Origin of the sequence: Luxibacter massiliensis, assembly GCF_900604355.1 — a bacterium.
GTDB lineage: Bacteria > Bacillota > Clostridia > Lachnospirales > Lachnospiraceae > Luxibacter > Luxibacter massiliensis.
Genome location: NZ_UWOE01000001.1, coordinates 3,514,015 through 3,571,685, shown reverse-complemented (window position 1 = coordinate 3,571,685; position 57,671 = coordinate 3,514,015). Strand labels below are relative to the sequence as shown.

The 57,671-nt window shown below is 42.1% G+C and carries 55 protein-coding genes (2 of these 55 only partly in view); 47 read left to right on the top strand and 8 right to left on the bottom strand.

Features of this window, described 5'->3' with window-relative positions:
- A protein-coding gene (locus EFA47_RS16685; protein WP_122644272.1) for a chitobiase/beta-hexosaminidase C-terminal domain-containing protein crosses the window boundary here: on the top strand, positions 1-1,276 show its final stretch. It extends 2,429 nt beyond the left edge of the window; only the last 1,276 of its 3,705 coding nucleotides appear in the window; the start codon falls outside the window, past its left edge; the stop codon is at positions 1,274-1,276.
- 353 nt (positions 1,277-1,629) lie between these two features.
- Here the strand turns inward: EFA47_RS16685 and EFA47_RS16680 are convergent, their stop codons facing one another.
- Positions 1,630-2,349 carry an adaptor protein MecA gene (locus EFA47_RS16680; protein ID WP_122644271.1) on the bottom strand — a complete coding sequence of 240 codons (720 nt, stop codon included), beginning with the start codon at positions 2,347-2,349 and terminating at the stop codon, positions 1,630-1,632.
- A 466-nt stretch (positions 2,350-2,815) separates the two neighbouring features.
- On the opposite strand from EFA47_RS16680, the gene EFA47_RS16675 reads away from it, so the two are divergent.
- The 18 genes from EFA47_RS16675 to EFA47_RS16590 all read left to right on the top strand — a co-directional run bounded on the left by EFA47_RS16675 (position 2,816) and on the right by EFA47_RS16590 (position 18,680).
- Positions 2,816-3,109, top strand: coding sequence for a hypothetical protein (locus tag EFA47_RS16675; protein ID WP_306438875.1), 294 nt, complete (start codon positions 2,816-2,818; stop codon positions 3,107-3,109).
- Positions 3,110-3,427: 318 nt separating this feature from the next.
- Positions 3,428-5,353 (top strand): glycosyl hydrolase family 18 protein, encoded by a 1,926-nt coding sequence (locus tag EFA47_RS16670; protein WP_122644270.1) that lies wholly within the window; start codon positions 3,428-3,430, stop codon positions 5,351-5,353.
- 66 nt (positions 5,354-5,419) lie between these two features.
- Positions 5,420-6,124: an N-acetylmuramoyl-L-alanine amidase family protein gene (locus EFA47_RS16665; RefSeq protein ID WP_235853286.1), complete on the top strand. Its 705-nt coding sequence runs from the start codon at positions 5,420-5,422 to the stop codon at positions 6,122-6,124.
- 99 nt (positions 6,125-6,223) lie between these two features.
- Complete coding sequence (locus EFA47_RS16660) at positions 6,224-7,750, top strand: L-threonylcarbamoyladenylate synthase (protein ID WP_122644594.1); 1,527 nt, start codon at positions 6,224-6,226, stop codon at positions 7,748-7,750.
- On the top strand, positions 7,750-8,379 hold the full coding sequence (gene upp / locus EFA47_RS16655; RefSeq protein WP_122644269.1) for a uracil phosphoribosyltransferase: 630 nt from the start codon (positions 7,750-7,752) through the stop codon (positions 8,377-8,379). Before EFA47_RS16660 ends, upp begins: the two co-directional genes overlap by 1 nt.
- Positions 8,380-8,393: 14 nt before the next feature.
- Positions 8,394-8,882, top strand: coding sequence for a deoxycytidylate deaminase (locus EFA47_RS16650; RefSeq protein WP_122644268.1), 489 nt, complete (start codon positions 8,394-8,396; stop codon positions 8,880-8,882).
- Between the two features lie 152 nt (positions 8,883-9,034).
- Positions 9,035-9,244 (top strand): pro-sigmaK processing inhibitor BofA family protein, encoded by a 210-nt coding sequence (locus tag EFA47_RS16645; protein WP_122644267.1) that lies wholly within the window; start codon positions 9,035-9,037, stop codon positions 9,242-9,244.
- A gap of 226 nt (positions 9,245-9,470) precedes the next feature.
- A complete protein-coding gene (locus EFA47_RS16640; protein ID WP_122644266.1) occupies positions 9,471-10,397 on the top strand; it encodes a P-loop NTPase family protein in 927 nt (308 codons plus the stop codon).
- On the top strand, positions 10,394-11,605 hold the full coding sequence (locus EFA47_RS16635) for a CpaF family protein (RefSeq protein WP_122644265.1): 1,212 nt from the start codon (positions 10,394-10,396) through the stop codon (positions 11,603-11,605). Before EFA47_RS16640 ends, EFA47_RS16635 begins: the two co-directional genes overlap by 4 nt.
- A gap of 37 nt (positions 11,606-11,642) precedes the next feature.
- Positions 11,643-12,311, top strand: coding sequence for a type II secretion system F family protein (locus tag EFA47_RS16630; RefSeq protein WP_122644593.1), 669 nt, complete (start codon positions 11,643-11,645; stop codon positions 12,309-12,311).
- An 84-nt stretch (positions 12,312-12,395) separates the two neighbouring features.
- On the top strand, positions 12,396-13,547 hold the full coding sequence (locus EFA47_RS16625) for a type II secretion system F family protein (protein WP_235853284.1): 1,152 nt from the start codon (positions 12,396-12,398) through the stop codon (positions 13,545-13,547).
- A gap of 126 nt (positions 13,548-13,673) precedes the next feature.
- Positions 13,674-13,853, top strand: a complete 180-nt coding sequence (locus EFA47_RS16620) for a Flp1 family type IVb pilin (protein ID WP_235853345.1) — start codon at positions 13,674-13,676, stop codon at positions 13,851-13,853.
- A 14-nt stretch (positions 13,854-13,867) separates the two neighbouring features.
- Positions 13,868-15,253: a DUF5702 domain-containing protein gene (locus EFA47_RS16615; RefSeq protein ID WP_122644262.1), complete on the top strand. Its 1,386-nt coding sequence runs from the start codon at positions 13,868-13,870 to the stop codon at positions 15,251-15,253.
- A gap of 133 nt (positions 15,254-15,386) precedes the next feature.
- Entirely contained in the window at positions 15,387-16,190 is an 804-nt protein-coding gene (locus EFA47_RS16610) for a pilus assembly protein (protein ID WP_122644261.1), read from the top strand.
- Positions 16,191-16,233: 43 nt separating this feature from the next.
- Positions 16,234-16,665, top strand: coding sequence for a prepilin peptidase (locus EFA47_RS16605; protein ID WP_122644260.1), 432 nt, complete (start codon positions 16,234-16,236; stop codon positions 16,663-16,665).
- 1 nt (position 16,666) lies between these two features.
- Entirely contained in the window at positions 16,667-17,164 is a 498-nt protein-coding gene (locus EFA47_RS16600; protein ID WP_164690044.1) for a TadE/TadG family type IV pilus assembly protein, read from the top strand.
- Positions 17,165-17,267: 103 nt separating this feature from the next.
- Positions 17,268-18,047: a DUF6382 domain-containing protein gene (locus EFA47_RS16595; RefSeq protein ID WP_122644258.1), complete on the top strand. Its 780-nt coding sequence runs from the start codon at positions 17,268-17,270 to the stop codon at positions 18,045-18,047.
- 33 nt (positions 18,048-18,080) lie between these two features.
- The gene (locus EFA47_RS16590; protein WP_122644257.1) at positions 18,081-18,680 is read left to right on the top strand and encodes a rhomboid family intramembrane serine protease; all 600 of its coding nucleotides are present in this window, start codon (positions 18,081-18,083) and stop codon (positions 18,678-18,680) included.
- Positions 18,681-18,974: 294 nt separating this feature from the next.
- Here EFA47_RS16590 and EFA47_RS16585 read toward each other — a convergent pair whose 3' ends face one another.
- A complete protein-coding gene (locus tag EFA47_RS16585; RefSeq protein ID WP_122644256.1) occupies positions 18,975-19,706 on the bottom strand; it encodes a sensor histidine kinase in 732 nt (243 codons plus the stop codon).
- A 190-nt stretch (positions 19,707-19,896) separates the two neighbouring features.
- Here EFA47_RS16585 and EFA47_RS16580 point away from each other — a divergent pair, with 190 nt between their 5' ends.
- Together EFA47_RS16580 and EFA47_RS16575 are read left to right on the top strand one after the other, a co-directional pair.
- Positions 19,897-20,304: an HIT family protein gene (locus EFA47_RS16580; protein WP_122644255.1), complete on the top strand. Its 408-nt coding sequence runs from the start codon at positions 19,897-19,899 to the stop codon at positions 20,302-20,304.
- A 13-nt stretch (positions 20,305-20,317) separates the two neighbouring features.
- Entirely contained in the window at positions 20,318-20,857 is a 540-nt protein-coding gene (locus EFA47_RS16575) for an RNA polymerase sigma factor (RefSeq protein ID WP_122644254.1), read from the top strand.
- Between the two features lie 665 nt (positions 20,858-21,522).
- Here EFA47_RS16575 and EFA47_RS16570 read toward each other — a convergent pair.
- Positions 21,523-22,599: an undecaprenyldiphospho-muramoylpentapeptide beta-N-acetylglucosaminyltransferase gene (locus EFA47_RS16570; RefSeq protein WP_122644253.1), complete on the bottom strand. Its 1,077-nt coding sequence runs from the start codon at positions 22,597-22,599 to the stop codon at positions 21,523-21,525.
- A gap of 154 nt (positions 22,600-22,753) precedes the next feature.
- On the opposite strand from EFA47_RS16570, the gene EFA47_RS16565 reads away from it, so the two are divergent.
- Entirely contained in the window at positions 22,754-23,866 is a 1,113-nt protein-coding gene (locus EFA47_RS16565; RefSeq protein WP_122644252.1) for a DUF4367 domain-containing protein, read from the top strand.
- Positions 23,867-23,951: 85 nt separating this feature from the next.
- Complete coding sequence (locus EFA47_RS16560; protein ID WP_122644251.1) at positions 23,952-24,458, top strand: DUF6147 family protein; 507 nt, start codon at positions 23,952-23,954, stop codon at positions 24,456-24,458.
- Between the two features lie 223 nt (positions 24,459-24,681).
- On the opposite strand, the gene EFA47_RS16555 is transcribed toward EFA47_RS16560, so the two are convergent.
- Positions 24,682-24,924, bottom strand: coding sequence for a TIGR03905 family TSCPD domain-containing protein (locus EFA47_RS16555; protein WP_122644250.1), 243 nt, complete (start codon positions 24,922-24,924; stop codon positions 24,682-24,684).
- Positions 24,925-25,275: 351 nt separating this feature from the next.
- Between EFA47_RS16555 and EFA47_RS16550 the strand changes: the two genes are divergently transcribed.
- The 12 genes from EFA47_RS16550 to EFA47_RS16495 all read left to right on the top strand — a co-directional run bounded on the left by EFA47_RS16550 (position 25,276) and on the right by EFA47_RS16495 (position 40,550).
- Complete coding sequence (locus EFA47_RS16550; RefSeq protein ID WP_122644249.1) at positions 25,276-26,043, top strand: hypothetical protein; 768 nt, start codon at positions 25,276-25,278, stop codon at positions 26,041-26,043.
- A 201-nt stretch (positions 26,044-26,244) separates the two neighbouring features.
- Positions 26,245-27,594 carry a glucose-6-phosphate isomerase gene (locus EFA47_RS16545; RefSeq protein ID WP_122644248.1) on the top strand — a complete coding sequence of 450 codons (1,350 nt, stop codon included), beginning with the start codon at positions 26,245-26,247 and terminating at the stop codon, positions 27,592-27,594.
- 397 nt (positions 27,595-27,991) lie between these two features.
- Positions 27,992-28,795 (top strand): lectin-like protein, encoded by an 804-nt coding sequence (locus tag EFA47_RS16540; protein WP_122644247.1) that lies wholly within the window; start codon positions 27,992-27,994, stop codon positions 28,793-28,795.
- An 85-nt stretch (positions 28,796-28,880) separates the two neighbouring features.
- Complete coding sequence (locus tag EFA47_RS16535) at positions 28,881-29,408, top strand: FHA domain-containing protein (RefSeq protein WP_122644246.1); 528 nt, start codon at positions 28,881-28,883, stop codon at positions 29,406-29,408.
- A 363-nt stretch (positions 29,409-29,771) separates the two neighbouring features.
- On the top strand, positions 29,772-32,039 hold the full coding sequence (locus EFA47_RS16530; protein ID WP_122644245.1) for a hydratase: 2,268 nt from the start codon (positions 29,772-29,774) through the stop codon (positions 32,037-32,039).
- Positions 32,040-32,359: 320 nt separating this feature from the next.
- On the top strand, positions 32,360-32,536 hold the full coding sequence (locus tag EFA47_RS19965; protein ID WP_164690043.1) for a hypothetical protein: 177 nt from the start codon (positions 32,360-32,362) through the stop codon (positions 32,534-32,536).
- An 834-nt stretch (positions 32,537-33,370) separates the two neighbouring features.
- Complete coding sequence (locus EFA47_RS16520; RefSeq protein WP_122644243.1) at positions 33,371-33,883, top strand: RNA polymerase sigma factor; 513 nt, start codon at positions 33,371-33,373, stop codon at positions 33,881-33,883.
- A 15-nt stretch (positions 33,884-33,898) separates the two neighbouring features.
- The gene (locus tag EFA47_RS16515; RefSeq protein WP_235853283.1) at positions 33,899-35,947 is read left to right on the top strand and encodes a beta-propeller domain-containing protein; all 2,049 of its coding nucleotides are present in this window, start codon (positions 33,899-33,901) and stop codon (positions 35,945-35,947) included.
- Positions 35,948-36,180: 233 nt separating this feature from the next.
- Complete coding sequence (locus tag EFA47_RS16510; protein ID WP_122644242.1) at positions 36,181-36,942, top strand: TatD family hydrolase; 762 nt, start codon at positions 36,181-36,183, stop codon at positions 36,940-36,942.
- A gap of 267 nt (positions 36,943-37,209) precedes the next feature.
- The gene (gene rsmA / locus EFA47_RS16505) at positions 37,210-38,085 is read left to right on the top strand and encodes a 16S rRNA (adenine(1518)-N(6)/adenine(1519)-N(6))-dimethyltransferase RsmA (protein WP_122644241.1); all 876 of its coding nucleotides are present in this window, start codon (positions 37,210-37,212) and stop codon (positions 38,083-38,085) included.
- 146 nt (positions 38,086-38,231) lie between these two features.
- On the top strand, positions 38,232-39,611 hold the full coding sequence (locus EFA47_RS16500) for a citrate/2-methylcitrate synthase (RefSeq protein WP_122644240.1): 1,380 nt from the start codon (positions 38,232-38,234) through the stop codon (positions 39,609-39,611).
- Positions 39,612-39,623: 12 nt separating this feature from the next.
- Entirely contained in the window at positions 39,624-40,550 is a 927-nt protein-coding gene (locus EFA47_RS16495; RefSeq protein WP_122644239.1) for an alpha/beta fold hydrolase, read from the top strand.
- A 955-nt stretch (positions 40,551-41,505) separates the two neighbouring features.
- Here EFA47_RS16495 and EFA47_RS16490 read toward each other — a convergent pair.
- The gene (locus tag EFA47_RS16490; protein ID WP_122644238.1) at positions 41,506-42,474 is read right to left on the bottom strand and encodes a LysM peptidoglycan-binding domain-containing protein; all 969 of its coding nucleotides are present in this window, start codon (positions 42,472-42,474) and stop codon (positions 41,506-41,508) included.
- Between the two features lie 263 nt (positions 42,475-42,737).
- Between EFA47_RS16490 and EFA47_RS16485 the strand changes: the two genes are divergently transcribed.
- The 4 genes from EFA47_RS16485 to EFA47_RS16470 all read left to right on the top strand — a co-directional run bounded on the left by EFA47_RS16485 (position 42,738) and on the right by EFA47_RS16470 (position 49,991).
- Positions 42,738-43,433, top strand: coding sequence for a response regulator transcription factor (locus tag EFA47_RS16485; protein WP_122644237.1), 696 nt, complete (start codon positions 42,738-42,740; stop codon positions 43,431-43,433).
- Between the two features lie 131 nt (positions 43,434-43,564).
- Positions 43,565-46,153: a HAMP domain-containing sensor histidine kinase gene (locus EFA47_RS16480; protein WP_122644591.1), complete on the top strand. Its 2,589-nt coding sequence runs from the start codon at positions 43,565-43,567 to the stop codon at positions 46,151-46,153.
- A gap of 207 nt (positions 46,154-46,360) precedes the next feature.
- Complete coding sequence (locus EFA47_RS16475; RefSeq protein ID WP_122644236.1) at positions 46,361-47,512, top strand: class I SAM-dependent methyltransferase; 1,152 nt, start codon at positions 46,361-46,363, stop codon at positions 47,510-47,512.
- Between the two features lie 43 nt (positions 47,513-47,555).
- A complete protein-coding gene (locus EFA47_RS16470; protein WP_122644235.1) occupies positions 47,556-49,991 on the top strand; it encodes a C39 family peptidase in 2,436 nt (811 codons plus the stop codon).
- A 100-nt stretch (positions 49,992-50,091) separates the two neighbouring features.
- On the opposite strand, the gene EFA47_RS16465 is transcribed toward EFA47_RS16470, so the two are convergent.
- The 3 genes from EFA47_RS16465 to EFA47_RS16455 form a co-directional block, all read right to left on the bottom strand.
- Complete coding sequence (locus tag EFA47_RS16465) at positions 50,092-50,595, bottom strand: QueT transporter family protein (RefSeq protein WP_122644234.1); 504 nt, start codon at positions 50,593-50,595, stop codon at positions 50,092-50,094.
- 396 nt (positions 50,596-50,991) lie between these two features.
- The gene (locus EFA47_RS16460; RefSeq protein ID WP_122644233.1) at positions 50,992-51,180 is read right to left on the bottom strand and encodes a helix-turn-helix domain-containing protein; all 189 of its coding nucleotides are present in this window, start codon (positions 51,178-51,180) and stop codon (positions 50,992-50,994) included.
- 396 nt (positions 51,181-51,576) lie between these two features.
- Entirely contained in the window at positions 51,577-51,882 is a 306-nt protein-coding gene (locus EFA47_RS16455; protein WP_122644232.1) for a helix-turn-helix domain-containing protein, read from the bottom strand.
- 173 nt (positions 51,883-52,055) lie between these two features.
- Here EFA47_RS16455 and EFA47_RS16450 point away from each other — a divergent pair, with 173 nt between their 5' ends.
- From EFA47_RS16450 to EFA47_RS16415, 8 genes are all read left to right on the top strand, one after another.
- Complete coding sequence (locus EFA47_RS16450; RefSeq protein WP_122644231.1) at positions 52,056-52,628, top strand: 4Fe-4S single cluster domain-containing protein; 573 nt, start codon at positions 52,056-52,058, stop codon at positions 52,626-52,628.
- A gap of 15 nt (positions 52,629-52,643) precedes the next feature.
- On the top strand, positions 52,644-52,856 hold the full coding sequence (locus tag EFA47_RS16445; RefSeq protein WP_122644230.1) for a DUF2997 domain-containing protein: 213 nt from the start codon (positions 52,644-52,646) through the stop codon (positions 52,854-52,856).
- Positions 52,844-53,512 carry a ComEA family DNA-binding protein gene (locus tag EFA47_RS16440; protein ID WP_122644229.1) on the top strand — a complete coding sequence of 223 codons (669 nt, stop codon included), beginning with the start codon at positions 52,844-52,846 and terminating at the stop codon, positions 53,510-53,512. Before EFA47_RS16445 ends, EFA47_RS16440 begins: the two co-directional genes overlap by 13 nt.
- Positions 53,513-53,526: 14 nt before the next feature.
- Positions 53,527-55,173 carry an AAA family ATPase gene (locus EFA47_RS16435; RefSeq protein WP_122644228.1) on the top strand — a complete coding sequence of 549 codons (1,647 nt, stop codon included), beginning with the start codon at positions 53,527-53,529 and terminating at the stop codon, positions 55,171-55,173.
- 14 nt (positions 55,174-55,187) lie between these two features.
- Entirely contained in the window at positions 55,188-55,640 is a 453-nt protein-coding gene (locus EFA47_RS16430) for a hypothetical protein (protein ID WP_122644227.1), read from the top strand.
- A 19-nt stretch (positions 55,641-55,659) separates the two neighbouring features.
- Complete coding sequence (locus EFA47_RS16425) at positions 55,660-56,925, top strand: YARHG domain-containing protein (protein WP_164690042.1); 1,266 nt, start codon at positions 55,660-55,662, stop codon at positions 56,923-56,925.
- A gap of 157 nt (positions 56,926-57,082) precedes the next feature.
- On the top strand, positions 57,083-57,349 hold the full coding sequence (locus EFA47_RS16420) for a hypothetical protein (protein ID WP_122644225.1): 267 nt from the start codon (positions 57,083-57,085) through the stop codon (positions 57,347-57,349).
- A 151-nt stretch (positions 57,350-57,500) separates the two neighbouring features.
- Positions 57,501-57,671, top strand: partial view of a nucleotidyltransferase domain-containing protein gene (locus tag EFA47_RS16415; protein ID WP_122644224.1) — the 5' portion only. Its footprint extends 165 nt past the window's final position; the window shows 171 of its 336 coding nt (coding positions 1-171); its start codon is at positions 57,501-57,503; its stop codon lies beyond the right edge, outside the window.

Below are 57,671 nucleotides of genomic sequence, written 5' to 3'. Positions count from 1 at the left end.
GGTGAAAGATGCTGTGTACAGCTTTGATGGAAAGGACTTTTCCGAAAGTAATAAATTAACAGAGTGTAAACCTAATACAAGTTATACAGGATATACTAAGTTCCTGGAGACAGATACCCGAAAGGAGAGTGCGGTAACTTCTGATACTCAGACTACGCCGAAGCTGGTTGTAGAGACGCCTGTTATTTCCCCCGAGGGAAGTAAATTCCTCTCCACACAGACGGTCACTATTACCTGTGAGACAGAAGGGGCAGATATTTATTATACAACGGACGGCCAGGATCCAAGTACATCCAGCACGAAGTATACAGAGCCTATTACGATCGATTCATCGGTAACAGTCCGGGCCATTGGAGCTAAGGAAGGGATGGACAACAGCTCTGTTGCATCGGCAAATTTTGTGAAGGCAGGAGGGGATTCTATACAGTCCAAACTGGTCATCACAGACGGCATACCAGAAGTGCCGGCAGGGCTTGAGAATACAGAATCAAATTCTATAGAGGCTATTACTTCAAAAATGACCCGTATCCTTACTTCTATAGATGGATATACATATTTGAATATGGCGTTCTATGATATCAAAATACAGATTAGCGCCGATGGGGTCAATTGGGAGGATGCTACTGTAGATAATTTCCCGAAAGAAGGGGTTGCAATTACAATGCCCTACCCAGAAGGCACTGGGAAGAGCACACATGATTTTGTAGTATGCCATATGTTTACGGTAACTTCCGAGAGACTTGGCATTACTGCCGGGGACACAGAGGAACCCGCTGTCACTAAGACAGACGAAGGACTAAAGTTTACCGTGAAAGGTACTTCACCAGTTGCCATTGCATGGAAGGATGCGGCCCAGAGCGGCGGAGACAATAATAGCGGTGATAACGGCAACAATAATGGAGACAATAATAACAATAACGGTAATAATGCCGGCGGGAATAATAATACCGGCGGCGCTGGGAACAGCGGCACAACAGGTAATGATGGAAACAATGGAATAAATGCAGCCAGCGATGGAACAGGCGGAACCGGGACTTCTTCTGGGAGCGGGACGAATAATAATGGAAGCGGCAGCGGGAACAACAGCGATGGAAGTACAACAGTAGGTGCAAGCAACCAGCAAGCATCTGGGGACGGAACAACTAATACAGGAAGCGGCGTTCTTTCATCTCTTCTCCCAAAAACAGGAGACACAACATCTATCTTGATTTGGGTTGCCCTTGGAGTGGTAAGTGTGGCAGCCGTGATTGCCGTCATTATTAAAAAGAGACGCTAGGGTTCTTATCTCAGCCAAGAAATATAAATAGAATTTTTGCTTAGGGGTAAGCAATGGGGCATTGTACTGATAGTAGTGATAAACGCCCGGGAGGCAGGCAGCCATGCCTGCCCCATGACCCCGGAATTAAAAAACAGACTCTGTAAGAGGGGGCAGTATTGGTTACTGCTGATCTTACAGAGTCTGTCTTTATGTCTATACCTGATTGAACATTAGCAGTTCAATCAGTATACCTTGTTGGACGAAGTCCACCCGCCCCTTTAAGGTTTGGGTATACCTTATTGAACATTAGCAGTTCAATAAGTATATATTAGGGTACAAACCATGCAGGCGGGTGAAAACCCGCCTGGCGTTTATATTGCAGCTAAATTCTGAACTGCATCTGCAGATATCATAATATCACAGTGCTCTTCAAGGAATGCAAGGACAGAGCCGGAGGCCTTCTCCAGAGAGCCATATTCAGAAAGCATATTACATATTTTGTTGAACTCAATAGTAGAATGGTCTGACTGTGTGAGCGCAAGTATAAATAAGGAATTCTCCAGATCATGGTAAAGTGTATTGGAGCCGTGGTATACCGGCCCTAAAAGCTGAGCCGCCTGGATCACCCGGTCAATACTGTCAAAAGAAAATAGCCTCACATTAAATGAAGCGGGAGTATCCTGGACAGCAGCCGCTTCATCAGTCTCAGCAGCCGCTTCCTTTACTTTGTTGAGCAGATTTAAAAATTCTTCCGCGCCTTCTAGCTTCTCCAGGGACTCTGAAGCAGAGGCCTCTGCTTCCCCCAGAGGAGTGAACTTGGAAAACCTGGTATCTAATTCTTCTGGATCTTCCACCTTGGTAATAATCAGTACAATGGAATCCGCGGAGGCAGGAATTGCTTCTATCATCAAAGGAATATCCTCTGCCTCAAACCCAAAATCAAATGATGCCTGCTGCATCATATCCCTGAACAGTGATTTTGCTTTTTCAGTGCCGTAGGCCAGCTCGCTCAGCTTTAAATGCCTTGCCGCAAGATCTGCATGAGTTAAAGTGCAGCGAATCTGATTGTCATTTAATTTTTCAATCTTCATATAATCACATCCTTACGAATTGTAATATCTAAAAAAATATATCTTCTCACTATTAGTATAAACAAAAACAAAAAATATGTAAAGAAAAACAATAGGAGTTTATAATACATTTATATTCTGGCCTGCAAATTATTATTTCAGGCGGCCTCAGGCGCTAATATAGACAAGGCCGCCACTGGTTTTCAACAAATGTGGAAGGCTTATGAACAAAATACACATTGAAATGGATATATAAGCTGCTTATAATAGCACTTACAGAAGATAGTATTTCAGGGTAAATATTTGTTTATACGAAAGGAGGACTAATCAATTAAATAATTTTCTTGTAATAGTTTTCAAAACTTCTATCTAAATGATATTCAGGGAAAATTCAAATGTTCATTTCAATCATAAATTCAGCAAATTTTAAGAAAAATCTGCGGGTCAATACTATCTTCCATGCTGCTGCGCCTGATGGTACGTCACGATGCCTCCAAAAGGTCTTGGGCAGTTTATAAATATTTATCTGGATCTGTGGGGAAAGGAGCAGGCTATGGAGGCTGACAATACGGCCTATATGTTCAGACAGCTATATACAGAGCTGGAGAACTATGAAAAAAATGGTGTATACATGGCTATGGACGGATATAAGGTAAGTCCATTACAGATTGTCACGGCGCACATGACCCGGGAGGAAGGATGCTATATGCGGGACTATGTCCTGGATGGCAGAGGTTACATAGAATCACTCACTTTTGTAAATATTAATGAAAATAACTAGGCAGAGAATCCCCTCAGTCTGCCGGACATAGAATTAGTTTGTGGAACTAACTGTACAGCATAACACGATATTTAATTTGGCTGAGGGCATTTCCCTCCCAGCGCTTTTACAGTCCCAGGCGGCATCCGCTTAAAACCCTTTATTTGCCTTCAAGATTGGGGAGCCAAAGGTATTTTTAACACCCCAATCCTTTCCTTTACTGCCCTGCGCAGGGGCAGGAAAAATCCCGCCTGATGGGGGTAAATTCTTGTAAAAAAGGCAAATTATTAATGACGTACATAAAAAATATGTTATAATAGGGTCTGTAGGAGGTGCGGCATGGACGAAAGAGAAAGAAGAGCTGCGAATGTCAGAAGGGCCAGGCAGCAGAATGTGCAGAAGAGACGCCCAGGCACCAGCGAGCAGGGAGTAAAGACTACCCGGCCAGGGGGCATCAGGCCCGGTGGGCAGAGGCCAGGCAGGAGAAGCAGCCGGGCAAGGAGAAGAAAAAGAAATCTTATAATCAGGACAGTAATCCTGATTGCCTTAATTATAATTGCAGTCGGCGGGTTTATAATTTGGAAAAAATACGGCTCATCAAAAGAGAAAGCTGATTTGAATGAATATTATGGAATACAAAACAACGATGACCTTGCTATAGTGGTTGATAATTTGGTGGTGGGCCCATCTGAAGATGGCATTGCCAGAGGCAAGATATTTGACGGGACACCCTATGTGGAATATTCGGTGGTCCGGGATTATATAAATGAGAGATTTTATTGGGATTCTAACGAGAATCTCCTTCTCTATACTCTGCCCAACGGAAGCGTGTCCGTAAATGTGGGCAGCAAGGAGTACACAGACGTAAAAGAGAAAAAGAGTGAGGATTATGTAATCCTTAAGGCGGAAGGCAGGACTGCTTATATAGCCCTTGCTTTTATACAGAAGTATACCAATATGGATTATTCTGTTTTTAAAGATCCTAATAGGGCGGTTGTAGACTGCACCTGGGGCAAACAGGATACCGCAAGCCTAAAAAGGGATACACAGGTCAGGTACCAGGGCGGTGTTAAGAGTCCTATACTAACTGAAGTCAGCAAGTCTGACAAAGTCAGGGTGCTGGAGGATGAGAACGGCTGGAAGAAGGTGCGTACCAGCGATGGATTTATCGGATATGTAAAGACAAGCTCTTTAAAGGATATGAAGCAGGAGACAACTTCCAGAGAGTTCGAGGAACCCCAGTACACCAATATTTCAATGGATTATACCATCAATATGGCATGGCATAGTGTGGAGAATGATACAGCCAACAGTTATGTGCTTGAGATGATAGCGGGCACTAAGGGACTGACAACAATAGCGCCCACGTGGTTCACGATTGCAGATACTGAGGGTAATATATCATCACTTGCTAATTCTGACTATGTGAATTATGCACATCAGTCTAATATTGATGTATGGGCTGTATTGAGAGACTTCCATGGAGGAATCAGCTCTTACGATGAGACTTATGAGGTCTTAAGCTATACTTCTAAGAGAGAGAATCTTATCAACCAAGTGATCGCAGGCGCCCTTCAGTCAGGTATTGATGGGATTAACCTTGACTTTGAATTGATATCTGAGGAATGCGGTGAGCATTATATACAGTTTGTCAGAGAGCTGTCTGTAAAATGCAGGCAGAATGATTTGGTACTTTCTGTGGATAATTATGTCCCCATGCCCTATAATGAACATTACAACCTTAAGGAACAGGCCGAGGTGGCAGACTATGTTATAATCATGGGGTATGACGAGCATACGGATGGTTCCTATGAAGCAGGTTCCGTGGCATCTTACGATTATGTCAAGAATGGAATTGAGAATGCATTGACGTTAGTGCCGAATACGAAGCTGGTAAATGCAATCCCATTCTATACACGGCTATGGCTGGAGACACCTAAGACAGAGGCTGAGCTGGCAGAGCAGCAGGGCACGGAAGCCGCCCAGTATCCGAACAATGTATCCAGTACAGCTATGGGGATGGATGAGGCGGAAGAATTAATCCAGTCATCAGGCGCAGAGGCGGCTTGGGACGACAAAACGAAGCAGAATTATGCTGAGTGGGACACGGAAGACGGTGTCTATAAGATCTGGCTTGAGGACAGTGAGTCCATAGAAGAGAAGCTTAAACTTATCAAGAGCAACCAGCTTGCCGGTGTGGCTGAGTGGAGGCTTGGCTGGGAAAATTCCTCCATATGGGATCTTATCCTCCAGTATGTAAATTAAACTAAGAAAGAAACATCCCTTTTCCGCATATATATTTTAAGAAAGCAGTGGAAAGGGGATGTTTTTTTGCGCCGTAAAGCGGGAATACTGGGACTTCTCGCATTGCTCATATGTGCAGTAATAGGAAGCCAGAAAGCAGGAGAATATCTTTATAAAAATTACATGGGAGAAGAAGGGGTACAGACTGCGGCGGGGACAAAGAATAGCCAGGTAATCGTAATCGATGCGGGCCATGGAGGGTCAGATCCTGGGAAGGTAGGTGTAAACCAGGCGTTGGAAAAGGATATTAACCTGGATATTGCAAACAAAGTTAAAACACTTCTCAAAAAGCAGGGATTTACGGTCATTATGACACGCACAGATGAAGGGGGACTGGGAGGATCCAAAGCAGAGGATATGAAAGCCAGAGTGACGTTGATTAATAAAGAGAAGCCATCTCTGGCTATCAGTATACATCAGAATAGTTACGGAGGGGAGAGTATCCATGGGGCGCAAGTCTTTTATTATTCCCATTCTAAGGTTGGTGAAAGTGCCGCAAAAACTATGCAGGAGGCACTTTTGGCCGCTGATCCCGAAAATACACGGCAGGCTAAGGCAAATGATACATATTATATGCTTAAAAAGACGGAGGTGCCTGTCATTATTGTAGAATGTGGTTTTTTAAGTAACCCTGCCGAGGCCGGGAAACTGGTGACAGAAGAGTATCAGGATATATTGGCCGAGGCTATTACAAATGGAGTAATAAATTGTGTTTCAGGAAAAGAGCAGTGAGAATACAGTGATAAAATATATAAAAAACGCCGAAAAACGTCGTTTTGAATTTTAGAAAGAGAGTTTTTTTTTAAGATAAATAATGGTATAATGAACCCTATGAATACAATAATAAAAAAAATAGATAAAAATGAAATAGATGAAAAGATAATAGAGGAAGCAGGGAATATGATCAAACAAGGCGGCCTTGTTGCTTTTCCCACTGAGACGGTCTATGGGCTTGGGGCCAATGCACTGGATGAGGAAGCGGCAAGAAAAACTTATGCCGCCAAAGGGCGGCCGTCAGATAATCCTCTGATTGTGCATATCGCCGATGTCCGGGCACTGGGTAAGATCGCTGTAAATATACCTGCGGCGGCAGAAAAGCTGGCCTTCCATTTTTGGCCTGGGCCTCTTACAATGATTTTTGAAAAAAGCGGTATTGTCCCATATGGAACGACTGGAGGACTGGATACAGTGGCTGTCCGTATGCCAAGTGACCTGGTGGCCAGGGAGTTGATTCTTGCATCAGGCGGCTATGTATCTGCCCCAAGTGCAAATACATCAGGCCGCCCAAGTCCTACTACAGCAGAGCATGTGGCGGGAGATCTGGGCGGCCGTATAGATATGATACTGGATGGCGGAAATGTGGAGATAGGATTGGAGTCTACCATTCTGGATATGACAGTCGCCCCCCCTATGATCCTTAGGCCGGGAGCGGTCACTGTGGATATGCTTGAGGACGTCATAGGGCCGGTCAGTGTAGATGAAACTATATTAGGAAGCGAGAGCAGCCAGCCGCCTAAGGCTCCTGGAATGAAATACAGGCACTATGCGCCCCGTGCCAAGCTGATTATTATAGAAGGGAACTTGAAGGAGGAGATACTTGCCATCCGCCAGCTTGCCTATGAAGCACACCGTGAGGGAAGGACTGTGGGGATTATAGCTACAAATGAATCTGTTCCCCTCTACACCCATGGAATTGTAAAGAATATAGGCACCCGGGAAAATGAGAAAACAATAGCTAGGAATTTATATGGGGTTCTGCGTGAATTTGACGGGGAAGATATAGACACAATCTACAGTGAATCATTTGCAGTCCAGGGGATTGGAAGTGCGATTATGAACCGCCTGGAAAAGGCTGCAGGGCATTTGAGGCTTCCGGCGGCGCCGATCGTAAAACAGCAGAGGTACAGAAGAATTGTATTTCTCAGCAATACAGATACAAGCAGAGGGCCTATGGCAGCAGAGCTTTTAAGGCAGCAAGACCTTGAGCAGGAGTATGCGGTCTGCTCCAGGGGACTAGTGGTCCTGTTTCCGGAGCCTGCCAACCAGAAGGCGGAGGCTATTATGAAGAGTTGGCAGCTAAGCCTTGAAGGGCACACTTCAGTTGCGTTTTCAGAGGAGGACCTGCAGGAGGATACACTCATACTGACTATGGATGAAAACCAAAAATGGAAAGTAGTATCTGCGTATGAAAACATTAAGAACGTTTATACTTTAAATGAATTTATTGAGGAGGATATAGAAATCCCAAACCCATATGGACAGCCTCTCACTGCATATGGGGAATGCTATGAAAAAATATCTATATTAATAAAAAAATTAACTTATAAACTTAATTCTTTTACTAAGGGAGGAAAATGATGTCAGAAGTACGAATTATGGATCACCCGTTGATTCAGCACAAAATCAGTTATATCCGCAATGAAGCCGTGGGAACAAAGGAGTTCAGAGAAGTGGTGGGCGAGATTGCCAGCCTGATGTGTTATGAAGCTACACGGGATTTGAAGCTGCAGGATGTGAAGATTAAGACGCCAATCTGTGAGACAATCGGCAAGGAACTGACAGGTAAAAAACTTGCAGTTGTGCCTATTTTAAGGGCTGGACTGGGAATGGTTGACGGCATGCTGAAGCTGATACCAAGTGCCAAGGTGGGCCATATAGGATTATACAGAGATCCAGAAACGTACGAGCCTAAAGAGTATTATTGCAAACTGCCTGCTGACTGTGACAGCAGGGAAGTATTTGTTGTAGACCCAATGTTGGCAACAGGCGGTTCCTGTTCGGCTGCCATCCAGATGCTCAAGGACAAGGGGGTCAGGCATATTCGTTTTATGTGCATTATTGCAGCGCCGGAGGGCGTTGAGAGGATGCAGCGGGAGCATCCAGATGTAGATATTTATATAGGATCTTTGGACGAGTGCTTAAACGACCATAAGTATATTGTACCCGGATTGGGGGATGCGGGGGACCGTATTTTTGGGACAAAATAAAGGAGGGCAAGGATATGTCAGGTAAAAGGGAGGACTATCTTTCATGGGATGAGTATTTTATGGGGGTGGCCATGCTGTCAGGCATGCGTTCAAAGGATCCCGGAACACAGGTAGGATGCTGTATTGTGAGCACGGATAATAAAATACTATCTATGGGTTATAATGGATTTCCAATTGGCTGTTCGGATGATGAATTTCCCTGGGCCAGAGAAGGGGATGATCCATTAGAGACTAAGTATGTATATTCTACCCACAGTGAATTGAATGCAATACTCAACTATAATGGGACAAGCCTGGCTGGCGCGAAGCTGTATGTCTCTCTTTTCCCCTGCAATGAGTGTGCAAAGGCGATTATACAGGCAGGCATCAAGGAGGTCATCTATGACTGTGACAAATATGCAGATACTCCCTCTGTCATAGCGTCCAAAAGGATGATGGATGCAGCAGGCGTGCGGTACCATCAGTATCACAGGACAAACCGGGAAATAAGGATACAGCTTTAACGCAGCTGTAAGCATACCCAAGGGCATGTCATAATACAGGCCCTTGGGGCAGGATTCTTGTTTATAGCGAAGCAGGTTCTTGGACTTTTTATCATAAATGCTGCCGAAGCAGAATATTATATCATATATGCAAGGGCGGAGGAAATGTGATAATGGAAAATAAGCTGACATCTGTGATTGTAAATTTTGTAATGCGTGCAATTATAGGGATGGGATTGATTTATTTTATTAACCAGTATATGCTTCCTGACGAAAATACATTGAATGTGGGGTTGAATGCAGTTTCCTTTTTGACAACTGGGAGTCTTGGGATTCCCGGGGTTTGTTTGCTTTATGGCATTTTATTTTATCAGACCTTGTAAGGTTTTCACAAAAAGAAGCTAATTTAGAAACAAGTATGGACAATCTGTAAAGGTATGTTTATAATACGAATCACAGCAGCCAATCAGTTTGCTGCATACATCTTTAGCCGGAGTTGATCTGGATCCGGCTGTTCTTTTAACTTATCATGCCGCAGGATCGCGGTAAAATTTCAGTTACTTTACTTTTATTATTTATCATTTTGAATATTTGGACAGGAGGGATAGGTTGTACCCAAAAAGCTTTGTAATTTGCGATGTGGAGCAGGAGTATGCCAGAAATCTTATGCAGGCTTTTAAAGAGCACAGAGAGCTGGGGTTTCAGATACATCTGTTTCAAAGGATGGAGGATGCGCAGGAATTTTCGAGAGAAAAGCAGGTTCATATTCTGTTGGCAGGGGAGGATTATGAGACAAGCCAGAGACAGTTAGTCAGGGCCAGAGAAAAATATGTGCTTGTGAAAGGGGGCAGTGCAGAATTATTAGATGATGAGAAGGCTGTGTACAAATACCAGGCCTCGGACAAGATACTGTCAGCAATTCTGAGAGAGGCACAGGAGGGGGAGGGCCTGGGAGCAGGTTCAGGGGCGCATGGAGGAAAGCTGATCGGGATTTATTCCCCTATCCGCAGGATTGGCAAGACCAAGTTTGCGCTGGATTTGGGAAAAGAGACAGCCAAGAAGGAACCTGTCCTGTATTTAAACCTGGAGGAATATTCAGGGGGCAGCCACTATTTTCCAGGACAGCAAGGCGATAATCTGGGAGACCTGCTCTACTTTATCCGCCAGGAAAAAGGGAACCTGGGACTACGTATCAGCGCTATGGCGGGACAGATAAAAGGACTGGATTATATTGCCCCTATACCTGTTATGCAGGATCTTTGGTCTGTGGAGGAGACACAATGGCTGGGACTGTTTGAGGAGATATTTGCAAATTGTCTTTACAGGACGATTATTTTGGATCTGGGAGATAGTATCCGGGGCCTGTACCGCATTTTAAGGGAATGTCAGACAGTCTATACTTTGTATATGGACGATCCTCTGTCTATGGCAAAGCTGGCACAGTATACAGAAAACCTGAGGCAGACAGGGTATGAGGATGTTTTGGAACATACTGTACAGAAGAAGATACAGTTGGAAGCAGGTGGATGTCCATGAATTTGATTGGGCAAATGTATGACAGAGTACTCGAGCAGATGGATATGAGCCGGGAGATGGAGGAGGACGAGCTGCAGGAGCTGATTCATTTGGTCCTTAATGAGGCGGGCCAGGAAAGATATTTGCCGTTACAGGAGAAGATCAGGCTTAGCAGGGAGTTATTCAATGCATTTAGAAAGTTAGATATCCTTCAGGATCTAATTGAGGACGAAGAAATCACGGAGATTATGATTAATGGCACAGAGAATATATTTTTTGAGAAGGGAGGCAGGCTGTTTCAGTCAGAACGGCATTTTCTGTCACTCTCCAGGCTGGAGGATGTGATTCAGCAGATTGTGTCTGGGACTAACCGGTATGTCAATGAGTCCTCACCTATTGCAGATGCCAGGCTGGAAGATGGATCCCGGGTCAATGTAGTACTGAGGCCAGTGGCGGTAAATGGCCCGATTATGACAATTCGGAAGTTTCCTAAAGAAAAGGTTACAATGGAACAGCTGATTTCATGGGGCAGTGTCAGTGAAGAAGCTGTGGAGTTCTTAAAAATTCTTGTTTGTTCTAAATATAATATCTTTGTAAGCGGGGGAACAGGCTCCGGTAAAACTACATTTCTAAATGCTCTTTCAGATTATATTCCCAAGGATGAAAGGATCATAACAGTGGAGGACAATGCAGAACTGCAGATAAAAGGCGTCCCCAACCTGGTCAGGCTGGAGGCGAGGAATGCGAACCTGGAGGGGGAGGGCGCTGTTTCTATACGGGATTTAATTAAGTCGGCGCTGCGGATGAGGCCGGACAGGATTATTGTGGGTGAGGTCAGGGGGGATGAAACAGTAGATATGATTTCATCAGCAATGCTGAATGGCCACAGTGGGTCCATGTCAACAGGACATGCCAACAATCCGGCAGATATGCTGCACAGGCTGGAGACAATGATGATGATGGGAATCGATATGCCTCTGGCAGCCATCCAAAGGCAGGTAGCGTCTGCAATCGATGTTATCATACATCTGGGGCGTCTGCGCGATAAAAGCAGAAAAGTACTGGAAATTACAGAAGTACTGGGATTTGAAAATGACATGGTACAGACACACACCTTATTTGAATTCAGGGAGGAGGGGGATGAGAATGGAAAAGTACAGGGGAGGCTTGTGAAGGCTGAAGAACTTGTTCATTGTGGGAAGCTGCTGGCAGCAGGATATCAGGCTTGATGAATATATACTTGCAGGACTAAAAGGGGCTGTTCTTATGATTTTTGGAGGATATTTATTCTATGGGACATGGACAGCAGGAATCCTGTTGATGCCCCTGACAGGATTCTACCTGTATATCTGGCAGCAGGAACAATGCAGGCGTAAGGAACAGGAGTTTCGGGGGCAGTTCAAAGAAAGTATACGGGCATTGGCAGCAGCCCTGAATGTAGGGTATTCCGTGGAGAATGCCCTTAGAGAGGCGGCTGTGGAGATGAGGGCCCTTTATAAGAAAGACAGCCGGATCCGCAGGGAGTATGACCGGATGATATACCAGATGGATATGAATAGGACAGCAGAACAGGTTATGGGAGATTTTGCAGAGCGGGTGGAGCAGGAAGATGTTATAGGCTTCACAGCCGTATTTACTGCGGCAAAGAGAACCGGAGGGGACAGCATCCAGATTATTAGGAATGCGGTGAAAGATATCAGTGAAAAAATGGAAGTGGAGAACGAGATAGATACACTCCTCTCAGCTAAGAAATTAGAGTTCAGGATTATGTGTGTAATACCCATGGGGATAATCTTATATATGAAACTGGCCTTTCCTGAATTTATGCAGGTTTTGTATGGGAATTTGTTTGGAGGGGCAGTGATGAGCATGTGCCTGGGAATATATCTTGCCGCATGGCGGATTGGGAAGGCAATTGTGGAGATTGAGGTATAGAGTATGCAAAGATGTAGGCCTGTATATAGAAAGATGGGTTTAGTATTTATGTTAGTCTCTTTTTTAGCCCTGCTGGTATTCATTATGGACAGCTTGCGTGCGCCAGATAAAAATAATGAGGGCAAAAGTATACTGAGAAGGGGAGATTATGGATCTGGCAGTGAAGATATAGACTTGGAAGTGGAGCTGGATGGCCGGGAAGGAGAGATGACTGTAGCCTTAGGGGAGAAGCGATATAAGAAGGAGGAGATGCCGCAGGTCTTTGAGGAGGCAGCCGCTTCTCTTGAAGAGCTTATATTAGGAGAGAATAAAAGTCTGGATGAAGTCAGGCATAACCTGGACCTGCCAGATCAGATTCCCGGCACGGGTATAGAAGTAGCCTGGGAAGTAGGGGATTATGACATTCTTAATCTGTTAGGCGAGATTAAGACAGAGAACTTAAAAGAGGAGGGTACCCTTTTAGAGCTTAGGGCGCTACTTACATATGGAGAAGAAGAGGCAGTACATACCTTTTATGTGAACGTCCTTCCGCCTAAACTGACTAAGTGGGAGAAAAAGCTCGAAAAGCTTAAGGCCGCAGTACAGGAGCAGGAAAGTAAGACGGGAGAGGAGGACTGGCTTACTTTACCTGATGAGGTAGATGGAAATAAAGTTACCTGGAAGTATCCAAAGGACTCACGTGCTGGGGGACTATTTATTCTGGGCATTGTTGCCGCAGTAGGCGTATATGCACTGGATAAGCAAAAGAAAAAACAGAGAAAGGAGGACAGGAAAAAACAGATGACAGCCGATTATCCCCAGATTATCAGCCAGTTTGCCCTCTTTCTTGGAGCTGGAATGACTGCAAGGGCCGCATGGTTCAAGGTGGTGGAGGAGTATGGGAGGCAAAAAGGGCGAAAGGGACGGCGCGAAGCATATGAGGAAATGGCATATACTATGCATGAGATACAGCAAGGGGTGTCAGAGAGCCAGTGCTATGAGAAATTTGGTATGAGATGCGGCCTGGCATCCTACCGCAAATTTGGTTCCATGTTGTCTCAAAACCTGCGCAAGGGAACTAAGGGAATGGCGGACTTATTGAAAAAGGAGGCCGCAGATGCATTTGAGGATAGAAAGAACAGGGCCAGAAAACTGGGCGAAGAGGCAGGCACAAAACTGTTGGGACCTATGTTTATGATGTTGGCAGTGGTAATTGTAATCATTGTCATACCAGCATTTTTTACTATACAAATATAAAGGATTTGGCGTCTGCATATCTGTTTTGGCTGTCTATCCGGCAGTCCGGGGGTTTATAAGAGGGAATACAGGGACTTATGTTTAATATAAAAGGAGGAAATAAGTTTGAAGATATTTAGAGAAAAGATTAGAACAAGGCTTTTCCAAATCAAAGCAATATTAAAGGATGATTCAGGGTTGTCAGTAGTAGAAATGATTTTAATATTGGTAGTCATCATAGCACTGGTTCTTATATTTAAGACACAGCTTATCAGTCTGGTAAACTCTATATTTGAAAAGATTACCAGTGAAAGCGCTGGTATTTAGAAGAGGAAAGGAAAGTGCAGAGAATTTATTGGAAGAGAGGAGAAATCACAGTCTTTTTAAGCTTTATATTCGTACTTTTTATTTCGTTTATTGCGGCAATGTTAGAAAGTACAGTGCTCCAGACAGCAAAAAACCAGAAAAGACTTGATACGGACCGGGCGGTATATTCTGCATTTGGAGAATACGAGAAGCAGCTTTTAGAAAAGTATGAGCTTCTTGCTATTGATGGGAGCTATGGGTCAGGGACATTCAGGGAGGAGAATATTCTGGATCATATGCATTATTATGGGACAGTGGGCATAGACCACCATATACAGGGGATTCAGTACCTATCAGATAGAAAGGGCACAGCTTTTAAAGAACAAGTATTGGCATATATGGAGGATACATATGGAATAGCGGCAGTCCGTGAACTTGCAGGCATGTCAGGAATATGGGAGGAGCAGGAATTACAGGGAGAAGAAGCCCAACAGGAAGATATGGAGGTAAACACTGAGCTGCAAAAAATACTTGAGGAGGGGGAGGGCATACTTCCAGAAGAGGACAACCCTCTCCCACATGTAGAGGAGTTAAAAAGCCGCGGCCTGTTAAGCCTGGTACTTCCCGATGAGTATGAAGTATCAGGCAGGAGGGTCGCGGCAGGGGAGCAGCCTTCAATGAGGAGTTTAAGGACGGGCAGGGGAAGTTTTTATTTCCGTCAGGGATTGAATGGACTGGAAGAGAAACTTTTGTTTAGGGAGTACCTTCTTAAAAAATTTGGGAATGCCATAGAAACAAGGGGGGAAGATCAAAGCCTGTCCTATGAGATTGAGTACATGCTAGGGGGAAAGGAAGATGACTATGGGAATTTGGAGGCAGTAGCAGGAAAACTGTTGGCAATCCGATTTGGCATTAATTATTTGTATTTACTGACAGATTCAGTGCGTAAGGCAGAGGCGGAAGCGCTGGCGCTGACTCTATCTACACTGGCCGCGCTCCCCGGAGCGGCAGAGATTGTAAAGCAGGCTCTTCTGGCAGCATGGGCATTTGGAGAAAGTATTGTGGATGTCAGGGCGCTGATGGCGGGAAAGAGGACTGTGTTGGTGAAGGACAGCGCCAGTTGGCAGCTCTCTCTTTCCTCTCTTCTGACTTTGGGCACAGGAGGCGACATACAGGATGGTATGGATGCCGAAGGGGGTGTGTCCTATAAGGACTATTTGAGAATTTTATTATTTCTGCAGGACGAGGACACACTGACAATGCGGGCGCTGGACCGGGTTGAACAAAATATGAAAATGGAATCGGGAAGGTCAGCATTTGCTGTTGATAACTGTATTGTTAAGGTCAGAGTACAGAGTGAAGCGCTCATACGTGATGGACTTACCTACAGTTTTCCCACATATTTTGGATATGAGTTTTAAGTGCTGATTCAAAAAAGTTGTTTTTGGACTCAATACAGACGCCCTTTCTTTCTATAATCAAACCTGCCGGACATCCCTTACGGCAGGGAAATATATCCCTAAACGAAAAAATATTAAGAAAGGAAAGACTGCGATGACACAATCTGATACAAACCCATCCGAATCTAAAAAAGAAAGGGCGTCTGTATTGAGTCCAAGGGCAAGTGTGACTCTGGAGGCTGCCTTGGTTATTCCCCTGTACTTCTTTGCTGTACTTACCTTGGTGTATATGCTGGAGATCCAGGCTGTGGGTATAACCATCCGGGCAGCGCTTCAGGATGCAGCTAAGACAGCCGCAGCCGATGCGGTTCTGCTTCCGGCAGTAAATATATTTAAATTTAAAAGTGATGTAGTAGAGGCTGCCGGTTTTGACAGGCTTGACCGCAGCATTGTAGCGGGCGGCAGCTCAGGGATAGACTGCAGCAGGACATATTACTCTCCACTTAGTGGCGAGATTAAAGCAGTGGCTGAATATTCAGTACAATTGCCTTTTCCAGGATTTAAAAATTTAACCGCCAGGTTCAGGGAAGAAATGAGAGTAAAGGGATGGACTGGATATACAAAGAGAGATGGGACGAAGGGGCAGGATAAAATTGTATATCTGACCGACACCGCGTTTGTATACCACGAGGATTACCAATGTACTTATCTTCAGCTCTCAGTACGTTTTACGCCCTTTTCTGGATTGGAGGGATTACGCAGTGAGGACGGGGGAAAATATAAAGGATGTGAGAAGTGTGTCCATGGGGAGACTATGGCCGGTGTGTATATTACAAATACAGGCAGGAAGTATCATAATTCATTAAACTGCAGCGGCCTTAAAAGGACCATCCATGCGGTAAAAAAATCAGATGTTGGATCAAGGGCAGGCTGCAGCAGATGTTCGGGACAGGGATAAGTATATTCAGGATTACTTACAGGATTAAGAGAGGGGATGTAAAATGAGCGAAGCAGGACAGATTGTATGTACTTTGTATTTATGTATTTTATCAGCTATAGATATCCGTATCCGCAGACTGCCCCTGTGGCTGTTGGCCGCAGGCGGTGCAGCGGCCGTCAGCGTCCATATATACCAGGGAGAAATGCCTGTTGTACTGGTACTGGCAGGAGCCGGGACAGGGATTGTATTTCTGGCAGTCAGCAGGGCGACTGAGGAAGGGTTTGGCTATGGAGATAGTCTGTTAATTTTAGTTTTGGGGATTTATCTGGGGTTTTGGAGCCTGCTGGGACTTCTTCTAATTGCATTCACACTGGCAGCCATATATGCAGCGGCAATCTTTATATTTCACAGGCTTGACCGCAGGACTGGATACCCGTTTGTACCATTTTTAATGGCAGCATATGTTGTCTGGATATGTACAGGAGGGTTTTAGTATGTTTCCCTTCAGAGAATACAGTACTTTGCTCTGCAATACAGCAAGATGGAAAGATACAAGAAATCAAAAAAGGAATCAAAAGAAATGTCCAGTTGCTTTCCTAAAAGGCAGTGTAACTGTGGAGATGTCCTGGATTATGCCATTGGTATTGCTGGTTCTTTTATTTACAGTATATACAGTATTTTATTATCACGATAAAAATATAATCATTGGGGCGTCAGCGGAGACTGCATCTGTAGGGGCCCAGAGTAAAAGAAGTAAAGGGGAGGAGATTTCAGATTTAAAAGGGTTTTGCAGAGAACGTATCGGCCATAAATTGATTTTACTACATATAACAGAAATTAAAGTAACAGATGGGGAAGATATGGTAGAGGTTTCTGTACAGGCGGGGAAGGGCAGGATGTTAATCCAGACTGCAAGCAGGGCGGCTGTGTTAAAACCAGAGGACAAAATAAGAAAGAGAAAACAGTTAGAGTCCATTGTGAGTAAGCAGTAGGCAGGCTTTACTGGATGCCTTAGCGTCCATTTGCCTGCATAGGAGGATATCCCGGCATAGCTTTAAAATACACATTATTAAATTTGAAGGGTTGGGCACGAAGATGAAAACAGGTTATAAAAAAGAATTGAACAAAGTATATTTACATATAGATTTTCCTCATTTGTATGAAGAGGATTATCAGATTCCTATGATCAGGGAAAATAATATCCCAGGGTTGTTGGATGTTACAGGCTGTGGGATAGATGGCAAGAGCCGTTACAGTTATGCGGTTACGGGTATGGTGTCCATGAAGGCCAGGTTTGAGTCCTCCCCAGTGAGGCAGGAAGATATGCTTGTTTTTGTGGACAGGCTGATGGAGGTGGTTAAATCAGTGGGAAAGCATATGCTGAGTACAAATAGCCTTCTGTTACATCCAGAGTTTATGTTTTATGATGGAAAGACCTGGTTTTTTTGTTATTTGCCAGGCAGAAAGAAAACACTGTGCGAAGCATTCCATGTTATTACAGAATATTTTGTGCAAAAGCTGGATTATGATGAGACAGAAGGAATTATGCTGGCTTATGAACTACATAAAGCTACGCTGCAGGAAAATTATGACCTGGAAAAGATAGTGGAGGAATATCAATTACACAAAGAGCAGAGAGAAAATAAAAAGCCAGGAGAGGACGTGGAGGAGGGGGGAAGCCTGCCTAACGAACATCTATTTTCCCCTCTTGAGGAAGAATATCAACCTTCCGCTGATGTTCAGACTATCCGTGAAATTGGAGGACGCTGGACTCCTTGGAAAAGGGCGGTGGGGAGAGCTAAAAAAAATAGATGGGGCAGCTGGAAAGATTTGATTTTTGAAACAGATGGACAGGAGCAGGAAGAACCTTTATAATGTGAAACATATTGTACGAAGAGAGGGACTTCCATGAAAAAGGAGCAAAGAGCAGTCTGCACGATTGCGTTGATAGTAATAAATATAAGTTTATTTTTAATTTTAACAGCTGTGGGGGGAACCCAGGATACAGGGCTTATGCTGAAGTATGGAGCAATGTATGGGCCGTATGTCACAGAAGGCCGCCAGTATTATAGGCTTTTGACCAGCATATTCCTCCATTTTGGCATAGAGCATTTGTTAAATAATGTGATACTTCTGGGAGCGTTGGGGTGGAATTTGGAGATGGAGATTGGAAAGATAAGGTTTCTGATTGTTTATCTTGTTTCAGGCGTGGCCGGCAATCTATTATCCTTGTTGATGAGCCAGGCCGGAAATATTAACTATGTCTCTGCCGGTGCATCTGGCGCTATATTTGGACTAATGGGAGGCCTGGTCAGCGTGGTAATAAAGAACCGGGGGAATGTGGGGCGCCTGACAAATAAAGGGCTTTTGTTTATGGTACTCCTGAGTCTTTATTTTGGGTTTACAAGTTCCGGAGTTGATAACACTGCCCACATAGGGGGACTGATCAGTGGGTTTATATTGGCGGGTATTTTGTACCGCAGAAAAGTATCCCGGCATGTTCTATAATATAGAATTTCTGGCGGGGTAAACGATTTAGATTGCTGGCTCTTAAGTTATACATTCCATACAGCATGGGCTGTATATTTACCCCCAGGGGGGAGAGGAGGATGCCATTGGATTTACCTCATTGGCCATCAGCAGTCCAATAAGTATACCTCATATGAACATTAGCAGTTCAATAAGTATACGCTAAGGGGCGTCCTTTAGGGTATGCGGATATGAAGTGTATAACCTTTTGACCCAGGCATCATATTAGTATTTTTGGTATTTAATATTGGTAGTATAACAAGTCCACTGCTGTTAAATCGGAAGAATGATGGTAAAGGTGGAACCTTCATCTATTTTGGAATCAACGGATATGGAGCCGCCATGTGATTCAATGATTCTTTTGGAGAGTGAGAGTCCTAGGCCGGTGCCTCCTTCTTTATAAGTTCTGAACGGTTCAAATATATAGTCAATAATATCTTCTGATATGCCGCATCCACTATCTTTACATTGTATTATTAGTGAATTTTTATTACAGTTTGCTGTAAGTTGAATTTTGCCTTCGCCGGTGATAGATTCTTTAGCGTTGCGCAGAAGGTTTAGGAAGACTTCTTCCAGTTTTATTTTATCCCCTGTAATATCGCCGAGGCCAGAAGGGATAGAAGAAGTAAATTCGATGTCAGAATCATCTGTATCCAGAGAAATTGCAAAAGAAACTGCAACATTTTTAAGAAGCCGCTCTATGGAAAAAACTGAGTAGTGCAGGGTATTCCCATTGTTAAAGGTAGATAGTTCATTTAGGAGCTGGCATACAAAATTGACATCCCCAAGAGTCTGTTTCCAGTGAGGAAACTCCTGTATTTCAGGGTGTTGGATTTGCATGACCTGAAGGGATGAAGATATTAGAGTAAGGGGGTTACGTATTTCGTGGGCAATCGTGGAAACGGTTTCATGATGGTTGTCCAACAATTGGCTGATAATCTGCTTTGCGGCAGGGTTTTCCTCCATAAGCGTATTCATTTTATTGATGTCAACATTATGTAACATTTATTGGCCCTCCTTTTGTAGTTCTGATTGTAGTCTAGCACGTTGATTCGCTGTGTTCAACAAAATCAGATTGACAATTTTCGACAGGAAGCAAGGGGAAAAAGCGTATGAATAGGAGGATAAAAACTCTTCTCATTTCGATAAAAATGGGATATACTATGGGTAAATAAAAAAGAAATGAGGGAATACTATGAGAGACGAGAGTTGTATTTTTTGTAAATTGGCAGCGGGTGAGATTCCATCCGCAACCCTTTATGAAGACGAAAACTTCCGTGTTATTTTAGACTTAAGTCCAGCTGCAAAGGGACATGCTTTAATTATTCCGAAAGAGCATTATAGGAATTTATATGATTTGGATGAAAAACTGGCGGCTGAAGTGTTGGTTTTGGCCAAGAAAATGGTAGTGAAGCTCAAAGGTATTCTGGACTGCGATGGCTATAATATCGTACAAAATAATGAAGAAGCGGCAGGGCAGACTGTCTTTCATTTTCATATGCACCTGATCCCAAGATATAAAGGTGATAATGTAGGGTTAGGTTGGAAAATGGGTAAGCTTTCAGATGCGGATAAAGAAGAGATACTAAGTAAAGTAATGTGATATCGGGGATAAAATGTTGACTGAAAATAATGGATTTGATGAGGTTTACGAGAAATATAAAAATCTTGTCTTAAAGGCGGCATATACATACTCCGGTAATTTTGATGTGGCGGAAGATATTACCCAGAATACGTTCTTGCAATTATATATTTATTATAATGATATGAATCGCAGTAATATTAAATCATGGCTATATACCACTGCTAAGAATTATGCCTTAAATTATAAGAAAAGAGCCGTGCGCGAAGTGCCGGATGATGAAATAGCAGGGGAAGCTCAGGAGATAGTCGAGAGTGCAGAATATGAATTTATGGAAGAATTAAAAGATCTTGAACGTCACGAGCTTCATGAAAAAATATTTACAGCACTGATGGAGAGAAACAAGAGATGGTATGAAGCCATGACTCTGGTATATTATCTTGAAATACCTCAGGCGAAAGTAGCAGAGGAGATGGGAATTCGTATTGAAGTTCTTCATAGCCTATTACATAGAGCCAGAACTTGGATAAAGAAGGAATTCGGTGTAGAGTATGACGAACTAAACCGGTCATAGTAAGTAGGAAGAGGCCGCAAGGAATAAGATTTAATTGATGTGTCCAGTACATATCTAAGACTTTCTGCAGCTTTGGCTGCAGATGTGGCAACACTGCTATGTGTTGCCAATATCCTATATACAATACATAGTGTTTTGGGATATTTATATTTGTGTAAATGAATTAAATAATTTTTTGTTCTGCAATACTGAAGATAATGGCAGCACATGCCGATAACAATTAAGCCGATAGAAATAAAATAGAGTTATTTTATAGAAAGCAGACGTATCAGTGTACTATGAGTGTTTGATAATTTGTTTTATTCTTCGGTTACTTTTATCAGGGGCGCATTCCAGACAAATCGAATCAGTACAGTAGGTTTGCTAATTATAAATTTGCCTGAAACACGCTATCAACTGAGGAAATGTCCCAACCCATATCCTATTGGAGATTAGCAGATCAATAGGCGGCATATCCCATTGAACTTAGCAGATCAATAGGCATATCCCATTGAACATTAGAAGTTCAATAGGTATATCCCATTGAACATTAGAAGTTCAATAGGTATATCATATTGAACGTTAGTTGTTTAATAGGCATGTATTAAGGGATGCCACTAAAGAGGATAGTTCACTACAAATACTTTAAAATAAAGAATCAATAGTAATAGCTTTTATGGCCATCTTTAAGAACTTTGTTTGGCGCTGGCTGCTTCTATAAGGCTTATAATTGTATCAATAGAGTCCTGCTGTCTTGAATCCCGCATGGCATCCATATAAGTGCCGCGGTTATTATATAGCTTTCTTACAGCTTCAAGCAGTGATTCTTTTGTGAGATCTTCCTCCTCCAGAACCATACTAAAACCTTGACGCTCAAATGAGCGGGCGTTTAAGATTTGGTCCCCGCGGCTTGCATTCGCGGAAAGCGGGATCAGGAGGTTGGGTTTTCTAAGAGCTACAAGTTCACATATGGCATTTGCACCAGCCCTGGAAATAACAATATCGGCCAAGGCGAATATATCACGGAGTTCATTTTTGATATATTCAAACTGAGCATAGCCATCCATACTGCTCAAGGATTCGTCTATTTTGCCTTTACCGCACAGATGTACAATTTGGAAATGCTCAAGCAGATCAGGCAAGGCCAGGCGAACTGCATTATTAACTGCTACAGAACCCAGGCTTCCGCCAATTACAAGAATAACAGGTCTGTCTGCGGAGAAACCACACATATCCAAGGCAGCAATTTTATTGCCGGATAATAATTCTTGGCGGATGGGGGAACCGGTGAGCACTGCCTTATCCTCTGGAAGTGATTCGAGTGTCTCAGGGAAATTACAACATACCTTAGTTGCAGATGGTATAGCAATTTTATTAGCTAAGCCTGGTGTCATATCAGATTCATGAATGATGACAGGAACTTTGCACCTCTTGCCTGCCAGGACAACAGGGACAGATACAAAGCCTCCTTTTGAAAAGATAATATCGGGCCTTAGCTCTTTAATAATAGAATGGGCCTCGCCAAAACCTTTAATAACACGAAATGGATCTGTAAAGTTTTGTACACTAAAATATCGTCGGAGCTTACCGGAAGAAATACCATGATAGGGAATCCCAAAAGGTTCGATTAATTCCTTTTCGATACCTTTATAGGAGCCTATGTATTGGATATCATAACCCAATTCCCTAAGCCGGGGAATCAGGGCTATATTGGGGGTGACATGCCCGGCTGTTCCACCGCCGGTAAGTATGATTCTTTTCATAATATATAAGACCTCCAGATATGAATTGTTTATATTATGCTTAAAAAACCGAAAGTTATACTTGCATATAACTGGCAAAACACATATAATTTCATATTAAACTTATTTATTAAAAAGTCAAGAAAAACTAGTAACCAAAATAAGGGGAGCAAGAATGAAACAAATCAAAAAACTCTTACTGAAGGAAGAAATCGAAAAAGAGGCCAGGAAGATAGAAAAGAAAATAATAAATAACGCTGACCTCGAAGATATATGCGTGTCGGAAAAGATGGAAGAGGAGCTTTTGGCTGAAATACGGGCTTATGAGGAGAAAGGCGTCAGAAGCCATAAGCATAGTAATAACGAAGAGTTTTCGCAGGAGATTACGCCAAATTTTTCTCTACTTACAAATGATAAAATCAAGTTTAGGCTGTCAGACACAGATGCGGTGGCGCTTCACCTTGGACGAGAGTTGCTCAGATGGGAAGCTGAGGAGAGAGGTTTGCATAAGGGAGAGTCAAAGTTTTATACCCTGCTGGATGGGACTCACTCATCTACCGGACAAGAATTAAGGGACGCCATTGGGCAGACTCTGTTGGATGAAGTCCGTCAGTCCAAAGGGGATGAAATGGAGGATACCCTTGTTGGTGGGAATTTGAATACAGATAAAGAGACAAAGAAGAAAACCAGGAGATTTCATTTTTCTGCAGGAAAACGCCTGGCGGCGGCAGTGGCAGTAGTTTGTTTAATGGTAGCCGGAATGAGTATGACAAGTGTGGGGAGCAAGTCATATTGGAAAGAGATAATTGGTGGACTATTAGGAAATCAGGCGACTCAAACTATAAATGTGGAGGATATGGAGATACAGACGAGTGAGGACGGGGAGGAGATAACAGCATATACAGAAGCAACTGAAAAATTGGGTCGTTCAATTATAGAACTAGGTTTCAAACCTAAAGGTATGAGTTTACAAAGAGCGGAGATAGATGAAGAACAAAAACAGGCGAAATTCTTTTATAATTATAATGGACAAATAATTAGATACTTTGTTTATATAAATGGTGCGGACTCCTCATTGAATCAGAAAAAGGAGGACATTTTAGTAGACAAATTTGCTGTAAAAAATTCCAAACAGGAAATCATAGTTGAAGAATATAAGATACAAGGTCAAGATGCGACTAGATATATAGCTAATTTTGAATATTTAGGTATCCATTATCAAATAAAAGGTATATTAGAAAAAGAGGAAATCAAAGAAATTTTAACCAAAATGATTTATTTTGAATAAGATGCGTAAGTTTTAACTTGCTATTTTGTTTACTTATCAGAAATAAAAAATAATAAAAGTAAATACAAAAGGGAGAAAAGAAGCAATGAAAAAAAGAATACTGTCTGCTATATGCACGATGGGAATTATGTTCAGCGTTTTTTCTAGTTCAGTAGTTAATACAAACGCGATGCAAATTGATAATTCGCCGATACAGATTGATGGTTCTTATCTTACGAATAATGATACAGCATCAGCAACTACAAAAAGTGAAATGACTCGAGGCATACATTTAATGGATGGGGATTGTTCCATTACGAAAGCTGGAAAAGGTAGAATATATGTCTATGCCTCGACGACAGCAAACCATACAGTGGATTATGTATCAACGGTAATATATGTTGACCAATATAATGAAGAAACCGAAAAATGGGATCAGATTGATTTTTGGCAAGTAGAGGATGAGGATACATACTATGTTGCTACATCTAAGACAATGAAGGTAGACAGTGGTTACTATTATAGAGTTCATGCTGATCATGTGGCAGGGATGAAGGATACAATACCATATGATAGAGCTAATACTGCAACAGACGGTATCTTTGTAAACTAGCCTCCATAAATACTATCCATCTCGAGCGATTGAAGCAACTGTCAAGTGTACCGCATACAGGAAAAGAAACTATTAACAATTTTGATTATAGAAAAGACCTGTACCGAGAAAACACCACAAATTTTTTGATGCGCTGCACCAGACAGTTGCTTCAATCGCTCGAGATGGAGTGTCATTTATTAAAATAGAGTTCATGGAAATCCATATAAAAAAGCAACCGGTTCTAATTCCCGGTTGCTTTTTTTAATGCCTGTGCCAGCTGATCCGGGCAGGATGTTTTTTTAAATCCGCATTTAATGCCTTCAATTCTTGCAATTGCCTCGCTGGTATCCATTCCCTCAATCAGACTGGCAATACCTTGGAGGTTTCCACTGCATCCCCCGAGAAACTTTACATTTCTTACCTTATTATCCTGAATTTCAAAATCTATCATCTGTGAACAGACTCCCTGCGGCTTATATTGCATAGCATGACCTCCCAAATAAATTCTATGAGAATTATAACAAATCATAAAAAAAATTACCAGTATATTATTTTCGTCAGTCAATTTTCGGGTGATTTTGCTATAAAATGACAGGAGCATTCTTAAGGCGCACAAAAATACTATGTTTAAAACAGGCTGTTAAATTTAAGGATTAAAAGACTTCAAATGCCCTAGAATTCTTAAGTATCTCAGATTGCAGTATGAGGGCCCGGGACTTTGCATATGGCGAAATATGTAGAACGGTTTTTAAGGCATGTCCGGGAAAGTTGGGCTATAATAAGCTCACACCAAAAAATGGTAGTTGTGGCACAACCAAAAACAGGAGGTCTAGTTATGTTTAAGAATGTAGCAGCTGACACAAATATTGTTTTCTATCTAATGATTGCAATAGGTGTCATAGGAGTGCTGGCCAAGATTGTAAACCAGCTTACTCTGCGCCGCATGGCAAAGGCGGCAGGTAATATGTCAAAGAGTACACACAAACTGATGAAGCTCGTGCGGGCCAAATATGAACACGCATGTATGATACACGATACGGTGGATAATGTAGGGGCATTTGTAGAGAAGTACATATATGAATATCGGGGATTTATTTTCCGAATACATACGTGGAGACAGCTAGAAATACAGACAATATGGTTTTCAGGAATCCTGGCCGCCGCCGGGGCGCTTGGACACTATGCGGCACATGGATTTTGTGAGCAGATGTTTCAGTATCTTGCAGTGGGGGCCGCAGAGATGATTGTCCTATCAGTAATCAGCCAGTTATCTGATGAGACTTACAAAATAAACGCTGCAAAAAATTATATGGTTGATTATTTGGAGAATGTCTGCGCCCATCGTTACAGGAGAGTAAAACAGACAGAAAAAGAGAATATAGATGTTATCAGTCCAGAAAGCACAAGTGCGTCCAGGGCGGCAGCGGTGAAGGAGGAAAAGGAATTATCTATTAATATAGAAGGAGAGCCAAGAAAGGTGGAGAAAGGCGATGCCGCCAGACAGGTAATCCGCCGTACAGTGAAAGAAAAGACGGAGGAAGGGGAGCAGCCTGCATTAAAAGAAGAGGCCATCCGTCAAATATTGGAGGAGTTTTTAGCTTGATAAAGAAGGGCATATTTGGTAAAATTAATATATATCTAAGCGGGCCTGTACAACATGGGCCCGGAAGGGCGGGGCCAAGGCAAAATCAAAGTACAAAGCTGCCCCAGCGGAGGTTTTGCGGCAAAGGTCCTGGCTAGTAAATATACAGCAAAACTGTGGGGTAAAGTATAGAGAGATACGACTCAGGGAGGAAGGATAACAATGGCAGGAAAAGTTACATTTGATTATTCAAAAGTAAGTAGTTTTATTCAGGGACATGAGATGGAATATATGAGTGGCCTGGTTGCACAGGCAAAAGAGGAGCTTGTTGCAAAGACAGGCGCGGGCAATGATTTTCTTGGATGGATTGACCTGCCGGTTAATTATGATAAAGAAGAGTTTATGCGTATTCAGAAGGCGGCAGAGCAGATTCGCAGTGATTCGGATGTATTATTAGTAATCGGTATCGGCGGCTCTTATCTGGGAGCGAGGGCCGCGATTGATTTCCTTGGACATTCATTCGCCAATGTGGTATCGAAAGAGATCAGAAAGTCGCCGGAGATTTACTATGTGGGTAACAGTATCAGCAGTACTTACATAAAAGATCTGATGGACGTAGTAGGGGACAGAGATTTTTCTATCAATATGATTTCCAAATCAGGGACGACTACTGAGCCAGCCATTGCTTTCCGTGTATTTAAAGAAATCTTAGAAAAAAAATATGGAAAAGAGGGAGCAGCTAAGAGAATATATGCTACTACTGATAAAGCAAGGGGAGCGTTGAAGAACCTTGCAACCGAGGAAGGGTATGAGACTTTTGTAGTGCCTGACGATGTGGGAGGCCGTTTTTCCGTGCTGACAGCAGTAGGCCTTCTTCCAATTGCAGTGAGCGGTGCAGATATTACAGCACTGATGGAGGGCGCTGCTTCAGCGAGAAAGGAAGCCCTGGAAAATGATTTTGCAGAAAACGGCGCATTACAGTATGCGGCAGTCCGTAACATTCTGCTGAGAAAAGGTAAAGTAATTGAGGTTATGGCTAATTATGAGCCGAGCCTGCACTATATATCCGAGTGGTGGAAACAGTTGTATGGAGAGAGCGAAGGTAAAGACCAGCGGGGCATCTTCCCGGCATCAGTAGACTTGACGACCGATTTGCACTCCATGGGACAGTTTATCCAGGATGGAAACAGGATTTTGTTTGAGACAGTCCTCAATGTAGAGATGTCTAAAGAGGAGATTATTATCAATGAGGAACCCGTTGACCTGGATGGCCTGAATTATCTGACAGGTAAGACGGTAGATTTTATTAATAAAAGTGCAATGAACGGAACAATTCTCGCCCATACAGACGGCAATGTGCCTAATCTGATGGTGACAATTCCCGAGCAGACAGAGTTTTATTTAGGCCAGCTGTTTTATTTCTTTGAGTTCGCCTGCGGCGTGAGTGGATATTTACTCGGCGTTAATCCATTCAATCAGCCTGGCGTGGAGAGCTATAAGAGGAATATGTTTGCACTTTTGGGCAAGCCTGGGTTTGAGGCTGAGAGAGAAGCCCTGTTAAAGAGACTGTAAATTAAATTTTTGATTGTAGGAAGTTCTGTAAGACAGAGGCCCTGTGAATCAGGGGCTTCTGTCTTTTATCATAAGTATTGGACATTAGAGGCTTGGTACGTATACATTGTTTGCCCGAACCCACCCGCAAGGGTGCGTGCCAGAGGATGTCTTTAGAGTATACCCAAAGGGCACCCTTTAATTTACGTCCTTCGGGCGGCTTTGGCAATAAGCCTGTTGTCCGGTATATGGTTATGGGAGGCAGGCAAAAGCCAAAGGCCCCGATGCAAGCATACGGGGCATCAAACTAGCAGCGATGCAAGCAGTGGGGTATTAGACCCTCGCGGCAGCCGCCAAAGGGACATGTAAACATGTCCGCTTGGCTCGTTGCCCGCGGGAATAAAAGGAGGAGAGAGGTATGAAAGGGAATCACAAAAGCAAAATACGGATATTGATTATTGTTGGAGTTATACTGGCATTTGTGCTGGGAATTACGGCAGGAGTTATCGCAGGGAATCTGCTGTCCGGAGAAAAGACAGAAGAAAATAAGGCTCAGGTTTCATCCCAAGGTGAAACTGATAAAAATACAGATAAAGCCGGGCAGGAGAACAGCAATCATGCAGCCGATGCAGATAAATCAGGCCAGGGTCAGGAGGATAATGGAGAGGCGGGGACAGACACAGCCAAAGGGACAGAGGGGAGTAAAGATCAGGTGAGCCAACAGGCAGGCGGGAGCTTAAATACCTATGACTCCTCTATTCCCGCCGACGACAGTTCCATTCACCGATACGAGTATATAGTGAAGGATGCCACATGGGAGGAGGCATTTCAGGACTGTATCAGCCGGGGCGGGTATTTGGTAAGAATTAATAGTGAAAATGAGTATGAGGCTATCAGAAAAGAAATAAGCAAACAAAAGCTCACAAATATTTATTTTCATATTGGGGGCAGAAGAGACAGCCAGTCCCAGGAATATTACTGGGCAAATGAGGAAAATAAGCTGTTTGGTGAGGAGCTTAATTCAGAGAATGTCTGGTGCAGCGATGCATGGAAAGCGGGGGAACCCAGCTTTCAGGATGGAAATCTGGAGGAAAAATATATGAGCCTATTTTTCTTTGACGGAGAAAAAAGATTTGTATGGAATGATACCCCCAATGATATGCTTGCCGCGGAACCAGCCTACTCAGGGCAGATAGGGTATATATGTGAGTACGAGAATTAACTAACAGGAGGCAGAAATATTTTGTATGGCTTGCCTGAAATGTAAAAATATAGTACTATAAACTCTTGAAGGAGTTGATTTACGAATGATGTACTGGATTATTCTGACAGTCCTGGCCGTATTAATCTTAGTCACTATTATCATAACAGTTGTTACGATTGTAAAAGAGAGAAAAGACTATAGACATTTTGAGCTGGATGAAGAATATATGTTGGACGATGATGACAGAACATCGGGAAAGGGCAGGAAGGCTGGCGGCCAGAGGGCATCCCAGGACAGCGTAAAGAGGCGCTGGAAGGTTATTCTGGAGGATGATGATACCCAGGAGCGCTATAGCTTTATTTTCTATGACGCACTTGGCATAGGAAGAACGACAAAAGAGGTGGCTTTTGAGGAGTTCTTTTCACTCCCTGATGACAGGAAGATATCTAAGGTTCATTGCGCAATTGTCAGGAACGGAGATAAGCTGTATCTCAGGGACGAGGGGTCTAAGAACCATACGTATTTGAATGGAAAGAGAATCCAGAAGCCCATATTGATTCAGAAAGAGGATATCATTTCTATGGGCGAGACGGATCTTATAATTGTTAAGATTATGAGAGAAGCAAATTAAGGCGTGCCGGATAGTTCACTGTATTTAACAGACTGGCCTTACTGAATTTCGCATACAGGCTGAATTAAATTGCTGCATGGCCATCTCATAAATTAGCTGAAAATCCCGATGAGTGGTATAGTCAGACTTTTACATGAATGATTGAGAGTACTCTTGCAAAGAAAAGGGACTGCTGCAAAATTGTTTTCATATAGGGTGATAATGTTAATAAAGAGACCGCTGTCATACCAATGTGAAATTTTATAATTTGCAGCAGTCCTTTTTATGGCGCGGTAAATTTTCCTGCATATTTACATCCATTCTTTATCATGCTAAAATGATAAACAGCAGTGAGTAAAAACAGGATATTCAGGAGGTTGAATTATGATAAAATTATATGACCATGGTGTTTATTTATTAAATGGCACCGAGATAGTTGAAGATACAGGCAATGTACAGGCTCCGGCATCAAAAGCCGAGGCTGCTGAGAATACCATTGCATATAGTATATTAAAAGAACATAATACATCAGGGGGCATGGGGCGCCTGCAGATTAAGTTTGATAAGCTGACTTCCCATGATATTACATTTGTGGGTATTATCCAGACTGCGAGGGCTTCAGGGCTTGAAAGGTTTCCGGTGCCTTATGTGCTGACAAACTGCCATAATAGTTTGTGTGCAGTAGGCGGGACCATCAATGAGGATGACCACATGTTTGGCCTGACCTGCGCCAAGAAATATGGCGGTGTGTATGTGCCTCCTCATCAGGCAGTTATCCATCAGTTTGCCAGAGAAATGCTCGCGGGCGGCGGTAAGATGATTTTGGGATCAGACAGCCATACACGCTATGGCGCTCTGGGAACTATGGCAATGGGAGAAGGAGGGCCTGAGCTTGTTAAGCAGCTCCTTGGCAAGACATATGATATTAAAATGCCAGAGGTTATCGGAATTTACCTGGATGGCGAGCCGGCTAAGGGCGTAGGGCCTCAGGACGTTGCCCTTGCCATTATCGGCGCTACATTTGGGAATGGATATGTAAACAATAAAGTGATGGAATTTGTTGGGCCTGGCGTGGGCCGCCTGAGCGCTGACTTCCGTATTGGCATTGATGTCATGACAACGGAGACAACCTGCCTGTCCTCAATCTGGCAGACAGATGAAAAGATACAGGAGTTCTATGAGATACACGGCAGAGGCGAGGATTATAAGGAGCTCAGTCCTGGGGCATGTACATATTATGATGGAATGGTATATGTAGATTTAAGCAAGATTAAGCCAATGATAGCTATGCCGTTCCATCCAAGCAACGTTTATACTATTGATGAGGTAAATGCAAATCTGAAGGATATTTTGCATGATGTAGAGAAAAAGGCGCTGGTGAGCTTAGACGGCGCGGTGGATTATAGCCTGCAGGATAAGGTTGTGGATGGGAAGCTTTATGTTGAACAGGGAATTATTGCTGGATGCGCAGGAGGCGGATTTGAGAATATTTGTGCGGCAGCAGATATTATTAAAGGGAGAAATATCGGCAGTGATGAATTTACCTTTAGTGTATATCCGGCAAGTACGCCCATTTATATGGAGCTTGTAAAAAATGGTGCTGTTGCAGATTTGATGGCGGCGGGAACGATTGTTAAGACCGCTTTCTGCGGGCCTTGCTTTGGGGCAGGGGATACTCCGGCTAACAATGCTTTTTCTATACGCCATTCCACCAGGAATTTCCCCAACCGTGAAGGGTCCAAGCTGCAGAGCGGCCAGATTGCTTCCGTGGCATTGATGGATGCCCGCTCTATTGCGGCAACAGCGGCAAATAAGGGATTTTTGACTTCCGCAGCAGATTTGGATGTAGAGTATAAAGGGCAGAAGTATCACTTTGACAAGAGCATTTATGAGAATAGAGTTTTTGACAGTAAGGGTGTGGCAGACCCATCGGTAGAGATTAAGTTTGGCCCTAATATAAAGGACTGGCCGGCCATGTCCCCCTTGCCTGAGAATTTAGTTTTGAAGGTTGTTTCGGAGATACATGACCCTGTTACTACTACGGACGAGCTTATTCCTTCCGGTGAGACTTCTTCCTACCGCTCGAATCCGCTGGGACTTGCTGAGTTTACACTTTCCAGAAAGGATCCGGCCTATGTGGGGCGTGCAAAAGAAGTGCAGGCCGCCCAGAAAGCCATTGAGGCAGGCGCATGTCCTCTTGATGCCCTGGAGGAGTTAAAGGCGGTTATGGCAAAGATACAGGAGAAATATCCGGAGGCAGGAGAAGGAAATATTGGAGTGGGAAGTACAATTTTTGCTGTAAAGCCTGGGGATGGATCTGCACGTGAACAGGCTGCCTCCTGCCAGAAAGTCCTTGGAGGATGGGCCAATATTGCAAATGAGTATGCTACGAAGAGATACCGCTCTAACCTGATTAACTGGGGCATGCTTCCATTCCTCACAGATGCAGGCCACGAGTCGCTTCCGTTTAAAAATGGAGATTATATCTTTGTCCCTGATGTGAGAAAGGCGGTTGAGAGTAAAGCCGATGAGGTCAAAGCGTATGTAGTCGGGAACGGACTGAAAGAGATTCAGCTGCGCCTTGGCGATTTAACAGATGTAGAAAGGGAGATTATATTAAAGGGATGCCTGATTAACTATTACAGAGGTTAATATAAAAGTATTATTTTAGTATAAACTGTAGGACTATATAGCTGCTGCATAATAAATTTCGTTTTAGGATGACATTGCCGGTAAAAGGCATAAGGTTGTATTTAAATGATAATTTATAGATTGCAGCAGCTTTTTATTCCCGCGGGCAACGAGCCAAGCGGACATGTTTACATGTCCTTTTGGTATGCCAGGATGGATTCTTATAAGGCCCCGGCAGGAGACTCATTGTTATTGCTATCAAAGAGTTCAAATGTAAAAATTAGGTTAAAATACTGGGTATATTGTTTTAGCTTATTTTCTATATTTCTGGAGCCTTATCTATGGAAAACATTATTATTGCGCTGGAAGGTATTGACGGTGCAGGGAAAAACTCAACAATTCATTATCTTATTAATAAATACCCGAATCAGACAGCAGTATATAAAAGGACTAGAAAGGGCCGTTTTATAGACAAGCCGGTTTCAAGTAGATTTATGCGCAGATGTTATAAGTTTTAAGTACCTATATATTTGGCTCTCAGCCATTGAGACTTACATAAACATAAATCTCTTTTAAAGAAAAAAATAGTAGTCATGGATAGATGCTTTTTAAGCAATATATGTTACTTTTTCCCAAAGGAATTAAGATATAAAAAATTATTTGACCTATTAATAGCTTTTGAACCCCAATTTTTCTACAAAAGATTTTTATATTAGATGTCGGCCCTTCTATTGCCCAAAGCAGAGATTCATATAAAGAAGGACTTACATCAATATAGTGAGCGTGACAAAGGGGTGATAGCGCGGCATATACCAAAGAAAAAGGGCATCTTTCAGAGAAAAAAGGGAACTCCAGAGATTAATTCCTTATTTCAAGGAATATTTAGTATCATGCTGTCTCTTGGCATGACACTGTCCAGACTTTCTGATAATACTATATTTACAGTCATTTCTAATATTTTTCTAACTTTTTTATTAATCCTGGTAAATGTTTATTTTTATTATATATCTAAAAATCATGATAAGTAAGGGCACAACTGGGGAGGGTTTAAAAAGGATTTTTGCCTTGCAGATTTTTTGCAGCGCCCATCACCCCTTACACTGTATATAAGCCTGTTCTTTTAGTGTTCCTGTAAGCTGCTTTAGAAATATAATGGCAGTAAGGATATATGGATTCAAAAAGGGGGAACTCCGGCTCATTTTCCGAAATAAAAGTAATTATTTCTATGCAACAAACAGAACAATATTTAACTCTTATATATAAAACAGAATAGAATATTTTGTTTTGGCCGCACTCATAAATGCTTCACACGATAATGTCCTGAACATACAGGACTGGAGAGGAGGGGGAAGATGCATGATTATGAGAATAGTACAGAGCGTGTACTGATTAAAAAAGCATGCAGGGGAGATACAAAGGCATTTTCCGAACTGTATGCAAGGATTCATGTAGAGTTATATAAATTTGCACTGTATACATTGAGGCACCCTCAGGATGCTGAGGATGCAGTAAGCGAGGCGGTTATGTCGGCTTATGAGAATATAGGAAGGCTTCGGAAGGCGGAAGCATTCAGAAGCTGGATATTCCAGATTTTGAGCAACCAGTGTAAGAAGAGGTTTAGGACTGAACAGCCGGCGGATGAGCTGAAACCAGATATTCTGGAAGCAGAGAGGGATTATGCGCAGGCTCATGACGTAAAAGCTGCATTTGGGGCATTAACTGAGGAGGAAAGGATGATTGTGGCATTTTCTGTTTTTGGGGGCTATCAGAGCGGTGAGATAGGAAACATGATGGATATGAACCCTGCCACAGTCCGCTCGAAAAAGACGCGGGCATTTGAGAAGATGCGCCGTGTCCTGGAGTAGAAAGGGGTATGGATTATGAGTATGGATGGGAAAGAATTAGGGAACAGGAGCCGGGATGACAGGGAGATAGAAGAGCTTATTAGGGAATCAGCCAGAGATGCGGAGATTCCTGTATGTCTGAAGCCGGAGAATATCGGAAACCTGCTGGATAAAAAGAAAAGCGGGAAGACAGGTGTGTGGAAAGTGGGATATACTATTGCGGCAGCAGTATGCTGTGTGGTGATTCTGGGAGCGGCCGCTGCAGGCGGGATTCTAGGAGGAGACAGACCAGGAGGGGCAGCCTCGGCTGTGCTGGGCCAATCTTCAGAGTCAGAGACAAAAGATATCTCTGAAGGAGAAATAGAAGACTCGCCTGAGTCCGGTTTAACCATTGCATCGGCCAGCGGATATGATGAGATATATAAATATATTAAGGCGGAGAGGAAGCAGAGAGAGAAGGAAGAACAGTATATAGAGAGCAGGACAGAGGACAGTATGGCGGGCGGGGAAGAGAAAAGCTTGGAACAGTCAGCTGAATTTGCTGTGTCAGAGGACAGCAGCGGGGCGGCTTCTTTTTCTGATACCAATATTAGGCAGGAGGGGGTTGCTGAAGGCGATATTATTAAAACAGATGGGAAGAATTTGTATATTTTGGATGGACAGAAAGTACAGATTGTGAATATTGAAAATCAGGAACTAAAGCAGATGGGCACCATTCGCTTAGACGACGGCAAATATGGGTCTGAGATATATATAAAGGATGAGAGACTGGTTCTTGTCTATACAAGAACTGAATATGAGGATGGAGAAGCGGGTTACGGACAGAGTTACAGGCAGTATACTGTGGCCGAGACCTACGATGTGAGTAATCCCGCAGAACCTGTATCAGTTGGGAAGATTACCCAGAGCGGGGAGTTCCATACAATGAGAATCGTGGGGGATTATATATATTTGTTTAGTAATTTTTACGCAGATATAGCTGCCCAGAAGAAGGATATACAGGCTTATATTCCAGAGGTGCAGGGCCAGTCTATAGACAGCAGGAATATACTGATGCCGCAGGTTATACGGGGGAGCCAGTATACAGTGGTCTCTTCATTTTCAATGAAAGAACCGGGGGAGAAGGCTGACAGCAAGGCTATCTTTGGAAGCTCGGGTTTGACCTATGTCAGCAACAGCAATATTTATGTATGCGAGGCGTATTATAATTCTGATGTATCTGATGTGAGCCAGACTTATATCAGAAAGGTGTCTTATCAGGATGGGAAACTGGAGGCTGTGGGACAGACAAAGGTTGACGGCACACTAAACGACTCCTTCAGCATTGACGAATATAAGGGAAACCTTAGGTTAGTGACCACAGTGAGTCCAGTGGATGGGGGAAGCGTATCTCCTATTCTAAGAATTGGCGCACAGGATTCGGAGAAAAAATCGGATGCAAAGGAGAGTAATTCCCTCTTTATTCTGGATGGAAATCTCCAGGAGCTTGGACGGATAGAAGGGTTGGCAGAGGAAGAGACTGTATACTCGGCAAGATTTATGGGAGACACAGGTTATTTTGTGACTTATAAACAGGTGGACCCATTGTTCTCAGTAGATCTGTCAGATCCCTCTGCGCCTGTTGTAACAGGAGAGCTCAAGATTCCAGGATTTTCAGAATACCTCCATCCATATGGGGAGGGACTTCTGCTTGGCATAGGCATGGATATGGATGAGACGGGCACAGCTGCAAATGGTGTGAAGCTGTCAATGTTTGATATTTCTGATCCTGGGGATGTAAAAGAAATTGAAAAATATGTGCTGGAGGATTGCTATTCTACAGATATTGCCTATAATTATAAGGCAGCTTTGATTGATACAGAAAGGAACCTTATAGGATTTTCGGCAAATGGGGATATTCAGCACTATTATGTATTCTCCTATGATGAGAATGCAGGGTTCCAATGTATCTTTGACAGAGAATTGAGCGGCTATGGAAGCGGCAGGGGCGTGTACAGCGGCGATACCTTTTATTTAGCAGCCGGGAATACGGTGGAGTCCTATAGCATGGTAACATTTGAAAAGTTAGATGATATTGTGTTATAATACAACAAAAGTAAGAGTCAGGTCCTGATCACAGGGCCTGATTTTAATATACCTTATTGGTATGTTCATGTCCGCCTGTCTGTGCAGACCAGCATTATGGGCAGCCTTCAGGGTATGCTTAGATAGGCACGGCAGTGCCCGCCTTTCTGCGGGGGCGTATGTTAAGTGTACGCCTCTGGGGGCACAGGTTTTAACGAAATAAATACAGAGGTTCTAAAAAACAGGAGGCAGTTATGATTTTTGATACACATGCGCATTACGATGATGAGCAGTTTGATGTGGACAGAGAAGAAATATTAGGAGCTATGGCTGGAAGCGGGGTGGGTACGGTTGTAAATGTCAGCTCTGACGTAAGTTCGTGGGATAAAATAAGAAGGCTTACAGAGAAGTATACCTTTATATATGGGGCGGCAGGCGTACATCCTGATGCAGTTGGAGAACTAGACGAGGAGAAGTTTCAGCGTTTGGAAAATATTATACAAGAAGATAAAATTGTGGCCGTGGGAGAGATTGGATTGGATTATTATTGGGACAATGAAAGCCGCGAATTACAGAAAAAATGGTTTATCCTACAATTACAGATGGCCAGGAAACATGGACTTCCTGTTATAATCCACAGCCGGGAGGCGGCAGCAGATACATTGGAGATTATGCAGGAATATGCCAGAGGGATGAAAGGGGTAATTCACTGCTTCTCCTATTCAAAAGAGCTGGCCCAGGAATATGTTAAAATAGGGTTTTATCTTGGCATTGGCGGGGTAGTGACCTTCAAAAATGCAAAGAAGCTTAAAGATGTAGTGAGGCAGGTACCATTAGAATCCCTTGTACTTGAAACTGACTGCCCATATTTGGCGCCTGTCCCTAACAGGGGAAAAAGGAATTCTTCTCTGAATTTGGTTTATGTGGCGGAGGAGATTGCCCAGCTCAAAGAGATGGTTTATGAGGAAGTTATTAGGCAGACAGAGGAGAATGCCAGGGAATTGTACCAACTCTAGGGCATGCTGCCAATAGATATGTCAGGCGGACGGTGCGGATGCTTTTGGCAGCCCTGTGGGTATACCCACAGGGCACCCCTTAACACATGTCCTTCGGACGGGCGGACTTTGTCCAATAAGGTATACTATATGTATAAACGCAGTACAGTTTAAAACGATACCCCCACAGGGACTACCCATTCTGAAAGTTCTATCCTGCGGATAGGGCAGTGAGGCAGGGATAGGCTCTTGGGGCAGGAATGATTTCAATGCAGTTAGGAGGAATTTATGAAGGAACCTATATTAGGTAATCCACAGAATACAATAGCAGTTCTTCAAAAATATAATTTTGTATTTCAGAAAAGATTTGGGCAGAATTTTCTTATAGATACACATGTATTAGATAAAATAATACGGGCAGCAGAGATTTCACGGGATGATATGGTTCTGGAGATTGGGCCTGGGATAGGTACCATGACACAGTATCTTTCAAAGGCGGCACGGAAAGTGACAGCAGTAGAAATTGACAAAGCTTTGATCCCGATTCTGCAGGAGACTCTTGACGGGTTTGACAATGTAAACATACTTAATCAGGATATTATGAAAGTAGATATAGCGGCCCTGGCGGAAAAAGAAAATAGCGGGCAGCCGATAAAGGTAGTTGCTAATCTGCCGTATTATATCACAACACCTATTATTATGGGATTGTTTGAAAACCATGTGCCTGTCAAAAGCATAACAGTCATGGTACAAAAGGAGGTGGCTGAGCGTATGCAGGCCAGGCCGGGAACCAAAGACTACGGTGCCCTCTCCCTGGCAGTACAGTACTATTCCAAGCCTGTTATTGTTGCCAACGTCCCTCTCAACTGCTTTATGCCAAGGCCTAAAGTAGGGTCCGCAGTCATCCATCTGGATAAGTTTGAAAGACCACCAGTACAGGTTGACGATGAGAGACAAATGTTCCAGATTATCCGTGCGTCCTTTAATCAGAGAAGAAAAACATTGGCAAATGGATTAAAAAATTCGCCAGACCTAAATTATACAAAAGAACAGATAGAGGCGGCAATAAATAGACTCGGCAAAGGCAGCGGCGTGAGGGGGGAGGCCCTGACACTAGAAGAATTCGCAGAGGTGAGTAATAGTTTAGGACGTAACAAAATGTAAAAGGGTTACGTACCCAATTGCCTTTAGACCTGTACCTTTTGCACAGTTCATAAAGATTTTATATACATTTCATTGTATAAAATCTACTTTTTTAGTATAATAGAAGGGTCAGACAAGTGAGATTAGTGAGAGGAAGGAGAGGTTCTATGGCAAAAGTACAGAAGGACATTGATAGTATTATTTTTGAAAACACTCCGAAAGTTGAAGAGTTAGCCCGCATTTGTGAGGAGAACAATGCTATTGAAAAAGAGCTTTATACGAAATATGAGGTTAAGAGGGGCCTGCGTGATTTAAATGGGAAAGGTGTGCTGGCTGGCCTGACGAATATTTCAGATGTATGTGCCACAAAGGTTGTGGATGGAAAAGAAGTTCCCTGTGCAGGAAACCTCTACTACCGCGGTTATAATATAAAAGATCTTGTGAAAGGCTTTTTGGATGCAGGTCATCCGGGATTTGAGGAGACTGCATATCTTCTTTTGTTCGGCAGCCTGCCTACGGCAGGGCAGCTGGAAGATTTTCAGGGTATGATTGCTGACAGGAGGATGCTCCCGCCTAATTTTGTAAGGGATGTTATTATGAAGGCTCCGAGTAAAGATATGATGAATATGATTTCCCGGTGTATTTTAAACCTTTATAGTTATGATAAGAAGGCAGATGATACATCAATTCCAAATGTACTTCGTCAATGTCTGAACCTGATCAGCCAGTTTCCGATGCTGATGGTATATGGGTATCATGCATATAATTATAGAAGGGGCGAAGACCTATATATATATGCTCCGAATCCAAAGCTGTCTACAGCGGAAAATATTTTGATGATGCTCCGTGAGGACCGTAAATATACAGAGCTGGAAGCCAAAATACTGGATATGGCCCTGGTGCTCCATATGGATCATGGCGGCGGCAATAACTCTACATTTACAACCCATGTTGTCACATCATCAGGTACGGATACTTATTCTACCATAGCGGCGGCCATGGCATCCTTAAAGGGACCTAAGCACGGGGGTGCGAATATCAAGGTTACTCAGATGTTTGATGACATGAAAAAGAAGCTGACCAATTGGGAGGATGAGGATCAGATACGCCAGTATCTGACAGACCTTTTGGATAAGAAGGCGTTTGACCAGAAGGGATTAATTTATGGCATGGGCCATGCCATTTATTCTATTTCTGATCCAAGAGCAGATATTTTTAAGCGTTTTGTCAAGCAGCTTGCATTTGAGAAAGGGCATGAAGCAGAATATGCCCTCTATGAAAAGGTTGAATTTATGGCACCTGAGATTATTGGTGAGAAACGTAAGATGTATAAAGGCGTAAATGCCAACGTAGATTTTTACAGCGGCCTTGTCTATAGTATGCTGGATCTTCCAGATGCGCTGTATACTCCAATTTTTGCTGCTGCCCGTATTGTCGGCTGGAGCGCCCACAGGTTGGAAGAACTTAAGAACGTGGATAAGATTATCCGTCCGGCATATAAGCCGCTAGCACCTTATCGTGATTACATAAATTTAAATGATAGGTAGATGATAAGATAGATGAAAGACGAATTTTACTTCCCGTCTAAGGATGGAAATACAGAGATTCATACAATTGAATGGAGGCCGGAAGGCGAAGTAAAAGCGGTTTTGCAGTTGAGCCATGGCATGGTGGAGTATATTAACCGTTATGATGAGTTTGCAAAGTATTTATGCCAGCAGGGTTATTATGTGGTTGGGAATGATCATCTGGGACATGGAAAGTCGATTCAGAGCAGGACAGAATACGGATATTTTAATGAAAAGTATGGGAATGCCTGTGTATTAGGGGACATGCATACATTGCGCCAGAGAACCGAGAAGAAATATCCTAATATTCCCTACTTTATGCTTGGACACAGTATGGGATCTACTTTTCTGCGGCAGTATATTCAGATGTACGGCAATGGCCTGAGCGGCGCAGTGATTATCGGGGTTGTGGCTGAACAGAAGAGGTCTGCCTTGCGCTTAGGAAAACGCTTATGCCGTATAATCGCTGTGTTCAAGGGGTGGCATTACCGCAGTAAATTTGTAGACCGCCTAGCTATTGGAGGCTATAATAAAGCTTACAAAACCGTCAAGACACGGGCCGACTGGGTTACAGGAGATCAAGAGAAACTAGATGCATATATATCGGATCCCCTTTGCTCATTTATATTTACAGTGAATGCATATTACCACATGTTCAGCGCTATGCTCCAGATGCAGAAGAAAGAGAGTATTTATATGATACCTAAGACACTTCCTGTTCTGATTGCGGCTGGTTCTGAGGATCCTGTGGGGAATTTCGGGAAGGGTGTCAGGAGAATATACGAAAAGTATAAATCGGCCGGAATTCAGGATATAACTCTCCGTCTGTATGCGGGTGACCGCCATGAAATACTAAATGAAACAGACAGGGAGCAGGTGTATGAGGATTTGTATGAATGGATGGAAAGCAGAAGATAGTCTTTCTTTATTCCCGTGAGCAACGGGTCTTTGGCTTTTCCTCTTGATAAGTGAAAATTAAGTTTTGAGATAGAGGAGACATATGCTGTCAATGAAGCCTAGGAGGCAGTAGATAGATATTTATGCAGGATTATGCATAGAGCATACATGCTGCTGAAACTTTACATGAAATATAAAAGACTCTCCTGTGGAGAGCCTTTTATATTTAACGTCTTATCGAACTGCAAATGTTCAATAAGTATATTTAATCGTAAGGAATGAGAATAAAGTGCGACATCTTGGGTTTCCCCAAGATGTCTTACTTTTATGAGGGGGAGATAGTTGTTTATCAACTATCTGAATTTAGTATATAGGATAAATGTGTCTAAAATGTGATAGTTCTGTAAAAATAGCTGCCTAATTAAGCACACCCACAGGGCGCCCCTTAATACATGTCCTTCGGACGGGCGGACTTTGTCCCATAAGGTATATTTTTTAATATATACTTCTTGGGATGTTAATGTCAAAAGGATACACTCAAAGGGTCACACTTAGTCCTATGCCCTTGTGGTGGGCGTACCTTGCCAGACAGTGCTTAGTAAGTATAAAGGAGCGTGGAAGAAATGGATAATAGATACCGGAGAGATTACAGAATGGCGTATTTTGCAGATGAAAGCATACTGAAAGAGCCGTTTATGATAAAGCAGGCGATTGAATGCTGTAAGCATTTTGCATAAACCCGGAAACAGTGAAAACCCGTTAGCCATTTGACTAACGGGTTTCGTTGTGTTTATCGTTATCTAAAGGAATGAGAGTAAAGTGTGACATCTTGGGTTCCCCCAAGATGTCTTACTTTATGAGGGGGGAGATAGTTATTAATTAACTATCTGAATCTAGTATAAGAGAAAAATGTGCATAAATTATGTCGGTTCCATAAAAGAAATAGAAAAAATATAATAAAAATATAAAATTCATATTATGAAATTCTGATTGTGTTTCCGGCGTATATTAAATTTGGATCGGCAATGCCGTTTAAGTTTTGCAGCGCACTGACGGTTGTGCCAAATTTAAGGGCAATGGCGCTGAGGGTATCTCCTGGCTGTATTGTGTAATATCTGGCGGATGAGGAGCTGTTTTCGGGTACACGTATGGTCTGGCCTGCATATATGAGGTTTGGATTCGAGATACTATTTAATGAGGCCAGGGCCTGGTAGGTGGTTCCGTAGCGCTGTGCGATGCCGCTTAACGTATCCCCCTGCTGTACAACATAGGAAATATAATCCTGGGCAGGCGGCTGTGGCTGAGGAGAGGTACCGTCAAGATGGTTTAGGCCTGCCTTACGGATTACGGAAGGATAGTCAATAAAACCTTGGTCCAGATCCACGTTCCCACTGATTCCGGGTATGCTGCCCTGGCTAGTGTACTGCCAGATCCCACAGTTTCTTCCGTCGAACTGGCTGTTATAATATGCGTACCAGAGGGCGTACCTGTCGGAAAGATCTGCAGGAAAATAGGTGTTTATAAAGTTACGGTTGCTGTAGAACATAGAATAATAGCCACGTTCTTCCACGCGGTCACAAAAGCGCTGTACAAATTGGGTGGCAAGTGAGGGCGTCACTGTCACTCCATTTTGGGACGCGTAGTTTAGTGTATCTTGTTCAATATCATAGCATACGGGATAATCCAGCCTGTAGGGAGAGATTGCATTTATACATCCGTCGGCTTCCTGGGCAGCAGTTTCAGGACTTACTGCATAACAAAACCAGTAGGCTCCGATAGGAAGGCCGATACGGTTACACTCGGAAGCATTTCTTTGAAATTGTTTATCTAAAGTGCCGAATCCATATCCGGCACGGAGCATGGCAAACTGGTAACCTGCGGCTTTGACTTGTTCCCAATCTATATTACCTTGAAATTCACTTACATCAAGTCCTTTTATACTCATAAAAACTCCTTTATCAGATTTACTCTGATTGCAGTTGTCTTTTTATTATATGAAAAAGCGCGAAAATTGTTCCTATATTTTGGGGTCCATTTGTAACTTTTATATGTAGGAAATATGCAGGAAAGCCGGCTGAAAATAGCTCTTACAGTCCCTGAAAAAGGCGGTTACATACAATCAGCTTAATTTAAGAATTTCATAAGATTTTCCTCAAGGGGTCTTAAAAAATGTAGGATATCATGTATACTGTAAGGGAGGTGATGAAGATGTATAATATTTTAGTTTGTGATGATGACAAAGAAATAGTAGAGGCCATAGAAATATATTTGACACAGGAAGGGTACCATGTGCTGAAGGCTTATGATGGGTCTGAGGCTCTTAAGGTACTGGAAAGTGAAGAGGTACATCTGCTTGTGTTGGATGTCATGATGCCCAGGCTGGACGGAATCAGGGCCACCCTTAAAATTAGAGAAAGTAACAGCATACCTATCATAATTTTATCTGCAAAATCTGAGGATGCAGATAAAATATTGGGACTCAATGTAGGGGCGGACGACTATGTCACGAAACCCTTTAATCCGCTGGAGCTTGTAGCAAGAGTTAAGTCTCAGCTGCGCAGATATACGCAGCTAGGTGCAAGTGTAAATGAGAAATCTGAGAAAGTATATGAAGTAGGCGGCCTTGCCATCCGGGATGACCTGAAAGAGGTAACAGTGGATGGTGAACCAGTAAAATTGACGCCTATAGAGTACAATATATTATTACTATTGATGAAAAATCAGGGAAGGGTGTTTTCAATCGACCAGATTTATCAGGCTATCTGGAACGAGGAGGCCATCGGGGCTGATAATACTGTTGCAGTCCATATCCGCCATATCCGCGAGAAGATAGAGATTAACCCCAAGGAACCACGTTATTTAAAGGTAGTCTGGGGCGTTGGATATAAGATTGAAAAGCTTTAGTGTAACGGCGGCCTGAATTTATGGCAGCTTGTGCTGCATTGCCTTTAGGGCATACGCCTTGTTTCCAACGACGGGGCAGGCCCACAGCCGGCCATGAGGATGAGAGGGCCCATACATTGGAAAGGAGTATTATGAAGAATTGGTATAAAAGACCAGTTACAAAGGGGATTTTATTGCTGCTGGCCCATGTCATGGCTGCAGCGGCAGTAATTAGCTTAGTTATAATTATAGTGTTTTCGGGGAATCTGGGAAAAGCAGAGTTTTTTAAACTTTCTAGCACCCCTTATGAAGAGTCTGACAGCTTTAATAATTTAGTGTCTAACGCCGTATGGGATGTAATGAGCAGCATCACCTTGAAGAATAACTTCGAGACTGATGGGAAGTATAATCCCAGTAAGCTGGTGGACATTGTTGATCTGGGCAAAAACGGGCAGATAACAGGGGAAAATGAGTCTGGACTGGCCTATAAATTGGAAGATCTTGAGAATTGGAGCAAAGATTACATCGATGAGGGACATTATAATGAGGAAGGAAATATCGTTGTATGCCAGAAACCGGATGGAACGTATCACTATTATTATACGAATGAGTTTCGTTCTTTGATTGAGGACGGTACTTTGCGGCTGGAAGTGGCAGACCGGGGAGTGTCAACATTTCTAGATGATTTGGAAATGGGATATTATACATCAGGAGGCGCTGCTGGTAATATAGCTATTAAGAACACGGAGGGGAAAACAGAGTACAGTGACTGCTGGACATTTAATGAAGTATTGGATGAAAAGTATGCGCCTGAAGGTGCAGATAATATTTTGGAGGTTATCAACCGGACACCGGAATTAAACGGTAAGCTTTCAAAGGTCTTTAGCTATATGCAGGAGATACTGTTATCCATTTCTGAACAGATAGATAATTACCTTTATGCCGGGGATACCTGGGAAGAGGGCAATACAAATTTTACCTATATATTTGTGAATCAAAATGAAAAAAAGGTATATACCAATCGGAATGAATATAAGGATTTTGAAAGTCTGGAGGAAAATTTAAATAATCTAGTGGCAAGAAAAGACTCCAAGTATTTGGTTGTCATGCCTAAGCTTTCTGAGTTTAAGACAAATATGGATATATCAGCCAGTGAATGGCGCTCCATGATAAAAAATTATACGAATAACCCAAACAGTGATTATATTTTTGCAGCATCTGTAGACACCAAATTTCCGGTACAGGATGTATTTTATTCAGATGCACAGGAATACAATACATTTGCTCCATATCTGAAGCTTGCAGCATTTGGCAGCGTTTTTTGTTCAATACTGTTTTTGGCTATCCTCGTGTGGCTGACTCTCATAGCAGGGAGGAGCAACGGGGATGAAGGGATACATCTGAATTTCTTTGATAAGCTGAAAACAGAGCTGGGAGGGGCGCTGGTATTCTTTGCCTGGCTTTTCCTGATGCTGTTTATCGTACAGGGGTGGGGCGGAATATATAATGATTTTAGCGTGGAGTATGTTGGAAGTGGATACTATACTAGTCATTTCGCAGTCAATACAGTCTATCCCTATTCTCTTTCAGCCTCTGACCTGATTATAACAGGGTTTATAGCAGTCCTGACTACTGCCTTCTTTTTCATTGGTTATATGAGCCTGGTGCGTAGAATCAAGGCAAAAACTCTCTGGAAAAATAGTCTTTTGAGGAGTATTGGCTTGTTTTTCAGGACATTCTGGTATAACCGCAATGTTACATTCAGGGCGGCGGCAGTTTTGGCAGGATTTATACTGTTCCATTGGTTTGGCTTTATGGTTTTGAGTAACGGAGGCGGATGGTTTATTCTCCTTGTATTTCTGGCCGAGGCGGCGGCAGTATATTTTGTTATAAAGAATGCCGTGGCAAAGAGTAGGATTAAGACCGGGATTCAAGAAATTGCATCGGGGAATGTAAATTACCAAATACCTGTAGAGGGTTTAAAAGGTGAAAACCTGGAAATGGCAAGGATGGTGAATGACATTGGAAATGGCCTTCAGCGCGCATTGATTGAAGGGATGAAGAGTGAGAGGCTTAAGACTGATTTGATCACTAATGTGTCCCATGATATTAAGACACCGCTGACATCTATCATTAACTATGTGGATCTGCTAAAGCGAGAAAATTTTGATGACCCTAAGATACAGGGATATCTGGAAATACTTGAGGCTAAGGCTCAACGTCTGAAAACACTGACTGAAGATGTGGTAGAGGCGTCCAAAGTAAGCAGCGGGAATATTACATTAGAGCAGATGGACGTAAACTTTGTTGAGATGATCAACCAGACCGAAGGTGAGTTTGCTGAGAAGCTGGAGGCAAAAAAATTAGAGGTAGTACAGAGCCTGCCCGAGGAGCCTGTAGTAATCCATGTAGACGGCAGGCGTCTGTGGAGGGTATTGGAGAACATCTATAATAATGCTGCTAAATATGCCATGCCAGGAACCCGCGTGTATGCGGATCTGATAGCAGATGCACAAAAAGTAAGTTTCTCACTGAAAAATATTTCTGAACATCCTCTAAATATTTCAGCAGATGAGCTGACGGAACGTTTTATCAGAGGAGATATCTCAAGAAGCACGGAGGGAAGTGGATTAGGATTATCTATAGCGAAAAGCCTTACCCAGATGATGGGAGGAGAATTCAGACTATATCTGGATGGAGATTTATTTAAAGTAACGATAGAGTTTCCCCGGGTACGGTGATGATGGATGGGGTCAGTCCCTTTTGCAAAAGGGACTGACCCTTTTGCGTGCCATTTTCAGAATATTCTCATTTTTTATAAATATGCTACTATTACCTGCGCATACTGATAACAGAAAATATTCCGATTCTGAACTGATTCTTGCACCATTGGTTTTTTTGCATTACAATAGGAAAGAATACAGATGGATTGTTTAAGAGGTAGTTTGATGGAAGAGATACGGAAGTTACTGGAGGACTTTTTAAATATAGATTTTATTCAGGCAGTGCTGAGCAACCCCAGAAGGAGGGATGGGGTTTTGAAGGTGAAGGTACGGCCCATTGACAAAAGGGGAGCGCTTTATTTTCAGTGTGAGTCCTTTACAGATACCCAGGCATTTCATGAGAACCTGACGGCGGAGGATGCTGTAGGGAGGCTGACAGGTTATATGGAGAATTTCAGGCAGATGCAGATTGCGGTCAGGACAATGAATTGTACCGTACTTGTAAGCAAGAAAGGTAAGGTGTCTATTCGCAGGAAGTGTCTGGGGAATGCAGCCAGTCCTGCAGAGCTTTCCCATAACCGCAATAAAAAATATATTCTGAAGGAAGGCACGGTGATTCCCTTTTTACAGGATTTGGGTGTTATGACAAGTGAGGGGAGGGTTGTCAGAGCGCATTTTGATAAGTTCAGGCAGATTAACCGGTTCCTGGAGTTTATAGAGGATATACTTCCTCAGCTTGAGAAGGGGAGGGAACTTCAAATTCTTGATTTTGGCTGTGGCAAGTCTTATCTCACATTTGCTATGTACTACTACCTTCATGAATTAAAGGGGTATGATATTCGGGTGACAGGATTAGATTTGAAGCGGGAGGTGATTGAGCGGTGTAACCATCTCGCTGATAAGTATGGTTATAGCAAACTGCATTTTCTGGTGGGAGATATAGCCGACTATGAGGGCGCCCTGAAAATTGACATGGTGGTTACGTTACATGCCTGCGATACGGCTACTGATTATGCCCTGGCAAAGGCAGTTGGATGGGACGCCAGGGTAATCTTATCTGTGCCATGCTGCCAGCACGAGCTGAATTCCCAGATAGAAAGCCGTGAGCTGGCGCCGATAATGGACTATGGCCTTTTGAAGGAGCGGTTTGCGGCTCTTGCCACAGATGGCCTGAGGGCCAAATATCTGGAGGCGGCAGGCTATCACACACAGGTGCTGGAATTTATTGATATGGAGCATACGCCTAAGAATATTCTTTTGCGTGCTGTCAGAACAGGGAAAGCGAATCATTTGGCCAGGCAGGAGGCAGATATGTGCAGGAGCTTTTTAAAGGCTGACCCAGTTTTAGGAAAATTGCTATTTGGAAATGGGAAATAAAGGGGAGATTCCGTGACAGATAAAAAATAAAGGGGACAGACAAATGAAGAAAAAAAGGCTGATGAAGGCGGGTGTGCTGGCGGCTGTTTTCCTGGCAGCTATGATTATCAGCAGCTTGATTACAAATAGAGGGACAGATGATCTCACAATAGACCTGGGAGATCCTACTCTGCCCCGGGTGTCTTATACCGTGGCGGGGAAAAAGGTCAATATACTGGCAGGTTATGTAAATGATATGGATATAACTGCTATGAGGGATACAATAACTCCTTTGGAGGAAAATGGGACATTGGAGATGTCCGTAGAGGCAAATGGAAATAAAATACAGGAGATCCAGTATGAGGTATATTCGTTAAATGGCGAGGAGGTATATGATAAGTCAGAAATAAAGGATTTATCCCAGGAGGCATTTAAGCTGGACTTAAATGGCGCATTAAAGGAAAATGTATCTGAGGCCGTACTGAAGGTAATCTTAAAGACAGAAAAGAAGGAAGTATATTTCTACACCAGAGTTGAAAGGCCGGACGATCTGGCCATAGGGGAGTGCCTGAGTTTTGCTGAAGATTTCCATGCGAAAACCTTTGATAAGGGGAGTGCGGCCGAGCTTTCAGGATATCTGGAGCCTAATGAGGAAGGGGATAACACGACCTTTCAGACAGTAACGATACATTCCAGCAGTTCCCAAGTAACCTGGGGAGAATTAAAACCAGAGATTTCTACGGATGTTGAGTGGAGTATTAAGGAGAGCAACAGCGTTTATACTTCCCTGCAGGCGAAATACCAGGTTACATGTGTAGGTGAAGAAAATGAGATTGACACTTATAATATCAAAGAGTTTTTCCGTGTAAGATACAGCGGCGGTGAAGTGTATCTTCTGGATTATAACCGAAGCATGAACCAGGTATTTAACGGAAACAAAAAAGTTTTAAACGAAAATGGAATTCTGCTGGGAATTGCCCCATCTGATATTTCATACGAGACAAGTAAAGATGGGACAATAGTTTCATTTGTCCATGAAAGGGATCTTTGGACTTATAATCAGGAGGCAGATGAACTTTCACTAGTATTTAGTTTTGCAAATACAGAGGGACATGATGTCCGCAGCAGATATGACCAGCATGAGCTCAGGATCATTAGCATGGATGACAACGGAAGTACTACCTTTGCTGTTTATGGATATATGAACAGGGGAGATCATGAGGGCGAAGTGGGCGTAGATGTTTATTATTTTGACATTGATAAAAATGCTGTGGAGGAGAAAGCATTTATACCAAGTAATAAGTCTTTTGCTATAGCAGAGGATGAGCTGGGTAAGATGGTATATTATAATCATGGAGACCAACTCCTCTATGTACTGGCGGGAGGGACGCTCTATCAGGCGGATTTGGAGAGTAACCATCAAAATATTTTGGCCAGAGACTTGGAGGAGGGGCAGTATGCCGCATCCAATGACGGGCATTTGCTGGCGTATCAGACGGAAGGGAGCCTGGAGAGTGCCAAGTCTGTAACAGTCCTGAATCTTAAGACCGGAGAGGAGAGAATTGTGGAGGCGGCGGAAGGGGAATCTATACGTCCCCTGGGATTTGTGGCAAATGATTTCGTATATGGCTACCAGCGGGCTTCAGATAAGGGAAAGACGGTGGTGGGCGAGGATGTTCTTCCTATGTTTGAGCTGGAGATACGGGACAGCAAAAACAAGGTTGTGAAAACCTATTCTGTGGAGGGGACCTATATCTCTGACATACTGATTGAAAATAATCTTGTCACACTAAACCGGCTGACAAAGTCGGGGGATGTCTACACTGGAACAAGCCAGGACTATATCAGTAATAATGAGGAGCGCAGGGAAAGTAATATTACCCTGGAGTCTTATACAACAGAGCTGAAGGAAAAGCAGATGAGGCTGACATATACAGATGGTATTCCCGATCAGTCCCCCAAGCTGCTGCGCCCGAAGCAGGTTATGCTTAATAAACCTATGACGATTGCTTTTGACGGAAAAGTTAAGACAGACAAATTCTACGTATATGGGATGGGCGAGCTAATTGAGATATACGATAAGGCAGCCTATGCGATACAGAAGGCGGAACAGGTATCCGGGGTGGTCATATCTTCAGAACAGTCCTATATATGGGAAAAGGGAAACCGGGATTTAGTTTACTACACTGATATGCAGGCTTTTAAAAAAGGGGATGGACAGACTTCTATTGAAGCATGTGAAGTCCAGATGGAGCAGTATGGGGCCAAGAGAGTGGATTTAACAGGATGCAGCCTGGATCAGGTTCTTTACGTGATAAATAAAGGCCTGCCGGTGATCGCAATGACAGATTCCAGCCATGCTATACTGATGACAGGATATACTACAACGGATGTTACTTATATAAATCCAGATGATGGATCCCAGAATACAGTCAGTTTGACAGATATGGAGGCCATGGCTGGAGGAAGTGGGAATACATTCATTGGATTTGTAAAATAAGATTGGAATTATCATAGTAAATGCAAAAAACTGCCGGAAATAACTGGATAATCAGTTATTTCCGGCAGTTTTTTAAATGAAAATATCTTTTATTTGGCAGTTAATTTTGAGCGGTTTTGAAAATAGTGTGCCTGTATTTATTCAGGGCAGTGTACACAATCATTCCAAGTATGCCGCATGATATTACTTCACCGATTCCTACTGTAAGCATCATAAGTGGAATCGGCAACGGGACCTGGTAGCCATAGCGCAGTACGAATGGGACGATAAGTATATTGGCAATAATCGGCGGCAGGGGCGCCAGAAATTTGCTGCTGTTCCGCAGAGTATAAGTAAACACTGCGCCAATTAATGTAGCAAGGCTGCCGAAAATGATATCCGGCACAATACAGCCCCCTAGAATATTACTGATCAGGCAGCCGATAAACAGGCCGGGAATTGCTGCAGGGGTAAATGCCGGAAGAATCGTCAGGGCCTCGGAAATACGAACCTGTACCTCTCCGTAACTGAAGGGTGCGAAAACCATTGTCAGCACCACATAGATGGCAGCAATCATTGCTGCCTGTGCCATGAACAGCACACTGAGTGTTTTTTTCTTTGTCATTTTTTTAATCTCCTTTAGTTTTGTTTTACGTGTGGAAGGTCTCGAACACACGCGCCTTAGCGGGCAGGAAAGGCTTCCAGTGGATGGCTTTCCTGTCTTCCCGTTCCCGCGGGAAGCGGATGCAAGTCCTATAGACCTTGGTTTTTGTGGACTGTGCAACGTGTTGTAGTATAGCATGAAGAAGAGGGAAAATCAAGGTTTGTACGGAATTTGTCCGGAATGGGAAAATAAGAGGCAGAAAGATTGTAATACTATTGCAGACATCCATTTTTTGTATTAGCAGATATACTTAAAGAAATGGCAGATACAATGGTGTATGAGGGTGTATCCAAGAAAGACGATTAAAATATGATGTCAAAGATAGAATCCGGGAATAGAAGAAGTTCCCGGATTCTGCTAATGATAGAGACGTTGAGCCTCTACATACTCTGATACGGATTCTCTTGGTATCTTCCATATCCGTCCGATTTTAAATGCTTTAATCTGGTTTGTCTTTAACAAGTGGTAGGCGGTGTTCTTGCCGATTGTCAGCATCTCACATAAATCGTCTATGCTTATCATATCATTATAATTTTCCTGAAACATTATCTGATACCTCCGTTTGTTTTTTGTCCATTATTAATACTGTTATCTTCCTATTTATTTATCATGTTACGAAATAGAACGAAAAACAAAATAATGTATCGTAATAAAATACAACATTTCTAACACTTAGATAAGCCTGGGAGGTAATGCAAAGTCCGGCATAAAAATGTCCGACACTGCATTACCTGCTAAATATGCCGGAGGAGGAAAATAGGGTAATGGATGGCAAAAGAATAAAGATAAAAGAATCATTCAGGGCAGTGTAAGAAAGGCAGAGAGGCAAAACATACGACCTATTGCCAGCACTGTGACAAATACTGTCCACGGGCGAGAGTCAGATGTATGAATAGAAAGAAACAGTACAATGAAAAGATGCGGAAGAAATTTCGCTGCTCTTTATAGTGTTTTGAAAAAGTTGAGCAAGGCTATCTGCTGTTCCTTGGAGAGGTGATTTATCTCTAGTAACAAATCTTTTTGAAGGCTGGTTAGGGAGAAATTGTCAGAACTGGTTGCAAAAAATTGTGACAGTGTAATATCGAAAGCAGTACATATTTTTTCAAGTGATGAAAGGGAAGGAAGCATATTTTTTCGATACCAGGAAGAAATAGTTGATTGTGTTAAGCCAGACTTTTCAGCTAATTGATATTCTGACCAGCCTTTTTGTATTCTGTAATAATTAATTTTCTCTAATACATTAATCATATTAGCACCACCATTCCTAAAATATATCGTTAATAATATTCAATAAAGCGTTGCAAAATAATATGTAATAACGTATAATTTTAACGAAAATATGTAATTTCTATAAAAAATGAACAGGTAAGAAAATAGAATAAGAGTAATATATGTGAAAGGAAATAAGAAAATACTTACTTATGAAAAAAGCATTAAGAATAAATAGAATAGTAAAGCAGACCCGGACAGAAGGATTTGGGAATAGATATTGTATATGGGTTCAAGGGTGCAGCATTTGTTGTAAAGGCTGCATCAATCGTGAGATGTGGGATAAGACTGAAGGAGAGATATATAGTGTGACCAGTCTTATAAAAGATATAGAACATCAGGGAAAACGAATAGAAGGTATCACTGTTCTAGGTGGGGAACCATTTGAACAGACGCAAGGATTGCTGGAATTGGTTAGAAAGTGTAAAGAAAAAGGATATACTGTTATTTTATTTACAGGCTTTCTTTATGAACAGATATTGGAAAAAAAAGAACAAAGAGACGTTCTGTCTTATACCGATTTATTGATTGATGGACCATATATGAAGGAAAAGAGGGATTTCTCAAGACCGTGGATCGGTTCTTCTAATCAGAAATATATCTTTTTATCAGACAAGTATTCGGAAAAAGATTTGGAAAAAGTTCAAAATAAATTAGAAATCAGAATATCAAAGGACGGGGCAGTATGGATAAACGGGATGGGAAATATCAATAAATGGAAGTAGAGGGAGGAAAATAAAGTGGCATATATAAAAATAAGAATTTGCCCAGATGGACTAATTTACGCTGAGACAAAGGGAATAAAGGGAAAAAAGTGTTCTGACTATGAAAAAGTGATAGAACAACTGACCGGAGCAGAGGTGATAGATCGAGAATTTACCGAAGAGTTTTATCAGGATGATTATATTGAAGAAATTTTGAAAGATGAGGATAAACTAAAATGTCAAGGATAGAAATTGTAATTAATAGAGTTGTGATTATAGCACTGAGTTTTGTAATGTTTCTAAGTGGGTTAGGTCTTATAGTCGCAGGCATAAGAACACGAAAAAAAATCTGGAATATATATGGACTGGTATATATAGGTGTGGGGTGGATATTAATGAGTATAGGATTAATATCTGTATATCTGATTATGTGGGCTGTCAGTATTATACATACTGTTATAATGAGTAAAGAGTATTGCCTAAGGTTAAAGGTGATAAAAGAATCTAAGGATATATTGCGGACAAAAGAACATGAGCAAGCGAAGAAATTCCAACAGGATATATATAAAGAATTAATCGGAGAAATAGAAAGTGATGAAAATGATGTTGATGAAATACAGAGAATTGTAAATCCGATTGATATTAATAACTGTAAAGAGTCAGAGCTAATCGAGATCCCAGGAATAAGTCTCATATTGGCAAAAAGGATTGTTGACGTTAGGAAAGAAGTTCCATTCTCATCTGTGGAAGATTTTTATATGAGATTATCTATAGATAAGAATAAAGCAAAGCGAATGGAAGAATATTTGTTATGTTCAGAAAAGACAACAGAAAAAGAAGATTTAGTAAAGAATGAAACGAAAGATGCGCCAAGTCGTGCATCTGGAAGAAAAATAGATATTTAAGAGGATAAATAGAAATGGAAAGTTTAAAAACAAAAGATTATATTTGTAATTTGTTAAAAGCGCGTTTCCCGATGATTTACATATCTACGTGGGAAGAAAACAGAGTTACACAAATGATAGAAGATATTGTCACAGAAGAAAATAAAATCAAGACAATAAGAAAGGTATATTTGTGGAGCCAAACAGAAGGAATTACAGCAGGGAGGGAAACAGTTAGAAATACGGAAACTTCTTTATCTGCCTTGGATTATATTTCAGAATGTAATGAACCATCTGTATTTATATTAAAGGATTTTCATGTTTTCTTAAGTCCCAAGCAGCCAAATGATTATATTGTTATCAGAAAATTACGTGATATGGTCAATGTTTTGCGTGAAAGTGAGAAGCCTAAGAATATTATATTTGTATCTCCTATGCTACAGCTTCCAGAAGAATTACAAAAAGAAGTAACAGTTGTTGAACTGGATTTTCCTAATACTTATGGACTGGAAACTCTATTGAATGAGATGATTGCTGTAAATAGAGACAATCCTAATATAACTATCAATCTGTCAGCGTCAGAAAAAAGGCAACTTTGTAAGACTGCATTAGGGTTGACGCTACAAGAGGCAGAAAATGCGATTGCAAGAGCAATGGTACAAAAGGGACAGCTCAGCATACAGGAATTGGATATTATTCTGGAGGAAAAAAGACAAGTCATCCGAAAAACAGGAATATTGGAATTTATAAAAAGTGACTTGAAATTGGAAGATGTGGGAGGTCTTGAAAATCTGAAAAGATGGTTAGTAAAAAGAAATAAATCATGGAAGGAAGAAGCGCTGAAGTATAATATCCCTGCGCCAAAGGGGGTGCTTATTACGGGAGTACCAGGATGTGGAAAAAGTTTAACTGCAAAAGCAATCAGCGCAATGTGGCAACTGCCATTATTGCGTCTGGACATGGGAAAAATTTTTAGTGGTTTGGTAGGAAGTTCAGAGGAAAATATGAGAAAGGCGATAAGAACCGCAGAAGCAGTATCTCCAAGTATTTTATGGATTGATGAAATCGAAAAAGGATTTTCGGGGAACGGTGCGGGAGACGGAGGAACTTCAACAAGAATTTTTGGTACCTTTTTAACGTGGATGCAGGAAAAAACAAAACCGGTTTTTGTAGTGGCAACAGCCAATAATATTAATAAATTACCTTCAGAATTATTAAGGAAAGGAAGATTTGATGAGATATTTTTTGTGGATCTTCCAACATTAAAAGAACGTATGAAGATCTTTGAAGTTCATTTAAAGAAACGTTTAGAAAATGAAGCAGTAGTAGGAGATGTTGAGCAAACGGAAGAGGGATTAAGAAAATTAGCATTATTAACGGAAGGATTTGTCGGGGCTGAAATAGAAGAAAGTGTGATTGCGGCACTTTTTGAAGCTTTTGCGGAGGATAGAAAAATCAATATGTCTGATCTGGAAAGAGCAATAAAAAATATGGTGCCGCTTTCTATAACACAGGCAGAGCAGATTACGGCTATCAGAGAATGGGCAAATGTCCGGGCGGTTGCGGCTACTGCAAAAGAAGATCGAATAGAGTATGTTGCCGAAAGAGAGGAGATCGCAAAGACATTAAATTCAAATGATAATTTCAGGCATTCCAGAGGCGGAAGAACAATTGATTTTTAGAAGGGGAAGAGAGTATGTCAATATCTTTGGCTTTAATACTGGCTGCATTATTATTAAAAGTAATATTATTTGATAAAGATTATGAACAGTTGATGAAAACAGATGTGAAATCCTGGAAGGATATTCGGCTTCCCACTAATTATAACGATAAAGACTTGCTAGAGAAAACTTTGAGAGAATTTAATGCCAAGCATATAAAAGTAGATGGAGAGAATATTATTTGTTCTATCGAAAGTTATCACTTGAAATTTTTGAAGGGAAAGAAGAATTATATCATAGAATTATCTGGGATAAAAAATCCAGACAGACTGATAGATGAGTTAAAGTGTTTAGATGGATTATATAAGGAAAATCTGCAGCAGCAGGTATATGTTAAAACAAAAGAGAGAATACAAGAACAGGGAATGAGAATTGAAGCAGAAGAAATATTAGAGGACAATTCAATTGTGCTTACTGTTGCTGTATAAAACGAGGAGGAAGATGGAAATGAAATGTAAAAAGTGTGGAAAAGAATTAGAGTCTGACTGGAAAATTTGCCCAGGATGTGGAGAACCTGCGGAGGAAACAAGCGGAAGTATAGAATTAACAAAAAAGAAAAAACCAGTATACAAAAAAATCTGGTTTTGGGTATTGGTAGTATTTGTATGCTTTATAGGATTAGCTGTTTATGGAAGTACTTTGCCAGATGAGGGCGAAGAACAAAAGTCAACAGAAAATAAAGTTACAGATTTTTCAGAATATGACTTCAAGGAATTATTAAGTCAGCCAGAAACTGAAGCAAAGAGTATTGGATTAGAAAAGAAGGGGAAAGAAAATATATATACAGGTTTAGATGAAGAAATCCAGGTAGTATATAAAGAAGGTGTAGTTCAGACTATACAAATAAAGGGCGAAGGGGCAAAGACACCGACTTTTTATGGTGTTAGAATTGGAATGGAGAAAACAGAAATAGATGGGAAGCTAAAAGAGAGCTATTCTGAAAAAATAGAAGCAGAATCTGAACAGAAATTTATAAATCTACAAACCAAGGAAAGTGTAATATGCGGTATTGCAGAAGGAAAAGTAAATACAATTACATTTCAAAAATTATCAGATGAAGAGATTGCAGAGTATCAAAAAGTAAAAGAAGAACAATTAAGGGCACAATATATATTCCCAGACAGTGACAGTAAATATTTGTCTGAGGATGAAGTCAGAAGTGTCGAGGCGGACAAGCTTGCATTCGGAAGAAATGAGATCTTTGCAAGGCATGGGTATATTTTCAAAGGGGAAGAGTTCCAGAAGTATTTTGAATCTACTTCATGGTATGAAGGGACAGTGCCAAACGACCAGTTTGATTCGGAAAAAGTGTTCAATGATTTCGAGAAGAAAAATGTGGAACTGATTCAGAAGGTTGAAGATGAGATGAATGGTCCGAGTAAAGAAGAGGTTGAAAGGCGAGAGGCAATAGATGGGGCTTATAACTTTGTTGCAGGAAGGGCATTTCATATGCAAGATTCTGAAATGGCAATTGAGTTTACCGCAGATGGAGGTCTTATTGCCTTAGGATATTATGGTTCTGCCCCAAGGGAAGATAAATATACGACATATTCTTTTGATGCCCGCTACGAGGTATATAAAGATGATGTTTATGAATGGCTTGTCTTTGTTAATATAGAAGGGGTAGAGTATTACTTTAGATATTTTGAAGGTGGCTCTATCAATCTGACAGGAAATGGAGAGTTTGACGGTTGGTACGATCTTTATTATTAGTAAAACTCCAAATTTATAATTATATATAATATCTATGATACATTAACCACCGGGCAGAATCCTTTATGGGTTCTGTCCTTTTTCAATTTGAAAGGAGAGTTTACATGAAGCAAGAAAAAACAAAACCTAAGCAACTTCCATCGAAGTGACCCGTCAGATGTTGAAAGTATGGGGAATTATTGAAGAAGAACTATGGGAGAGGACCTTCCGTAACCTGAATGAGACAGAGTTTCAGATTCAGGATTTGAGGGACGTGCCGCCGAACTTACCGAAGATACCTGCGCGGCAAGATCGGCGGCAGTATGTACTGAAGAGTGAAAGCCATTGCTATGGTGCGGGAAGTCAATCGGAAGGTCGTGGAGCCAAACGAACGGTTGGCAGAAGGTGTGTATTATTTCCGGCGAGCGGACAGAAGGGTGTATAAGATCGGCAAAGGTGGCAGGTGGGAGGAGTAAAGAGAAATCTTCTGCTTGTTTAAATGTGGGTTTCCCCGTATACTATATAGAGAAGAGGTAACGTTATTTCTTATAGTGGAATGAAAAGAAAAAGCTGATTTTTAGAAATGGGGTGAGAAAATGCCAACCGCTATTAGTGATATTATGCAGGAATTTGCAAAGGAAATGAGAAGCCTATATGGCGATTCGCTGAGCAGCATTATTGTCTATGGTTCGTATGCGAGAGGTGATTATACGGAAACTTCGGATATTGATGTGATGATTCTTGTGACACTTCCAGATGAAAAAATT

Excerpts from the sequence above, each read along its gene's own strand:
- EFA47_RS16580 (WP_122644255.1), top strand. The coding sequence starts at position 19,897 with ATGAGAGACGAGAGTTGTATTTTTTGTAAATTGGCAGCGGGTGAGATT.
- EFA47_RS16425 (WP_164690042.1), top strand. The coding sequence starts at position 55,660 with ATGAAATGTAAAAAGTGTGGAAAAGAATTAGAGTCTGACTGGAAAATT.
- EFA47_RS16555 (WP_122644250.1), bottom strand. The coding sequence starts at position 24,924 with ATGCAATATAAGCCGCAGGGAGTCTGTTCACAGATGATAGATTTTGAA.
- EFA47_RS16515 (WP_235853283.1), top strand. The coding sequence starts at position 33,899 with ATGAGTATGGATGGGAAAGAATTAGGGAACAGGAGCCGGGATGACAGG.
- EFA47_RS16485 (WP_122644237.1), top strand. The coding sequence starts at position 42,738 with ATGTATAATATTTTAGTTTGTGATGATGACAAAGAAATAGTAGAGGCC.
- EFA47_RS16630 (WP_122644593.1), top strand. The coding sequence starts at position 11,643 with ATGATTTTTGGAGGATATTTATTCTATGGGACATGGACAGCAGGAATC.
- EFA47_RS16470 (WP_122644235.1), top strand. The coding sequence starts at position 47,556 with ATGAAGAAAAAAAGGCTGATGAAGGCGGGTGTGCTGGCGGCTGTTTTC.
- EFA47_RS16475 (WP_122644236.1), top strand. The coding sequence starts at position 46,361 with ATGGAAGAGATACGGAAGTTACTGGAGGACTTTTTAAATATAGATTTT.
- EFA47_RS16650 (WP_122644268.1), top strand. The coding sequence starts at position 8,394 with ATGTCAGGTAAAAGGGAGGACTATCTTTCATGGGATGAGTATTTTATG.
- EFA47_RS16450 (WP_122644231.1), top strand. The coding sequence starts at position 52,056 with ATGAAAAAAGCATTAAGAATAAATAGAATAGTAAAGCAGACCCGGACA.
- EFA47_RS16595 (WP_122644258.1), top strand. The coding sequence starts at position 17,268 with ATGAAAACAGGTTATAAAAAAGAATTGAACAAAGTATATTTACATATA.
- EFA47_RS16480 (WP_122644591.1), top strand. The coding sequence starts at position 43,565 with ATGAAGAATTGGTATAAAAGACCAGTTACAAAGGGGATTTTATTGCTG.
- EFA47_RS16530 (WP_122644245.1), top strand. The coding sequence starts at position 29,772 with ATGATAAAATTATATGACCATGGTGTTTATTTATTAAATGGCACCGAG.
- EFA47_RS19965 (WP_164690043.1), top strand. The coding sequence starts at position 32,360 with ATGGAAAACATTATTATTGCGCTGGAAGGTATTGACGGTGCAGGGAAA.
- EFA47_RS16565 (WP_122644252.1), top strand. The coding sequence starts at position 22,754 with ATGAAACAAATCAAAAAACTCTTACTGAAGGAAGAAATCGAAAAAGAG.
- EFA47_RS16675 (WP_306438875.1), top strand. The coding sequence starts at position 2,816 with ATGCCTCCAAAAGGTCTTGGGCAGTTTATAAATATTTATCTGGATCTG.
- EFA47_RS16510 (WP_122644242.1), top strand. The coding sequence starts at position 36,181 with ATGATTTTTGATACACATGCGCATTACGATGATGAGCAGTTTGATGTG.
- EFA47_RS16570 (WP_122644253.1), bottom strand. The coding sequence starts at position 22,599 with ATGAAAAGAATCATACTTACCGGCGGTGGAACAGCCGGGCATGTCACC.
- EFA47_RS16550 (WP_122644249.1), top strand. The coding sequence starts at position 25,276 with ATGTTTAAGAATGTAGCAGCTGACACAAATATTGTTTTCTATCTAATG.
- EFA47_RS16545 (WP_122644248.1), top strand. The coding sequence starts at position 26,245 with ATGGCAGGAAAAGTTACATTTGATTATTCAAAAGTAAGTAGTTTTATT.
- EFA47_RS16500 (WP_122644240.1), top strand. The coding sequence starts at position 38,232 with ATGGCAAAAGTACAGAAGGACATTGATAGTATTATTTTTGAAAACACT.
- EFA47_RS16495 (WP_122644239.1), top strand. The coding sequence starts at position 39,624 with ATGAAAGACGAATTTTACTTCCCGTCTAAGGATGGAAATACAGAGATT.
- EFA47_RS16635 (WP_122644265.1), top strand. The coding sequence starts at position 10,394 with ATGAATTTGATTGGGCAAATGTATGACAGAGTACTCGAGCAGATGGAT.
- EFA47_RS16625 (WP_235853284.1), top strand. The coding sequence starts at position 12,396 with ATGGACAGCTTGCGTGCGCCAGATAAAAATAATGAGGGCAAAAGTATA.
- EFA47_RS16535 (WP_122644246.1), top strand. The coding sequence starts at position 28,881 with ATGATGTACTGGATTATTCTGACAGTCCTGGCCGTATTAATCTTAGTC.
- EFA47_RS16430 (WP_122644227.1), top strand. The coding sequence starts at position 55,188 with ATGTCAATATCTTTGGCTTTAATACTGGCTGCATTATTATTAAAAGTA.
- EFA47_RS16605 (WP_122644260.1), top strand. The coding sequence starts at position 16,234 with ATGAGCGAAGCAGGACAGATTGTATGTACTTTGTATTTATGTATTTTA.
- EFA47_RS16490 (WP_122644238.1), bottom strand. The coding sequence starts at position 42,474 with ATGAGTATAAAAGGACTTGATGTAAGTGAATTTCAAGGTAATATAGAT.
- EFA47_RS16460 (WP_122644233.1), bottom strand. The coding sequence starts at position 51,180 with ATGTTTCAGGAAAATTATAATGATATGATAAGCATAGACGATTTATGT.
- EFA47_RS16520 (WP_122644243.1), top strand. The coding sequence starts at position 33,371 with ATGCATGATTATGAGAATAGTACAGAGCGTGTACTGATTAAAAAAGCA.
- EFA47_RS16600 (WP_164690044.1), top strand. The coding sequence starts at position 16,667 with ATGTTTCCCTTCAGAGAATACAGTACTTTGCTCTGCAATACAGCAAGA.
- EFA47_RS16560 (WP_122644251.1), top strand. The coding sequence starts at position 23,952 with ATGAAAAAAAGAATACTGTCTGCTATATGCACGATGGGAATTATGTTC.
- EFA47_RS16660 (WP_122644594.1), top strand. The coding sequence starts at position 6,224 with ATGAATACAATAATAAAAAAAATAGATAAAAATGAAATAGATGAAAAG.
- rsmA (WP_122644241.1), top strand. The coding sequence starts at position 37,210 with ATGAAGGAACCTATATTAGGTAATCCACAGAATACAATAGCAGTTCTT.
- EFA47_RS16435 (WP_122644228.1), top strand. The coding sequence starts at position 53,527 with ATGGAAAGTTTAAAAACAAAAGATTATATTTGTAATTTGTTAAAAGCG.
- EFA47_RS16540 (WP_122644247.1), top strand. The coding sequence starts at position 27,992 with ATGAAAGGGAATCACAAAAGCAAAATACGGATATTGATTATTGTTGGA.
- EFA47_RS16610 (WP_122644261.1), top strand. The coding sequence starts at position 15,387 with ATGACACAATCTGATACAAACCCATCCGAATCTAAAAAAGAAAGGGCG.
- EFA47_RS16585 (WP_122644256.1), bottom strand. The coding sequence starts at position 19,706 with ATGTTACATAATGTTGACATCAATAAAATGAATACGCTTATGGAGGAA.
- EFA47_RS16420 (WP_122644225.1), top strand. The coding sequence starts at position 57,083 with ATGTTGAAAGTATGGGGAATTATTGAAGAAGAACTATGGGAGAGGACC.
- upp (WP_122644269.1), top strand. The coding sequence starts at position 7,750 with ATGTCAGAAGTACGAATTATGGATCACCCGTTGATTCAGCACAAAATC.
- EFA47_RS16645 (WP_122644267.1), top strand. The coding sequence starts at position 9,035 with ATGGAAAATAAGCTGACATCTGTGATTGTAAATTTTGTAATGCGTGCA.
- EFA47_RS16465 (WP_122644234.1), bottom strand. The coding sequence starts at position 50,595 with ATGACAAAGAAAAAAACACTCAGTGTGCTGTTCATGGCACAGGCAGCA.
- EFA47_RS16455 (WP_122644232.1), bottom strand. The coding sequence starts at position 51,882 with ATGATTAATGTATTAGAGAAAATTAATTATTACAGAATACAAAAAGGC.
- EFA47_RS16590 (WP_122644257.1), top strand. The coding sequence starts at position 18,081 with ATGAAAAAGGAGCAAAGAGCAGTCTGCACGATTGCGTTGATAGTAATA.
- EFA47_RS16440 (WP_122644229.1), top strand. The coding sequence starts at position 52,844 with ATGTCAAGGATAGAAATTGTAATTAATAGAGTTGTGATTATAGCACTG.
- EFA47_RS16575 (WP_122644254.1), top strand. The coding sequence starts at position 20,318 with ATGTTGACTGAAAATAATGGATTTGATGAGGTTTACGAGAAATATAAA.
- EFA47_RS16670 (WP_122644270.1), top strand. The coding sequence starts at position 3,428 with ATGGACGAAAGAGAAAGAAGAGCTGCGAATGTCAGAAGGGCCAGGCAG.
- EFA47_RS16680 (WP_122644271.1), bottom strand. The coding sequence starts at position 2,349 with ATGAAGATTGAAAAATTAAATGACAATCAGATTCGCTGCACTTTAACT.